This is a genomic window from Silicimonas lutimaris (genome assembly GCF_047314965.1).
Taxonomy (GTDB): domain Bacteria; phylum Pseudomonadota; class Alphaproteobacteria; order Rhodobacterales; family Rhodobacteraceae; genus JAVJUV01.
Genome location: NZ_JBLBVK010000036.1, coordinates 1 through 54,491 on the forward strand (window position 1 = coordinate 1; position 54,491 = coordinate 54,491).

Annotated in this window: 58 protein-coding genes (1 of these 58 running past the window's edge); 24 read left to right on the forward strand and 34 right to left on the reverse strand. The window is 62.8% G+C overall.

All coding sequences use genetic code 11. From position 1 onward, the window contains the following. Positions 1-75: 75 nt before the first annotated feature. Genes fmt through def (ACKLNI_RS03555) form a run of 4 tightly spaced genes read right to left on the reverse strand, consistent with a single transcriptional unit; the run spans position 76 to position 2,475 of the window. Positions 76-975, reverse strand: a complete 900-nt coding sequence (fmt, locus tag ACKLNI_RS03540; protein ID WP_413717635.1) for a methionyl-tRNA formyltransferase — start codon at positions 973-975, stop codon at positions 76-78. Next, positions 972-1,469 (reverse strand): peptide deformylase, encoded by a 498-nt coding sequence (def, locus tag ACKLNI_RS03545; RefSeq protein WP_413717636.1) that lies wholly within the window; start codon positions 1,467-1,469, stop codon positions 972-974. The genes fmt and def (ACKLNI_RS03545) overlap by 4 nt, the downstream gene beginning before the upstream one ends. Further along, positions 1,466-1,957 carry a peptide deformylase gene (gene def, locus ACKLNI_RS03550; RefSeq protein WP_413717637.1) on the reverse strand — a complete coding sequence of 164 codons (492 nt, stop codon included), beginning with the start codon at positions 1,955-1,957 and terminating at the stop codon, positions 1,466-1,468. The genes def (ACKLNI_RS03545) and def (ACKLNI_RS03550) overlap by 4 nt, the downstream gene beginning before the upstream one ends. After that, entirely contained in the window at positions 1,954-2,475 is a 522-nt protein-coding gene (gene def / locus ACKLNI_RS03555) for a peptide deformylase (RefSeq protein WP_413717638.1), read from the reverse strand. The genes def (ACKLNI_RS03550) and def (ACKLNI_RS03555) overlap by 4 nt, the downstream gene beginning before the upstream one ends. Positions 2,476-2,574: 99 nt before the next feature. Here def (ACKLNI_RS03555) and ACKLNI_RS03560 point away from each other — a divergent pair, with 99 nt between their 5' ends. Beyond that, entirely contained in the window at positions 2,575-3,750 is a 1,176-nt protein-coding gene (locus ACKLNI_RS03560; RefSeq protein WP_413717640.1) for a MalY/PatB family protein, read from the forward strand. A gap of 2 nt (positions 3,751-3,752) precedes the next feature. Here ACKLNI_RS03560 and ACKLNI_RS03565 read toward each other — a convergent pair whose 3' ends face one another. From ACKLNI_RS03565 to ACKLNI_RS03580, 4 genes are all read right to left on the reverse strand, one after another. Further along, complete coding sequence (locus tag ACKLNI_RS03565; protein WP_413717641.1) at positions 3,753-4,424, reverse strand: YceB family lipoprotein; 672 nt, start codon at positions 4,422-4,424, stop codon at positions 3,753-3,755. Between the two features lie 100 nt (positions 4,425-4,524). After that, a complete protein-coding gene (locus ACKLNI_RS03570; RefSeq protein WP_413717642.1) occupies positions 4,525-4,800 on the reverse strand; it encodes an NfeD family protein in 276 nt (91 codons plus the stop codon). Continuing rightward, the gene (locus tag ACKLNI_RS03575) at positions 4,800-5,687 is read right to left on the reverse strand and encodes an SPFH domain-containing protein (protein WP_413717643.1); all 888 of its coding nucleotides are present in this window, start codon (positions 5,685-5,687) and stop codon (positions 4,800-4,802) included. The genes ACKLNI_RS03570 and ACKLNI_RS03575 overlap by 1 nt, the downstream gene beginning before the upstream one ends. Before the next feature lie 128 nt (positions 5,688-5,815). Then, a complete protein-coding gene (locus ACKLNI_RS03580) occupies positions 5,816-6,238 on the reverse strand; it encodes an NUDIX domain-containing protein (RefSeq protein ID WP_413717644.1) in 423 nt (140 codons plus the stop codon). A 61-nt stretch (positions 6,239-6,299) separates the two neighbouring features. Between ACKLNI_RS03580 and ACKLNI_RS03585 the strand changes: the two genes are divergently transcribed. After that, positions 6,300-7,553, forward strand: a complete 1,254-nt coding sequence (locus ACKLNI_RS03585) for a DNA polymerase IV (protein WP_413717645.1) — start codon at positions 6,300-6,302, stop codon at positions 7,551-7,553. Between the two features lie 27 nt (positions 7,554-7,580). On the opposite strand, the gene ACKLNI_RS03590 is transcribed toward ACKLNI_RS03585, so the two are convergent. Beyond that, the gene (locus ACKLNI_RS03590; RefSeq protein ID WP_413717646.1) at positions 7,581-9,608 is read right to left on the reverse strand and encodes a lytic transglycosylase domain-containing protein; all 2,028 of its coding nucleotides are present in this window, start codon (positions 9,606-9,608) and stop codon (positions 7,581-7,583) included. A gap of 115 nt (positions 9,609-9,723) precedes the next feature. Between ACKLNI_RS03590 and dapA the strand changes: the two genes are divergently transcribed. Together dapA and ACKLNI_RS03600 are read left to right on the forward strand one after the other, a co-directional pair. Next, positions 9,724-10,599: a 4-hydroxy-tetrahydrodipicolinate synthase gene (dapA, locus tag ACKLNI_RS03595; RefSeq protein ID WP_413717647.1), complete on the forward strand. Its 876-nt coding sequence runs from the start codon at positions 9,724-9,726 to the stop codon at positions 10,597-10,599. 45 nt (positions 10,600-10,644) lie between these two features. Beyond that, the gene (locus ACKLNI_RS03600) at positions 10,645-11,535 is read left to right on the forward strand and encodes a DMT family transporter (RefSeq protein WP_413717648.1); all 891 of its coding nucleotides are present in this window, start codon (positions 10,645-10,647) and stop codon (positions 11,533-11,535) included. On the opposite strand, the gene ACKLNI_RS03605 is transcribed toward ACKLNI_RS03600, so the two are convergent. After that, positions 11,532-11,966, reverse strand: coding sequence for an ion channel (locus ACKLNI_RS03605; RefSeq protein WP_413717649.1), 435 nt, complete (start codon positions 11,964-11,966; stop codon positions 11,532-11,534). The two genes, ACKLNI_RS03600 and ACKLNI_RS03605, sit on opposite strands and share 4 nt — an antisense overlap. A gap of 78 nt (positions 11,967-12,044) precedes the next feature. Here ACKLNI_RS03605 and smpB point away from each other — a divergent pair, with 78 nt between their 5' ends. Beyond that, the gene (smpB, locus tag ACKLNI_RS03610; protein WP_413717650.1) at positions 12,045-12,518 is read left to right on the forward strand and encodes an SsrA-binding protein SmpB; all 474 of its coding nucleotides are present in this window, start codon (positions 12,045-12,047) and stop codon (positions 12,516-12,518) included. Between the two features lie 127 nt (positions 12,519-12,645). Further along, positions 12,646-13,563: a matrixin family metalloprotease gene (locus tag ACKLNI_RS03615; RefSeq protein WP_413717651.1), complete on the forward strand. Its 918-nt coding sequence runs from the start codon at positions 12,646-12,648 to the stop codon at positions 13,561-13,563. Between the two features lie 16 nt (positions 13,564-13,579). On the opposite strand, the gene ACKLNI_RS03620 is transcribed toward ACKLNI_RS03615, so the two are convergent. Further along, the gene (locus ACKLNI_RS03620; RefSeq protein WP_413717652.1) at positions 13,580-14,611 is read right to left on the reverse strand and encodes a hypothetical protein; all 1,032 of its coding nucleotides are present in this window, start codon (positions 14,609-14,611) and stop codon (positions 13,580-13,582) included. A gap of 19 nt (positions 14,612-14,630) precedes the next feature. Then, positions 14,631-15,101, reverse strand: a complete 471-nt coding sequence (gene greA / locus ACKLNI_RS03625; protein ID WP_413717653.1) for a transcription elongation factor GreA — start codon at positions 15,099-15,101, stop codon at positions 14,631-14,633. A gap of 180 nt (positions 15,102-15,281) precedes the next feature. Between greA and ACKLNI_RS03630 the strand changes: the two genes are divergently transcribed. The 3 genes from ACKLNI_RS03630 to ACKLNI_RS03640 all read left to right on the forward strand — a co-directional run bounded on the left by ACKLNI_RS03630 (position 15,282) and on the right by ACKLNI_RS03640 (position 19,675). Continuing rightward, positions 15,282-16,916: an electron transfer flavoprotein-ubiquinone oxidoreductase gene (locus tag ACKLNI_RS03630; protein WP_413717654.1), complete on the forward strand. Its 1,635-nt coding sequence runs from the start codon at positions 15,282-15,284 to the stop codon at positions 16,914-16,916. A 151-nt stretch (positions 16,917-17,067) separates the two neighbouring features. Beyond that, the gene (locus ACKLNI_RS03635; RefSeq protein WP_413717655.1) at positions 17,068-18,774 is read left to right on the forward strand and encodes a tetratricopeptide repeat protein; all 1,707 of its coding nucleotides are present in this window, start codon (positions 17,068-17,070) and stop codon (positions 18,772-18,774) included. Then, on the forward strand, positions 18,761-19,675 hold the full coding sequence (locus ACKLNI_RS03640; protein WP_413717656.1) for a 4-(cytidine 5'-diphospho)-2-C-methyl-D-erythritol kinase: 915 nt from the start codon (positions 18,761-18,763) through the stop codon (positions 19,673-19,675). Before ACKLNI_RS03635 ends, ACKLNI_RS03640 begins: the two co-directional genes overlap by 14 nt. Positions 19,676-19,682: 7 nt before the next feature. Here the strand turns inward: ACKLNI_RS03640 and ACKLNI_RS03645 are convergent, their stop codons facing one another. Beyond that, positions 19,683-20,687 (reverse strand): polyprenyl synthetase family protein, encoded by a 1,005-nt coding sequence (locus ACKLNI_RS03645; RefSeq protein WP_413717658.1) that lies wholly within the window; start codon positions 20,685-20,687, stop codon positions 19,683-19,685. Positions 20,688-20,742: 55 nt separating this feature from the next. Here ACKLNI_RS03645 and ACKLNI_RS03650 point away from each other — a divergent pair, with 55 nt between their 5' ends. From ACKLNI_RS03650 to ACKLNI_RS03660, 3 genes are all read left to right on the forward strand, one after another. Further along, positions 20,743-20,958: a putative signal transducing protein gene (locus tag ACKLNI_RS03650; RefSeq protein WP_413717659.1), complete on the forward strand. Its 216-nt coding sequence runs from the start codon at positions 20,743-20,745 to the stop codon at positions 20,956-20,958. Beyond that, positions 20,955-21,719 (forward strand): tRNA1(Val) (adenine(37)-N6)-methyltransferase, encoded by a 765-nt coding sequence (locus ACKLNI_RS03655; RefSeq protein WP_413717660.1) that lies wholly within the window; start codon positions 20,955-20,957, stop codon positions 21,717-21,719. Before ACKLNI_RS03650 ends, ACKLNI_RS03655 begins: the two co-directional genes overlap by 4 nt. Before the next feature lie 98 nt (positions 21,720-21,817). Continuing rightward, positions 21,818-21,991: a YdcH family protein gene (locus ACKLNI_RS03660; RefSeq protein WP_413717661.1), complete on the forward strand. Its 174-nt coding sequence runs from the start codon at positions 21,818-21,820 to the stop codon at positions 21,989-21,991. Positions 21,992-22,151: 160 nt separating this feature from the next. Here ACKLNI_RS03660 and phbB read toward each other — a convergent pair whose 3' ends face one another. The 12 genes from phbB to ubiA form a co-directional block, all read right to left on the reverse strand. Next, the gene (gene phbB / locus ACKLNI_RS03665; RefSeq protein ID WP_413717662.1) at positions 22,152-22,877 is read right to left on the reverse strand and encodes an acetoacetyl-CoA reductase; all 726 of its coding nucleotides are present in this window, start codon (positions 22,875-22,877) and stop codon (positions 22,152-22,154) included. A 119-nt stretch (positions 22,878-22,996) separates the two neighbouring features. Beyond that, positions 22,997-24,172: an acetyl-CoA C-acetyltransferase gene (locus ACKLNI_RS03670; RefSeq protein ID WP_413717663.1), complete on the reverse strand. Its 1,176-nt coding sequence runs from the start codon at positions 24,170-24,172 to the stop codon at positions 22,997-22,999. Positions 24,173-24,299: 127 nt separating this feature from the next. Next, positions 24,300-25,169 carry a dimethyl sulfoxide reductase anchor subunit family protein gene (locus ACKLNI_RS03675; RefSeq protein WP_413717665.1) on the reverse strand — a complete coding sequence of 290 codons (870 nt, stop codon included), beginning with the start codon at positions 25,167-25,169 and terminating at the stop codon, positions 24,300-24,302. Continuing rightward, positions 25,169-25,921 (reverse strand): 4Fe-4S dicluster domain-containing protein, encoded by a 753-nt coding sequence (locus ACKLNI_RS03680; RefSeq protein ID WP_413717666.1) that lies wholly within the window; start codon positions 25,919-25,921, stop codon positions 25,169-25,171. The genes ACKLNI_RS03675 and ACKLNI_RS03680 overlap by 1 nt, the downstream gene beginning before the upstream one ends. Before the next feature lie 160 nt (positions 25,922-26,081). After that, positions 26,082-28,889: a molybdopterin oxidoreductase family protein gene (locus ACKLNI_RS03685; RefSeq protein WP_413717668.1), complete on the reverse strand. Its 2,808-nt coding sequence runs from the start codon at positions 28,887-28,889 to the stop codon at positions 26,082-26,084. A 379-nt stretch (positions 28,890-29,268) separates the two neighbouring features. Continuing rightward, complete coding sequence (locus ACKLNI_RS03690) at positions 29,269-29,685, reverse strand: hypothetical protein (protein ID WP_413717669.1); 417 nt, start codon at positions 29,683-29,685, stop codon at positions 29,269-29,271. After that, positions 29,685-30,122 carry a hypothetical protein gene (locus tag ACKLNI_RS03695; protein ID WP_413717670.1) on the reverse strand — a complete coding sequence of 146 codons (438 nt, stop codon included), beginning with the start codon at positions 30,120-30,122 and terminating at the stop codon, positions 29,685-29,687. The genes ACKLNI_RS03690 and ACKLNI_RS03695 overlap by 1 nt, the downstream gene beginning before the upstream one ends. A 57-nt stretch (positions 30,123-30,179) precedes the next feature. Next, on the reverse strand, positions 30,180-30,347 hold the full coding sequence (locus ACKLNI_RS03700) for a hypothetical protein (RefSeq protein ID WP_413717671.1): 168 nt from the start codon (positions 30,345-30,347) through the stop codon (positions 30,180-30,182). A gap of 17 nt (positions 30,348-30,364) precedes the next feature. Further along, positions 30,365-30,823, reverse strand: coding sequence for a tellurite resistance TerB family protein (locus ACKLNI_RS03705; protein ID WP_413717672.1), 459 nt, complete (start codon positions 30,821-30,823; stop codon positions 30,365-30,367). Positions 30,824-31,232: 409 nt separating this feature from the next. After that, entirely contained in the window at positions 31,233-31,562 is a 330-nt protein-coding gene (locus ACKLNI_RS03710; RefSeq protein ID WP_413717673.1) for a hypothetical protein, read from the reverse strand. Further along, positions 31,559-33,496: an OmpA family protein gene (locus ACKLNI_RS03715; protein ID WP_413717674.1), complete on the reverse strand. Its 1,938-nt coding sequence runs from the start codon at positions 33,494-33,496 to the stop codon at positions 31,559-31,561. Before ACKLNI_RS03715 ends, ACKLNI_RS03710 begins: the two co-directional genes overlap by 4 nt. Positions 33,497-33,531: 35 nt before the next feature. After that, on the reverse strand, positions 33,532-34,494 hold the full coding sequence (gene ubiA, locus ACKLNI_RS03720; protein WP_413717675.1) for a 4-hydroxybenzoate octaprenyltransferase: 963 nt from the start codon (positions 34,492-34,494) through the stop codon (positions 33,532-33,534). A gap of 13 nt (positions 34,495-34,507) precedes the next feature. Between ubiA and ACKLNI_RS03725 the strand changes: the two genes are divergently transcribed. From ACKLNI_RS03725 to ACKLNI_RS03740, 4 genes are read left to right on the forward strand one after another with little or no spacing between them, the layout of a single operon-like run. Continuing rightward, a complete protein-coding gene (locus ACKLNI_RS03725; RefSeq protein WP_413717676.1) occupies positions 34,508-35,254 on the forward strand; it encodes a 16S rRNA (uracil(1498)-N(3))-methyltransferase in 747 nt (248 codons plus the stop codon). After that, positions 35,251-35,991, forward strand: coding sequence for a hypothetical protein (locus ACKLNI_RS03730; RefSeq protein WP_413717677.1), 741 nt, complete (start codon positions 35,251-35,253; stop codon positions 35,989-35,991). Before ACKLNI_RS03725 ends, ACKLNI_RS03730 begins: the two co-directional genes overlap by 4 nt. Then, on the forward strand, positions 35,988-36,491 hold the full coding sequence (locus tag ACKLNI_RS03735) for a hypothetical protein (protein ID WP_413717678.1): 504 nt from the start codon (positions 35,988-35,990) through the stop codon (positions 36,489-36,491). Before ACKLNI_RS03730 ends, ACKLNI_RS03735 begins: the two co-directional genes overlap by 4 nt. Positions 36,492-36,551: 60 nt before the next feature. Then, positions 36,552-37,922 (forward strand): glutamate--cysteine ligase, encoded by a 1,371-nt coding sequence (locus ACKLNI_RS03740; RefSeq protein ID WP_413717679.1) that lies wholly within the window; start codon positions 36,552-36,554, stop codon positions 37,920-37,922. A 10-nt stretch (positions 37,923-37,932) separates the two neighbouring features. Here ACKLNI_RS03740 and ACKLNI_RS03745 read toward each other — a convergent pair whose 3' ends face one another. Next, positions 37,933-38,607, reverse strand: a complete 675-nt coding sequence (locus ACKLNI_RS03745; protein ID WP_413717680.1) for a GNAT family N-acetyltransferase — start codon at positions 38,605-38,607, stop codon at positions 37,933-37,935. A gap of 66 nt (positions 38,608-38,673) precedes the next feature. On the opposite strand from ACKLNI_RS03745, the gene ACKLNI_RS03750 reads away from it, so the two are divergent. Further along, on the forward strand, positions 38,674-39,552 hold the full coding sequence (locus tag ACKLNI_RS03750) for a LysR family transcriptional regulator (RefSeq protein ID WP_413717681.1): 879 nt from the start codon (positions 38,674-38,676) through the stop codon (positions 39,550-39,552). 99 nt (positions 39,553-39,651) lie between these two features. Here ACKLNI_RS03750 and ACKLNI_RS03755 read toward each other — a convergent pair whose 3' ends face one another. The 6 genes from ACKLNI_RS03755 to ACKLNI_RS03780 form a co-directional block, all read right to left on the reverse strand. Further along, positions 39,652-39,930, reverse strand: coding sequence for a hypothetical protein (locus ACKLNI_RS03755; protein WP_488199636.1), 279 nt, complete (start codon positions 39,928-39,930; stop codon positions 39,652-39,654). Further along, positions 39,915-40,526: a glycerol-3-phosphate 1-O-acyltransferase PlsY gene (gene plsY / locus ACKLNI_RS03760; protein WP_413717682.1), complete on the reverse strand. Its 612-nt coding sequence runs from the start codon at positions 40,524-40,526 to the stop codon at positions 39,915-39,917. Before plsY ends, ACKLNI_RS03755 begins: the two co-directional genes overlap by 16 nt. Before the next feature lie 128 nt (positions 40,527-40,654). Continuing rightward, positions 40,655-41,929, reverse strand: coding sequence for a dihydroorotase (gene pyrC, locus ACKLNI_RS03765; RefSeq protein ID WP_413717683.1), 1,275 nt, complete (start codon positions 41,927-41,929; stop codon positions 40,655-40,657). A gap of 13 nt (positions 41,930-41,942) precedes the next feature. Next, on the reverse strand, positions 41,943-42,515 hold the full coding sequence (locus ACKLNI_RS03770; protein ID WP_413717684.1) for a hypothetical protein: 573 nt from the start codon (positions 42,513-42,515) through the stop codon (positions 41,943-41,945). Beyond that, positions 42,499-43,065, reverse strand: a complete 567-nt coding sequence (locus tag ACKLNI_RS03775; RefSeq protein ID WP_413717685.1) for a hypothetical protein — start codon at positions 43,063-43,065, stop codon at positions 42,499-42,501. Before ACKLNI_RS03775 ends, ACKLNI_RS03770 begins: the two co-directional genes overlap by 17 nt. A gap of 1 nt (position 43,066) precedes the next feature. Continuing rightward, positions 43,067-44,023: an aspartate carbamoyltransferase catalytic subunit gene (locus tag ACKLNI_RS03780; protein ID WP_413717686.1), complete on the reverse strand. Its 957-nt coding sequence runs from the start codon at positions 44,021-44,023 to the stop codon at positions 43,067-43,069. A gap of 127 nt (positions 44,024-44,150) precedes the next feature. Here ACKLNI_RS03780 and ACKLNI_RS03785 point away from each other — a divergent pair, with 127 nt between their 5' ends. The 4 genes from ACKLNI_RS03785 to ACKLNI_RS03800 all read left to right on the forward strand — a co-directional run bounded on the left by ACKLNI_RS03785 (position 44,151) and on the right by ACKLNI_RS03800 (position 50,396). Then, a complete protein-coding gene (locus tag ACKLNI_RS03785) occupies positions 44,151-44,906 on the forward strand; it encodes a uracil-DNA glycosylase (RefSeq protein WP_413717687.1) in 756 nt (251 codons plus the stop codon). Further along, a complete protein-coding gene (gene moaB, locus ACKLNI_RS03790) occupies positions 44,903-45,445 on the forward strand; it encodes a molybdenum cofactor biosynthesis protein B (RefSeq protein WP_413717688.1) in 543 nt (180 codons plus the stop codon). Before ACKLNI_RS03785 ends, moaB begins: the two co-directional genes overlap by 4 nt. 88 nt (positions 45,446-45,533) lie before the next feature. Further along, positions 45,534-47,000 (forward strand): efflux RND transporter periplasmic adaptor subunit, encoded by a 1,467-nt coding sequence (locus tag ACKLNI_RS03795; protein WP_413717690.1) that lies wholly within the window; start codon positions 45,534-45,536, stop codon positions 46,998-47,000. A 3-nt stretch (positions 47,001-47,003) separates the two neighbouring features. Then, positions 47,004-50,396 carry an efflux RND transporter permease subunit gene (locus tag ACKLNI_RS03800; RefSeq protein WP_413717691.1) on the forward strand — a complete coding sequence of 1,131 codons (3,393 nt, stop codon included), beginning with the start codon at positions 47,004-47,006 and terminating at the stop codon, positions 50,394-50,396. A 5-nt stretch (positions 50,397-50,401) separates the two neighbouring features. Here ACKLNI_RS03800 and ACKLNI_RS03805 read toward each other — a convergent pair whose 3' ends face one another. Next, entirely contained in the window at positions 50,402-51,184 is a 783-nt protein-coding gene (locus ACKLNI_RS03805; RefSeq protein ID WP_413717692.1) for a protein-disulfide reductase DsbD domain-containing protein, read from the reverse strand. A gap of 116 nt (positions 51,185-51,300) precedes the next feature. Between ACKLNI_RS03805 and ACKLNI_RS03810 the strand changes: the two genes are divergently transcribed. Continuing rightward, a complete protein-coding gene (locus ACKLNI_RS03810; RefSeq protein ID WP_413717693.1) occupies positions 51,301-51,867 on the forward strand; it encodes a YqgE/AlgH family protein in 567 nt (188 codons plus the stop codon). A gap of 175 nt (positions 51,868-52,042) precedes the next feature. Here ACKLNI_RS03810 and ACKLNI_RS03815 read toward each other — a convergent pair whose 3' ends face one another. Next, a complete protein-coding gene (locus tag ACKLNI_RS03815; RefSeq protein ID WP_413717694.1) occupies positions 52,043-53,629 on the reverse strand; it encodes a bifunctional metallophosphatase/5'-nucleotidase in 1,587 nt (528 codons plus the stop codon). 130 nt (positions 53,630-53,759) lie between these two features. Between ACKLNI_RS03815 and ACKLNI_RS03820 the strand changes: the two genes are divergently transcribed. Both ACKLNI_RS03820 and ACKLNI_RS03825 read left to right on the forward strand, forming a co-directional pair. Continuing rightward, on the forward strand, positions 53,760-54,101 hold the full coding sequence (locus ACKLNI_RS03820) for a DUF952 domain-containing protein (protein ID WP_413717695.1): 342 nt from the start codon (positions 53,760-53,762) through the stop codon (positions 54,099-54,101). Next, on the forward strand, positions 54,098-54,491 hold the beginning of the coding sequence (locus ACKLNI_RS03825; protein ID WP_413717696.1) for a quinone-dependent dihydroorotate dehydrogenase. 647 nt of this gene lie beyond the right edge of the window; only the first 394 of its 1,041 coding nucleotides appear in the window; it begins with the start codon at positions 54,098-54,100; its stop codon lies off the right edge, out of view. The genes ACKLNI_RS03820 and ACKLNI_RS03825 overlap by 4 nt, the downstream gene beginning before the upstream one ends.

Sequence of the window (54,491 nt, forward strand, 5' to 3'; positions counted from 1 at the left end):
GCCGCCTTCGGCGCCGACCGACCGGGGGGCTCTGCCCCCCCGGGCCCCCCGGAGTATTTCAGAAAAGAAGAAGACCTAGGACAGCCTGTCGGGCAGCGTCAGGCCGCGGAGGATCTCGTCGGCCGGCATGGCGCGCTTGCCCTGGCGCTGGGCCTCTACGATCTGGACGGCGCCAGTGCCGCAGGCGATGTGGAAATCTCCGAGATGGGTGCCCGGGGCGGCGTTTCCCTCTGCCAGGCGCGACCGCAGCAGCTTGATGCGCTCGCCGCCGATTTCGCACCAGGCGCCGGGGAAAGGCGAGAGGCCCCGGATCAGCCGGTCGACCTCGGCCGCGGGGCGGGTCCAGTCGATGCGGGCCTCGGCCTTGTCGATCTTCTGGGCGTAGGTCACGCCTTCCTCGGATTGGGATTGCGGTTGCAGTTCCGGCAGGCGGGCGAGGGCTTCGACGATCAGGCGCGCGCCCATGGCCGACAGGCGGTCGTGAAGGTCGCCGGTCGTCTCTTCAGGGTCGATCGGCGTTGCTTCGCGGAGGAGAACCGGCCCGGTGTCGAGACCGGCCTCCATCTGCATGATGCAGACACCGGTTTCGCTGTCGCCCGCCATGATCGCGCGGTGAATGGGTGCCGCCCCGCGCCAGCGCGGCAGGAGCGAGGCGTGGATGTTGAGGCAGCCATGCGTTGGCGCATCAAGCACGGGCTGGGGCAGGATCAGGCCATAGGCGACGACCACAGCAAGGTCGGCTTCGAGCGCTGCGAACTCCGCCTGGGCCTCTTCGCTCCGCAGCGATTTTGGGTGACGCACGTCGAGACCCAGCGCGCTGGCCCGGTCGTGCACCGGCGAGGGGCGGTCTTTCTTGCCACGCCCGGCGGGGCGGGGCGGTTGAGTATAGACAGCCGCGATCTCGTGCCCGGCCCTGACCAGCGCGTCCAGTGCCGCGACCGAAAACTCGGGCGTGCCCATGAAGACCAATCTCATCGCGCCAGCTTCTTCCACTTTTTCAGCAGCATCTCGCGCCGGGTTCGGCTGAGCCTGTCGAAATACATCCTGCCGTTCAGGTGATCGATCTGATGCTGGACGCTGGTGGCCCAGAGATCCTCGAAATCCTGTCGGATGCGGTTGCCCTGCGGGTCGGTGAAGGCCACGGTCACGCGGGCGGGGCGGATCACCCTGGCGGAGAGGCCGGGCAGGTTGGGCGAGGCCTCGTCCCATTCGAAGGTCTCTTCCGAGGCGGCGAGGATCTCGGGGTCGGCCATGCGGATCGCGCGTCCGCGCTCCTCGGAGCAGTCGACGACGGCAAGGCGCAGCATCACGCCGATCTGCGGTGCCGCAAGGCCGTAGCCGGGCATGGCGTCCATCGTCTCCACCATGTCGTCCCAGATGGCGCGATGCACGTCGGTGATCTGGCCCACCGCGTCGGCGGGGGTGCGCAACCGCTTGTCCGGCCATGGCAGGAAGGATCGCAGGCTCATGCGGCGTAGACCTTCTCCAGCTCTTCCCGCGTTTCGAGGGCGATGCGGTCGAAAGTGACGATGCCGTTCAGGTGGTCGAACTCGTGCTGGGCGCAGACCGCCTCGAAGCCGCTCAGATCTTCCTCGTGCATTGCGCCATCCAGAGATGTCCAGCGCATCGTGAGGCTTTCGGCCCGCTCGACCTCGGCCGTGACGCCGGGGATGGACAGGCAGCCTTCGGGTCCTGAGACGCGGACCTGCGATTCAGTCACTATTTCGGGGTTTATGAGGATCCTGGGCGAGCTCTCGCCGTTCTTCCAGCCCGCATCCATGACGAAAAGGCGCAGTGCCACACCGACCTGCGGCGCTGCCAGACCGCGCCCGGGTGCGGCGTACATCGTCTCAAGCATGTCGGCGGCCAGTTGGCGAACCTCGTCGTCGATCCGTTCGACCGGCGCACAGAGGGTTGCCAGCACCGGGTCAGGCCAGAGGACGATCGACCGGATCACGCGCGCGTCCGTTCCCGCTTCAGCTTCTGCATCTTGCGGGTGATCATCTGGCGGCGGAGCGGTTTCAGGTAGTCGATGAACAGTCTTCCGTTCAGGTGGTCGATCTCGTGTTGCACGCAGGTGGCCCAGAGGCCGCCGAAATGCTCCTCTTCTTCGGTCCCGTCCAGCGATATCCAGCGCACTTTCACCTCGGCGGGGCGTTCGACATCCGCATACTGCTCCGGGATGGACAGACAGCCTTCCTCATAGATGTTGGTTTCCTCCGAGGACCATATGATCTCGGGGTTGATCAGCACCATTGGCCGGGGCGGCGCGCTGTCTTCCTTGACGCAGTCCATGACCAGCATGCGCTGCAGCACGCCCACCTGCGGCGCGGCCAGACCGATGCCGGGCGCCTCGTACATTGTCTGCAGCATGTCGTCGGCCAGACGGCGGACGGAATCGTCGATCTCGCGCACGGTATCGGCGACGGTTTTCAGCCGCGGGTCGGGGTGGATCAGGATTGGTCTGGTCGTCATATGTTCCATCTATGATATGGCGATTGGCCTCGCAAGCAGGGGACTTGCGGTGGACGGCGTACGAGATAGTGTGCGGGCGATCCACAAACAGGCTGTTTCATGAGTTTCGACTTCGATAATCCGCGCACTCTGCGTGGCCGGCACACCAGCAAATACGACGCCATCCAGAACACCTTCGGCTATGACGCGCCCGACATGATCGCAATGTGGGTGGCGGACATGGATTTCGCAGCGGCCCCGGCGATCCTGAAGGCCATGAAGGACGAGGTCGACTATGGCTACATGGGGTATTTCAACCAGCCGCAGAAAGTGAATGCGGCCGTGGCGAACTGGTACCGCGACCGTCATGGCTGGGACATGGAGCCGGGCTGGGTGCGTTATACCCATGGCGTGATCTCGGGCTATGCCGATGTGATCGCAACCTATTCGGAGCCCGGCGATGGCGTGATCCTGTTCTCGCCGGTCTATCACGCGTTCTTCCGCCAGATCGAGGCGATGGGCCGCGTCGCGGTGGAAAGCCCGATGGTGCTGCGCGACGGGCAGTATCATATGGATCTCGACGCACTTGCCGCGTCTCTGACAGGGCGCGAGAAAATTGTCACCTTCTGTTCGCCACACAATCCGGGAGGCCGCATCTGGTCGGTCGAGGAGATCAGGGCCCTGGCCGATTTCTGTGCGGAGCATGACCTGATCCTGATCTCGGACGAGATTCACCTGGACCTGACCTTTCCCGGCGTCGAGCAGGTTCCGACAGTCGTGGCCGCGCCCGAGCACGCGGACCGCATCGCGGTTCTGACCGCCGCGTCGAAAGCGTTCAACATCGCCGGGCTGGAGACCGGGTTGTTGATAGCGCCCGGCGCGGAGATGCGGGCAAGACTGGCGCCGACGATCCTTGACCGCGAATCCTCGCCCAACCGGATGGGCATGGTGGCCATTCGCGCGGCTTTTGAGGAAAGCGGCGACTGGCTGGACGCGGTGCAGGCATACATCGCCGGGAATTTCGAGCTGTTCGCGCAACGTATGAACGCGCTGCCGGGAGTTTCCGTAATGCCGATGCAGGCGACCTATCTTGCCTGGGCCGATTTCACGGGAACCGGCATGGATGACAAGGAGCTGATGGACCGGCTGTTGAAGCAGGCGCATGTGGCGCCCAGCCCCGGCACCCAGTTCCGGACCGGCGGGTCAGGGCATATGCGCTTCAACCTCGCGCTGTCGCGGCCGATGCTGACAGAGGCGCTGGACCGGATCGAGGCGGCGTTCGCGGACCTTCAATAGGATCAGGTTTCGTCCGGTTCGCGCCCGGCCTCGCGCTGGGCGCGCAGCCACTCCCAGCCCAGAAGAAGCAGGACAAGGCCGCCCAGGATCGCGGAGGCGATCTTGATCATGGCCTGTGCTGGGGACAGGACCGCGACGGCCTCGCTGTTTGTGAAAGAGATGTCCTTGAGGATCAGCCTTGCGGCGCCCTGCGCGGCGTCGCCTTGCAGCCGATAGACAGGTGTCGTCGCCAGGGCCTCGTCCATCGCCTGGCGGACCAGCGGGATCAGGCTTCGCTGGAACTCGGCCTTCATCTCTTCGAAGCTCATCTCGCTGTTGGAGGTCTCCAATTCCGCCTTGAAGCGATCTATGAAGGGCTGCCACGCCTTCTTCAGCGCGGCGATTTTCGCGCGGGTAGCGAGTGTGGGGGTCAGTGTCAGATCATCCAGCCGAAGATCGGTGAGGTAGAACGCGCCGTCCTCGTAGCGGATGGCAGTGACCGTATCGACTTCGGTGGTGGCGGCAAGGCTGAATCCTGAGAGCTTGACTTCACCGTATAGCGCCACCTGGCCTTTGTCGCCGGTACCGCGGAAGTCGATCCTGGCATCCGTCAACGTCAGCTCGATCTCATCCGATCCGGATCTGACCGGAAGCGCATCCTCCAGATGGTCGCGTGCGTCAGATTCGGGGATCACCACCTCGAAGTCGGGAACCAAGAGGACGATGGCCAGTGTGACGGCGACAAGCAGACCGACACCCCAGGCGAGGATTCTGGCGACACGCGGCGTCAGGGCATCAGTCCTCGTTGATGTCGCGGTCCCAGACCTTCACCTGGCCTTTCCGAATGCCGACCGCCCGGCGGATCACGATCCATGCAATCAGCGACAGGATTGCGAAGAGCAAGAGCGTAGCCGGTAGCGATCCGGACAGGCCGGGCACGCCGATCAGCAGGGCCACTCCCGTGACAGCTGCGCCGGCGGCGAAGCCAAGGAACACCTGTGCGGGCGCGAGAACCTCAAGGAACGCAAGCGCAAGCGCGCCTACCATCCAGACCCACCAGACCGCCCACATCAGCCGCGTCCCCGCAGCATCTTGAAGGCATCGCCGAAGGCTTCCAGGGCGTTCGCGGGCACCACTATTGTGCTGCTCGATGGGCTCTTGCCAAGGGCGTTAAGAGCTTCGACCTGTTTCAGCGCAACCTGGTACTGTGCCGCCTCGAGCCCGTTCTCGGCGATCGCCTGAGCAACTACGCTGGTCGCGTAGGCTTCGGCATCGGCCTGTACGCGGCGGGCCTTTGCGGCCTGTTCGGCAGCGTAAAGCTCGGCGTCGGCGTTCAGTTCGACCGCGCGCTTCTGGCCTTCGGCCTTGGTGACCTGTGCGCGCCGCTCGCGCTCTGCGTTCAGCTGCTGGAGCATCGCGTCGCGCGTCGCCTGATCCAGGTTCACGTCCAGAATCTCGGCGCGGGTCACCTCGATCCCCCAGTCATCGACGGCATCCTCCACGCTGGCCTTGATCGTCGCGATCAGGGCCGCACGGTTTGCCTGCACCTCGTCCAGCTCCATCTTGCCGATCTCGGCACGGACGATACCCGCCACGGTCGTGGCAATTGCAGCGTCGACGTCACGGATACGGTACACCGTCTTTTCAGGCTCGAGGATGCGGTAGAATACGCTTGTGTCGACCTGCACCAGCACGTTGTCAGCGGTAATCGCGTCCTGGCTGGCGGTCGGAAGCTGGCGTTCCAGAATCGAGATCTTGTGCGCCACGCGATCGAGAAACGGAACGATGAAGTTTATGCCGGGTCCCAATACGGTGCGCAGGCGGCCGAACCGCTCGACCACGTGCTTTTCCGACTGTGAGACTATCTTTACGCCCTTGTAGACGCAGAGAATGATGAATGCGGCCAGCAGAAGCGTCGCAATACCGCCTCCGCCAATCAGGTCGACAATCTCGTCCATACCTGTCCCTTTAATGCGCTCCCCGCAGAACACATCGGGAGCGCGGAGCGCATTTTCAACGATTCACATGCATCCCCCGATGTGTGCCGGGTCCGGTGTCACCTGTTCGACACGCCGTCATATGTGGGTCAAGATAGGGTTTTTCTTATTTTTTCCAGATAGATGGAGACTCTTTCCTGGTGCCTGGGGATGACAAGCGGTTCGCTGAGGAACCATGACAGACGGGCCAGCCGCCATTCTTGTCCCTCGTCGCCGAAACGTACTGCCTCGGGGTCGAAATCCGGCATTTCCGACACGAAGAACCAGATCCGCTGGCCCTGCGGCGTAAAGCTTTCCATGCGCCAGTGCAGGTCAGTGACCGAAAGCTTCAGCCCCAGTTCCTCATCCAGTTCGCGCAGGACGCAGTCCTCGGGGGTTTCGCGGCCCTCGCGCCCGCCGCCCGGCAGATCCCAGCGGCCCGGCCATGCGATATGCGGGGATGTGTCCCGCAGGATGGTGACGATCCGCTCGTCGGACAGGATGGCAAGCTTGGCGCCGTGAAAATCGGTCATGGCAGCCATCTGCAGCGAATGAGGCATCGCAGTCAAACCCGGCAAGGCGTATATTCGCACCATGCCCGCCCTGTGCCGAGACTGCCTGACGACCTTCGAGACCGGCAAGCGTTGTCCGGCCTGCGGGCGTCCGCGCGTGATCGCGCATCCCGAGCTGTTCGAACTGTCCATTGCACATATGGATTGCGACGCTTTCTACGCCAGCGTGGAAAAGCGCGATGATCCGTCTCTGCGCGACAAGCCGGTGATCATCGGCGGCGGGCGGCGCGGCGTGGTCTCGACCGCCTGCTATATCGCGCGGATTCGGGGCGTGCGTTCGGCCATGCCGATGTTCCAGGCGCTCAAACTCTGCCCCGATGCGGTGGTCGTGAAAGGCCGGATGAGCGCTTATGTCCAGGTCTCGAAACAGATCCGTGCCATGATGAATGACCTGACGCCCATCGTGGAGCCGCTGTCTCTGGACGAGGCGTTCATGGACCTGACGGGTACAGCGCGCCTGCACCATGCGCCGCCCGCCGTCATGCTGGCCCGGCTGGTCAAGCGGATGGAAGACGAACTTGGCCTGACCGGTTCGATCGGCCTCAGCCACAACAAGTTTCTGGCCAAGGTCGCGTCCGATCTGGACAAGCCGCGCGGCTTCTCCGTCATCGGACGCGCCGAGACGATGGCTTTCCTGAAGGACAAGCCAGTGAGGATGATCTGGGGAGTCGGCGGCCAGACTCAGGCGGCGCTGGACAAGGCCGGCATTCGCACCTTTTCGGACCTGCTGCGTTGGGACAAGGACGAGCTGATCGCGCGGTTCGGCGGAATGGGCGAGCGGCTCTGGCACCTTGCCCGTGGCGAGGACCGGCGGCGCGTCTCGGCCAATGCCCCGGTCAAGTCGATCTCGAACGAAACCACCTTCGGCGAAGACACGTCCGATCCTGAAATCCTCGACGGGCATATCTGGCGACTGGCCGAGAACGTGGCCGACCGGGCCAAGGCGAAGGACAAGGCGGGGCGGGTGGTGACGCTGAAACTGAAGCGCGCCAATCACTCGTCGCTGACCCGGCGTACCTCGCTGACCGACCCAACACAGATCGCCGATCGCATCTACCGCACAGCGCGGGCGCTGTTCGATCAGGTGGGAGACGAAGGGCCCTATCGCCTTATCGGCGTCGGCATCTCGCATTTGTCCGATGCAGGCGGCGCGGATACCTCCGGCGACCTGCTCGATCCGCAGGCCAAGGCGCGGGCCGGCGCGGAGCGTGCGACCGATGCCATCCGCAAAAGGTTCGGGCCGGATGCGATCGTCAAGGGACGCGCGTTGCGCTGATCGGTTGAAACCGGCGATATTCCGCGATCAGTCGGTCAGGGGCGCGGGACGGGCCCTTGGACGTGCGACATCGCTCTTCAGCGCCTGCCGCCGGTGGCCGGACATGCCGGTCAGCTCGGCCATCATGTTCAACGGTTCCACCTTGCCAGATATCCGGGCGCGATAGACCGGCAGGCTTTCGGTCACACGCATGACGTAGTTCCGCGTCTCGTCGAAGGGCATGTGCTCGATCCAGTCGATGATATCGATGTCGCCCTGACGGGGATCGCCGCGTTCATCCATCCAGCGCATCGGGCGTCCCGGGCCCGCGTTGTAGCCCGCCGAAACCATCACCGGATTGCCGTCGAAAGTTGCCATCAACTCGTCCAGATAGGCCGTGCCAAGCCTTGCATTATAGACCGGGTCGCTGATCAGGCGGTCGCGGCTGTAGGGCAGGTCCAGGGACCGGGCCACCTCCTGGGCGGTTCCGGGCATCAGCTGCATCAGGCCCCGGGCGCCCACGCCGCTCATCACCACCGGGTCGAATTCGCTTTCGCGCCGCGCGATGGCCAGCGCCAATTCGCGCGGGACAGGCAGATTGGGGACGCCGAGATCGACCACCGGGTAATAGGCCGAGCTTACCACGATGCCGCGCTGAGCGGCTTCCTTCCCGACCATGACGGACAGGTGCGGTTCCTCCACCGAAGCCAGGAAGTCACCCAGACTTCCGATCTCCTCGCGGGTCAGGCTTTCGGTCAGGTGACGCAGGAACTGTTCAGCAAGATTGCGCTCGCCCGTCGCGATGAAAAGCCGTGCCGCGGCGAATACCGTGCTCTGCGCGAAGCGTGTCTCGCGCCAGGCAGGGAAGCTTTCGGTGCCGGCCAGCTCCGGATCCATCGGAAGACCGGCCTGTTCGGCGGCCAGAAGCCCGTAGAAGCTCGTCTGGTATTCCGCGCCGAACGCATAGGCCAGCCGGGCGCTCTCGACGTCGCCGCGTAAATCGTGGGCGCGCCCTTCCCAATAGCCCGCTCGGCCAAGAGAGATGGGGGTTTCGACGGAACCGCGGAACCGAAGGAAATGACGCAATGCAAGATCACCGTCCTTTTTGTAGGTCAGCGCAAGGTAGCCGGCCAGCCATTCGAGATCGGCGAAATGCGACCCTTCCGACAGCCCGTGATTCGCGGCAAGGCGATAGGCGATGTCGGTGCGTCCCGCCCGCATCTCGGCGCGGGCCAGGCCCCGCCGCCAGCCAGCCCAGCGTTCCGGTTCGCCCAGGCTGTCCGCCGGTGTCGCCAGCATCAGCGCGATCGCGTCATCGTTGCGGCCTTTTCGGGCGCGCCACTGCATGCGCTCGAACGCCAGTCCCGGATGTTCGGCCAGTGCTGCGGGAACGGCCTCGATCAGGGTGTCCACGCCCTTCTTGTCATCGCGAAGCGCCATGCGAGCCCGCGCCAGCGCCTGCCAGCCCTTGCTGACGCGCGGCAGCATCCGCTCGGCATCGCTATCGACACCGCGCCACAAGAGCATGTCCAGCCGGTCTTCGTGATGGGGTTTCAGCGCATCGCCGAAATTGGTCAGAAGGACGTCCTCGTCGGCCTTGGACAGGGTCTTGGTCCGCCAGGTCTGCACCGCTTCCGCCTCTGCCTTCCCGGTTTCGCCATTCAGGATATGGGCGGCGATCAGGCTGAGGGCGCCGCCACCGGTCTGCGGCGGGGTGTCCTGAAAATAGGCGATCACGGCGTCGGCCCGACCGCCATAGGGCAGGTGCGCTTCGCCCCTTCGGCGCAAGAGACTCAGACCGGGCCAGTCGCCGTGACGGTCGAGGAACCGCAGGACGGCGTCAAAATCCCCGCCGCCATTCCGAAGCCGGTGCCACTCGATGATGTCGTGCGCGACGGGGCCGGCGCTTTCCGCGGCCAGAAGCGCGGCTTGCCAGTCGCCGCCGCGCATGGCGGTCACGGCACGCTGGTACGCGGCTATTTCTCCGCCGCTTTGCGCAGGCGCAGTCAGGGGTGTCCAGATAATCAGGCTAGCGGCGATCAGGGCCTTGATCATGGCAGCAGGTCCGTCCGTCATCCGCCCCTCAGCCTCCGAACCATTGCATTTCAGCGGCATCTTGGCAATTCCCGTCTTGCAATATAGGGTCCGCGCGCCGCAATGGGCGGCGAAATGCACACAGGGGAGATGCGTCATGTTCCAGGGCTCGATGCCGGCACTTGTCACTCCGTTTTCGGACGGAAAGCTGGATCTCGACGCGCTCAAATCGCTCGTCGAATGGCAGATCGAATCCGGGTCGTCCGCTCTGGTGCCGGTGGGCACGACGGGTGAAAGCCCGACGCTGACTCATGAAGAACATGAAACTGTGATCGAAGAGGTGGTCAAGGCCGCCGGCGGCCGCGTTCCGGTCATTGCCGGAGCGGGATCGAACAACACCGCCGAGGGCATCCGCTTCGTTCAGCATGCCGCCAAGGTAGGGGCCGACGCCGCGCTCGTGGTTACGCCCTATTACAACAAGCCCACCCAGGAGGGCATGTACCAGCACTTCAAGGCGATGCATGACGCGGCCGATATCCCGATCATCATCTACAATATTCCTGGCCGTTCGGTCGTCGACATGACGCCCGAGACGATGGGCCGTCTGGCCGCGCTTCCCCGGATCATCGGGGTCAAGGATGCGACCGGGGATATCTCCCGCGTCGCCAAGCAACGAATCGCCTGCGGCAAGGACTTCGTTCAGCTGTCGGGCGAGGACGCGACGGCGATCAGCTTCAATGCGCAGGGCGGGCAGGGCTGCATCAGCGTGACGGCGAATGTCGCGCCTCAGCTTTGCGCCGAAATGCAGGCGGCCACGCTGCGGGGCGACTATGCCACCGCGCTGGAGATTACCGATCGCCTGATGCCTCTGCATATCGCCATCTTCCTCGAACCCGGTCTGGCCGGCGCCAAATACGGGTTGTCCCTGCTTGGCCGCTGCAGCGACGAGGTGCGCCTCCCGCTGGTCGGCCTGACGGATGGAACCAAGGCGGCCATCAAGGACGCCATGATCCATGCCGGTCTGATCAACTAGGCCGCGATTGATCGCTGTCCAACGGTCCTCCGGATCGGTTCGCACATGACGAATACGGCGCTTTCCCCGGCTCAGGCCCGGGCCAATCTGCTGGGCAGCTTTTGGATGGTCGCAGCCATGGCTGGCTTCGCGGTCGAGGACATGTTCCTGAAATCCGCGTCGCAAAGCCTGCCGGTGGGGCAGGTCATGGTGATGTTCGGTCTGGGCGGCGCCATCGTGTTCTGGATCACTGCCCGTACCCGGCGCGAGATCATCCTTGCGCCGCAGGCCTTCGGACGCACCATGATGATCCGCAGCGGGTTCGAAGTGGTCGGGCGGCTGTTCTATACGCTGGCCATCGCCCTGACGCCGCTTTCGGCCACAACCGCCATCCTTCAGGCAACCCCGATCGTCGTGGTCGCGGGCGCGGCGATTTTCTTCGGCGAAACGGTGGGATGGCGGCGCTGGACGGCTATCCTTGCCGGCCTGACAGGCGTCATGGTGATCCTGAGGCCGGGCGCGGAAAGCTTCGACGCACTGTCAATTCTCGCGGTGCTGGGCATGCTGGGCTTTGCCGGGCGCGACCTTGCCACGCGCGCGGCTCCTCCGGCACTCGGCACGGCCGCGCTGGGGGTCTTCGGTTTCTCGGCCATTGTCCTTGCCGGCCTTGCGTTCTCGCTCTGGGACGGCAAGGCGTGGGTCCAGCCCACGGGCCCGGTCTGGGGCACGGTTCTCATGGCGGTCGCCTTCGGCGTGGCGGGATACTCTTCCCTGACACGGGCGATGCGAACCGGTGAGATCTCGGCGGTCACGCCGTTCCGCTATTCGCGTCTGATCTTCGGGATCGGTTTCGGCGTCCTGATCTTCGGCGAAAGACCGGATGCAGCGACATACGCGGGCAGTGCGATCGTGGTGCTGTCAGGTCTCTACATCCTGTCGCGCGGACGGGCGCGCTAGGAAAGCCCATCGCGCTGGCGCCGCCGGGTGTCGCGCAGGGTCTCGACAAGGATCGCGGTCAGCAAGCCGAACATCAACAGTCCGTTGGCCGCTGCCATTCCTCCAAGCAGCCGCCATTCCTGCGGCAGCAGCAGGTCTCCGAAGCCAAGGGTCGTGAACGCGACCAGCGAGAAATAGACCGACGCCTCGAAGGTGATGAAGATTTCCAGCGCCCGAAGGGCGATCGCCCAGACCCAGACGGCGATGGTCATCATGCCCAGCGTCCAGATAAGGGACAGCGATAGGATGACCATCAGCTTCAGCCCGTGGGGCGGCCGGATCGCCCAGCCATGAAGCCGCATCAGCAACCGTTCCAGCCCCCACCACGAGATGGCCGCCACGAAGATCGTGGCAAGCGTCAAAAGGCTTCCTATGAAAAGCTGGGTCAGCATGAGCACATCTTCACGCTTGCATGGCGGGCGTCAACTGCACTGGACAGCCGTGGTGTCGCAGCCTATCTCGGCGGGACCATGGCAAAAGCGAAGGACAACCCGAACTACAAGGTCGTCGCCGAGAACCGGCGCGCGCGGTACGACTATGCCATCGAGGACGACATCGAGTGCGGCATTCAGCTGATGGGATCAGAGGTCAAGTCTCTGCGCACAGGCCAGTCCAACATCTCGGAAAGTTATGCCGCGGTCGAGGACGGCGAACTGTGGCTGGTGAACAGCTATATCGCGCCCTACGAACAGGCGATGTTCGGGCATGAAGACCGGCGCAAGCGCAAGCTTCTGGTCTCGAAAAAGCAGCTGTCGGATCTCTGGAACGCCACCCGCCGCAAGGGCATGACGCTTGTGCCGCTGGTGCTCTATTTCAATCATCGGGGCATGGCCAAGGTGAAGATCGGTATCGCCAAGGGCAAGAAGGTCCATGACAAGCGCGAAACAGAAGCCCAGCGTGACTGGAACCGCCAGAAGCAACGCCTGATGAAGGACCACGGCTAAGCCGTCATTGCAGCAATTCAACACATTCAGGGATTTGAAAAACCCCGCCGTTGCCTCGCAAGGGCAGCGACTCTAACGTGCGCCGAAAGGCATCAGACAGAATGCCGCCAGAAGAGGCAGAGCACGGATGAGTTACGATCTTATCGGGTTCAAGTGGGGGGCATCCGGCGCGGGAACGACCGGCGGCGTGGTGACGTGGTCGGGCGATTTCTTTACCAGCCTGGACCACGCGTCTTCCTATGATGACGAGGATTTCGAGGCTGCCCTACAGGACGCCTTCGACCGTTGGGAAAGCGTGGCGTCCATCGATTTCCAACGGGTCGCTTCGGGCGGCAATATCACGATCGACGTGGCCGACTACTCGGGCGGGATCGCCGGGATAGCAAGCTATTCGGTGATTGATCGCCCCGGCGATTTCGACAGCGTTTCGAATACAACGCTTGCGTTCGACGTCTCGGATCGGCTGTGGTCGCCCGGTGTCGGGGGGGCGGGCGAAAGCAACTTCTATGCCGTCGCCCTGCATGAAATCGGTCACCTGATGGGTCTCGCGCACCCGATGCCGACGGACACCGACCAGATCATGAACCAGACGATCTTCGTGAGCGACCTCGGAAACGGAGACATCCAGGGCGCACAGTTTCTCTACGGGGAAGATCCCGGAGACGAGGTGGTGCCTGACACGCCCTCCGGCGACGGAGGCGGCTCTGGAATTGCCAGCGAGGGCGGCGGAGGTGGCGGAGCGGCGGGACTCCTGCTCGGTCTGATCGCAGCACTGCTGGGAATGTTTCTGGGTGGCGGCGCGGCGGCGGTTGCCGTTGTCGCGGGTCGCCTGCCGGGGCAGGGGAACGACGATGAGGTCCCTGAAGAGGTGTCGGACGTCGATCACGAGGGCCACGATCACGGCGACTACGCCTATGGCGAGTTGATACAGCACGAGGTCTATCTGCCAGTCGTCCCGATCGAGGCTCAAGCTAGTCCCTGCGGCTGCTACTCGGCCTGCGACTGCCTGATGGAACAGGCCTACGAGGACGCTGCGCTGATCTAGGCAAGTTCGGTCCGCCCTAGTCGAACATCCCGGCCACGCGCCCCAGCAGCATGAAGGCGCGTGCCGTGCGCGTCTCTGCCATCGCGGCGATTTCGCTGTCCGACAGGTTCTCCGCGACGGAAGAAAAGGTCTTGTCGAAAGTGCGGAGGAAGTGATGCGAGGTGTCTCGGAAGATCGAATCCTGCCGCATGCGTGCCGATGTCAGCGCCAGCGAGGAGCGGTCGCGAATGCCACCAAGCCCGGCGATGGTGCGCCCCCGTTCACCTCCGGCAAAGCGCCGCCAGACCTCTGGCCGCGCCCGGTCGGGAGACAGGTCGTCCATGTATATCCCGTCCTGGCTCAGCAGCGTCAGCACATCCTGGCTGGCCTGGATAAGGCGTGACACCCGCGGATCGCGCAGCGCCCGGCGCAGGGCGGCGAACCCGGCGATGTCATCGGTGGTCTCCGGGAAGTTCATCGCAGAAATCAGGTCTTCCACCGTGATCGGCGCGCCGGCAGCCTCGGGCGGGGTGGTCAGCGCCAGCGTCGGCTGCAATTCACCCGCGGGTTCGGCGGCCTTTTCCCGCTGTTCGGACAGGGGGCGTGCCGTTGACGGTTCGGGCTGGCTGCGGGACGAGGCAAAACTTGCCAGCGCGTCTTCTGCCCGCTTCTGACCTTTCACGATTTCATCGATCTTGCGCTCGACATTCGGCCCCATCGTCGTTGCGGCCATCTGCGCCTGCGCGATGTAAATCTGGCGCATTGCGTCCATCGAAGCCTGCAGCCTTTCGCTTTCCTCCTGAACGATGCGCGCGCTTTTCAGCGCGATCGCGGCGATCCAGATCAGCGCGACCGGCAGGATCACGGCGAGGATCAGGATCAGGAAGCGCAGCGGGCCCAGGCTGTCGCCCCCGCCAAGGCCGGCAAACGCAAGGAACAGCAGGCAGAAGACCACCCACAGACCGCTGACGGCGATTGCGATCTTGTCGGCGGGGTCCACGCCATCGCGCAGGTTCACCCGGCTATAGATGCCCAGATCGACCGGCGGTTCCGGACGCTTGTCAGACATGAGGAAAACGCCCCCGGGCTCAGGAATATTCGATCTTCAGAATTTCGTATGACTTTTCGCCGCCAGGCGTACGCACCTCGACGCTGTCGCCTTCGTCTTTTCCGATCAGCGCGCGTGCCAGCGGCGATTTCACGTTCAGCTTGCCGGATTCGATATCCGCCTCGGGTTCCCCGACGATCTGATAGGTCTTTTCCTCGTCTGTGTCTTCGTCGACGATCGTGACGACGGCACCGAATTTCACAGCGCCCGACAGTCTCGAGGTGTCGATCACGTCGGCCAGCGACAGGATACCTTCCAGCTCCTTCACCCGGCCCTCGATGAAGCTCTGCTTTTCGCGCGCAGCGTGATACTCGGCGTTCTCGCTCAGGTCCCCGTGCTCACGCGCCTCTGCAATAGCGCGGATCACCGCCGGACGCTCGACCGACTTGAGCTTTTTCAATTCTTCATTGAGCGCGGTGTGCCCCGCGCGGGTCAGCGGTATCTTTTCCATGAAAACCAACTTTGCTCGCAAGTCTGACCGCCTTCTAACGCTTTCGGGCAGGGGTGAGTCAAGAGAAGGCTTCCGTCTCGGCGGAAAGCTGTAACGTTCCGTCGCAATTGACCCGGACCGCTCTTCGCGGATAGGCCATTGTTCGGAAAAGCGATCTGAAAAACAGGGGAGCCGTTGAAGATGGCCGAGATCGAACGCGAAAGCATGGAATTCGACGTTGTCATCGTTGGCGCGGGACCTGCCGGTCTGTCCGCCGCGATCCGCCTGAAACAGCTTGATGCCGATCTCGAGGTCGTGGTGCTGGAGAAGGGCTCCGAGGTCGGGGCGCACATTCTCTCGGGCGCGGTTCTCGACCCCTGCGGCCTCGATGCGCTGATCCCCGACTGGAAGAAAAAGGGCGCGCCGCTGAACGTGCCCGTGCGCGAAGACAAGTTCTACATGCTGGGCGAAGCAGGCGCGCTACGCATTCCGAACTTCCCAATGCCGCCCTTGATGAACAACCACGGCAACTACATTGTCTCGATGGGCAATGTCTGCCGCTGGATGGCCGAGCAGGCCGAGGAGATGGGCGTTCAGGTCTTCCCCGGCTTTGCCGCCTCGGAACTGATCTACGGCGAGAATGGCGAGGTCAAAGGCGTCGTCGCGGGCGAGATGGGCAAGAACGCCGACGGCACGCCGGGCCCGCATTACGAGCCGGGCATGGAGCTTTTGGGCAAGTATGTCTTCCTGGGCGAGGGCGTGCGCGGTTCGCTCTCAAAAGAGGTCATCGCGAAATACGGGCTCGACAAGAACTCGGAGCCGCAGAAATACGGCATCGGCATGAAGGAGATCTGGGAGATCGACCCCGCCAAGCACCGCGAGGGCAGCGTCACCCACACGATGGGCTGGCCGCTGGGTGGCAATGCCGGCGGCGGGTCGTTCATCTATCATCTCGAGAACAACCAGGTCTACGTGGGTTTCGTGGTGCATCTGAACTACAAGAACCCACACCTGTTCCCCTACATGGAGTTCCAGCGCTTCAAGCACCATCCGATGGTCGCGAAGCTTCTGGAAGGCGGCAAGCGCATCGCATATGGCGCACGCGCGATCACCGAGGGCGGCTACCAGTCGATGCCCGAGGCCGCGTTCCCCGGCGGCGCGCTTCTTGGTTGTTCGGTAGGCCTGGTGAACGTGCCCCGCATCAAGGGCAACCACAACGCGATGCTTTCGGGCAAGACCGCGGCCGAGCATGCCTATCGCGCGATCCAGGCGGGCCGCTCGGGCGACGTGCTGGAGGGTTACTTCAAGGACCTGAAAGAAGGTCCGGTCGGCAAGGACCTGAAAAAGGTTCGTAATGTCAAACCCTTGTGGTCGAATCGCGGCCTTGTCGCCTCGCTTACACTTGGCGGCTTCGACATGTGGACCAACACTCTGGGCTTCTCGCTTCTGGGCACGCAGTCGCACGGCAAGACGGACGCCGAGGCGACCGAACCGGCGGCGAACCATCAGCCCATCGACTATCCCAAGCCGGACGGAAAGTTGTCGTTCGACCGTCTGACCAACGTCAGTTTCTCGTTCACCAACCACGAGGAAAGCCAGCCCGCGCACCTGCACCTGAAAGACCCGAACGTCCCGATCAAGGTGAACCTGCCGAAATACGCGGAACCTGCGCAGCGTTATTGTCCGGCCGGTGTCTATGAGGTCGTCGACGAGAAGTTCGTCATCAACTTCCAGAACTGCGTCCATTGCAAGACCTGCGACATCAAGGACCCGTCCCAGAACATCAACTGGACAGTCCCGCAGGGCGGAGACGGGCCCAACTATCCGAACATGTAAGGTCCGGTGTCCGGCGTTCCGACCCTTTTGCACGGACTTCAAGCAGTCCGTCGGTAACACTTGCCTGATATGCGCGTCATTTCGGCGGCTCTGCATTGCACAGCCGGTATGCGGGGACTAGGTTTTCCCCAAACCCGAGAAGGATCGCGATATGCCCCTGCGCAAACTCTTTCTGACAACCGCCCTTGCCGCGGCGCTTGCGCTTCCGGCAAGGGCCGAGGATGCCGGAGGATACCTGGCCGCCCGCTCGGCGATCATCGCCAGCGATTTCGCCGAGGCCGCGCAGTACTATGCCCGGGCACTGGTCCGCGATCCGGGGAATATTTCGCTGCTTGAAAACGCCGCGACGGCGTACCTGGGACTTGGCGACCTTGATCGTGCGGCCCCCATTGCCCGGCGGCTGATCCAGTCCGGCGCCGAAAGCCAGTTATCCGGCCTGATCCTTCTTGGTGACGCCGCGCGCAACGGAAACTGGTCCACGATCGGCCAGGATCTCGACGCTGGCCTTACCGTTGGCCCGCTGTTCGACGGGCTGGCGCGCGCATGGGCGCTGGTGGGCGACGGGCAGATGACCGCCGCGATCGAGGCGTTCGACGTGATCGGCACCAACCAGGGCGTCGAAGCCTTCGGCCTCTATCACAAGGCGCTTGCCTTGGCCTCTGTCGGCGACTTCGAGGGCGCTGCCGAGATTTTCTCCGGCGAGACGGGCAACACTATCCGTCTGACGCGACGGGGGCTGATCGCCTATGTCGAGGTTCTCAGCCAGCTGGAGCGCGACGCTGACGCGCTGGAACTTATCACCGCGACCTTCGGCAGCAACCTGGACCCGTACCTCGAGGACGTGAAGCGCCGTCTCGAAGCAGGAGAAGTGCTGCCGTTCTCGACGGTGCGCCGCGCCGAGGACGGCATGGCCGAGGTCTATTACTCGATCGCGAGCGCGCTGCAGGGCGAGGCGCAGCAGGCCTATACGCTTCTCTACAGCCGGATGGCACTGGCTCTTCGGCCCGACCATATCGACGCTCTTCTGATGACGGCCGAGCTTCTGGAGGATCTGGAGCGCTATGACCTCGCAACCGAGGTCTATGACACCGTGCCGCGCGACGACCCGTCGTTCCACGCGGCGGAACTTGGGCGCGCCGAGGCGCTGCGCCGCTCGGGCCGCGAAGACGCGGCGATCGAGGTGCTGCGCCAGCTGACCAAAAGCCACGGCGAGTTACCTCTCGTGCATGTAACGCTGGGCGACACGCTGCGCGGGATGGAGCGGTTCGAGGAGTCGATCCAGCCCTATGACGACGCGCTAGCACTGATCGAAACCCCCGAGGAACAGCACTGGATCGTCTACTTCGCCCGCGGCATCAGCCACGAAAGAACCGGAGAATGGGACAAGGCCGAGGCCGACTTCCGGAAAGCACTGGAATTGCGTCCCGAACAGCCGCAGGTGATGAACTACCTCGGCTATTCCTTCCTGGAAATGCAGAGCAACTACGACGAAGCGCTGGATCTGATCGAGCGTGCCGTCGCACTGCGTCCGGACTCGGGTTACATCATCGACTCGCTTGGCTGGGGTCTTTACCGCCTTGGCCGCTACGAAGAAGCAGTCGGCCACATGGAAAAGGCAGTCGAGCTGATGCCGATCGATCCGGTGGTGAACGATCACTTGGGTGACGTGTACTGGGCCGTAGGACGCAAGCGCGAGGCCGAGTTCCAGTGGCACCGCGCCCTGTCCTTCATCGACCACGAAGAGGCAAGCGGCGACATCGACCCCGATCGCGTCCGCCGCAAGCTTGAGGTCGGTCTCGACCAGGTGCTGGAGGAAGAAGGCGCACCGCCACTCAAGATGGCCAATGACAGCAATTGAGGTCTTCGCGCCGGCCAAGATCAACCTGACGCTTCATGTCACCGGACAGCGGGCGGACGGGTATCACCTGCTGGACAGTCTCGTGGCCTTCGCGCCGGTGGGCGACAGACTGATTTTGCAGCCGGGCAATGTCACATCCTTGACTGTCGAAGGCCCTGAAGCCAGGGGCGTTCCTGCGGATATGGAAAACATCGCGATGCGCGCCGCAATGATGGCGCCGGATGGCCAATCCGTGACGATGGTCCTGACCAAGTTCCTGCCGGTCGCCTCGGGTATCGGTGGCGGCTCGGCAGATGCAGCGGCTGCCTTTCGCGGCATGCTGATGTTTGGCGACGAGGCCGAAGTCCCGGCGGATTCCGTCTGGGCGATGCCCCAGATCATCCACCAGACCTATGCCAAGGCGCTGCTCGATCTCGGTGCCGATGTGCCGATGTGCCTGCGTCCCAGACCGCTCCGGGCGCAAGGTATCGGTGAAAAGATCGAATTTCTTGATCTGCCGGCCCTTCCGGCGGTATTCGTTAATCCCCGTGTGCCGGTCTCGACACCCGAGGTGTTTCGCGCGCTCAAGTCAAAGACGAACCCGCCGATGCCGGACAGGCTGCCCGATTTTGCATCAACGGTGGACCTGATCGACTTTCTTGCAGGCTGTCGTAACGATCTGGAGCCCGTGGCCCGGACGCTTGTTCCGGAAATCGGGCTGACACTTGACGCCTTGTCTGCCTGTGACGGCTGCGAGCTTTCCCGCATGTCCGGCTCTGGCGCGACCTGTTTCGGCATTTTCTCGTCCGTCGATTCCGGGAAAGCCGCGGTCGACCGGCTCAGACACCTCTATCCGGACTACTGGATCGCCGGTGGGCTTGTCGGCGATCAGCTGCAACGCTCGATGCCCGTCCGCAAGTAGACCGGGCCTAGCTGATCCGCGCCACCACGTAATCCGCCAGGTCGATAAGCGTTTCGCGCAAGGCGTGCTCGGGCAACAGCCGCATGGCGTCCTTCGCCGTTTCCGACCACCGCAGCGCATCGGCCCGCGTGGCCTCCATCGTGCCGTGCTTCGCGATCAGCCGCAGCGCCTCGTCCAGATCACCGTCCCGCTGGTCGCCCTTCTGAATCGTCCGCTCCCAGAACGCGCGCTCGTCGGCATCGGCCTTCGCGACCGCCTTGATCACCGGCAGCGTCAGCTTCCGCTCGCGGAAATCGTCGCCCACGTTCTTGCCCGTGGCGTTGGCGTCGCCGCCATAGTCCAGAAGGTCGTCGGCAATCTGGAACGCGATACCCAGCGCATCCCCATAGGTGCGCAGCGCTTCGACCTGTTCCTGCGGAACGCCCGCAATCTCGCCGCCCACCTCGCAGGCGGCGGCGAAGAGCGCGGCCGTCTTGCCGCGCACGACCTGGATATAGATGTCTTCGGTCGTCGACAGGTTGGCGGCTGCGGTCAGTTGCAGCACCTCGCCCTCGGCGATCGTCGCGGCAGCGTCCGACAGGATGCGCAGCACCGTCAGCGACCCGGTATCGGTCATCAGCTGGAACGAACGCGCGAACAGGTAATCGCCCACCAGAACCGACGACTTGTTGTCCCACAAGAGGTTCGCCGTTGGCCGTCCGCGCCGCTGTTTGCTCTCGTCCACAACATCGTCGTGCAGAAGCGTGGCGGTATGGATGAACTCCACCGTCGCGGCCAGACGCACATGGTTCTCGCCTTCGTAGCCACACAGACGCGCTGCGGCCAGCGTCAGCATCGGGCGCAGGCGCTTGCCGCCCGCCTCGACCAGATGCGCCGTGACTTCGGGGATGCGCGGCGCATGCTTGGATGCCATCCGCTCACGGATCAGCGCATTCACGCGCTCAAGGTCGCCTGCCAATGTGGCGGCGAGGCTTTCATGCGGTTTCACCGATGCATCCGCGTCCAGGCTCATCACACACTCGTCAGATTGCTCGACAAACCTGCGGGTCTGCCATTAAGTCCATCCCATGAAAGAGCTCATCCGCACCAACGATCCGACCGTCATCGCCTTTGCGAGCGCTCTGCTTGAGGGCGAGGATATAGACTGCTTTCAGATGGACGTCCACATGAGCGTCCTGGAAGGCAGCATCGGCATATTGCCGCGCCGCCTGATGGTGCGCGATCAGGATTGGTTCCGCGCGGCCAGCGTGCTGCGCGACAACGATCTGACCGTCGAGGAATGACCGCCACAACGGAAGACGATTTTCTCGGGGGCCGTATCCGCCTTCGCCAGCCGCGCGCGGGGTACCGCGCGGGCGTCGATCCGGTGCTTCTTGCCGCCAGCGTTCCCGCCCGCCCGGGCCAGAGCGTGCTTGAACTGGGAACCGGGACCGGCGCCGCGCTTCTCTGCCTGATGGCACGCGTTGCCGGGCTTGACGGTGTCGGGGTGGAACGCGACCCGCAACTGGCTGCGCTTGCCGCCGAGAACGCCGAGTCGAATGGCATCGGCGCGCATATCGTGGAAGCCGATCTGCAGGAGATGCCCGCGGAACTCCGCGCGATGTCTTTCGACCATGTGCTGGCCAACCCGCCCTTCTTTGACCGCACTGGCGGCAGCCCGGCGCAGGACGCCTCCCGCGAGGGCGGCCGGGGAGAGGAGACACCGTTGCCCACGTGGACGGAAGCCGGAATTCGCCGCCTGAAGCCGGGCGGAGTCCTCAGCATCATCCAGCGCATCGAGCGGTTGCCGCAGCTCCTTGCCAGCCTCGATCAAAGGGTCGGCGATCTCGTTGTCCTGCCCTTGGCGGCGCGCTCGGGGCGTGAGGCCAAACTCTTTGTTCTTCAAGCGAAAAAAGGTGCGAAGGGTCGGTTTCGCCTTCTGCCACCCTTCGTTCTGCACTCCGGCCCGGCGCACCTTGCCGACGGGGACGATTACACCCCCGAGACCTCGTCGATCCTGCGCGATGCCGCGCCCCTTGATCTGGTCGCATTAATGAACAGGTAACATCTATGGCCTTACGTTTGGGGCCTGTCTTCGCGGCGCGTGACACGAATCAAGTTTCGTGCTGGAGTAAAGACATTCAACAAGAGAGGAGTACGACCATGAGTCTGAGTTCGCACCTGCAGGAACTCCGGAAGAAACACGAACATCTCTCGCACGAAGTGGAAGAAGCCCAGCGCAGCCATTCGGTCGACGATCTCAAGATCACCGCGCTCAAGAAGCAAAAACTCAAGATCAAAGAGGAAATTGAGCGGCTTTCAGCCTCAACGCATTGATCCCCTCGCGCCGCGTCCGATGCCGATGGCATCCCTGCGGTGCATCCATAAACCCTGAATTCGGGCCTGCGCATCACCATCGCGGTGCCCAGACGCCAGATATGGAAATGAAAAGGGCCGGCTAACCGTCGGCCCTTCCTGCGTGTAACGCCTGAGTGCCTCAGACGAAGAACTGTGCGCCGTTGGCGGAAATCGTCGAACCGTTGATGAAACCGGCCTCCTCTGCGGCCAGAAAAACGACACAACGCGCGATTTCCTCGGGTTCGCCCAAACGGCCAGCCGGAATCTGCGGGATGATCTTCGAGTTCAGAACGTCCTCGGGGATCGCGCGCACCATCTCGGTGCCGATATAGCCGGGGCAAACGGCGTTGGCGGTGATGCCAGCGCGCGCGCCTTCCTGGGCCAGCGACTTGACGATGCCAAGGTCGCCCGCCTTGGTCGCGGCATAGTTAACCTGACCCGCCTGGCCCTTCTGGCCGTTGATCGATGAGATCACGATGATGCGGCCGAACTTGCGCTCGCGCATGCCGGGCCAGATCGGGTGGATCGTGTTGAACACACCGGTCAGGTTGGTGTCGATCACCTCTTTCCACTGCTCCGGAGTCATCCGGTGGAACATGGCGTCGCGCGTTATGCCGGCATTCGCAACGACCGTGTCGATCGGACCAAGATCGGCCTCGACCTGCGCGATACCGGCCTTCGAGGCCTCGTAATCGGCCACGTTCCACTTGTACGTCCGGATGCCGGTTTCGGCAGTGAAGGCCGCGGCCTTCTCGTCATTGCCGGCATAGGTGGCGGCGACTTCATAGCCTTCGGCCTTCAGTGCCTTCGAAATCGCTTCACCAATTCCCCGGCTTCCGCCGGTCACAAGGGCAACACGTCCCATTTCATGTCCTCCATAAAAAATTCGCTGTCCCGCTCTTTCTTCCTGGGAAAAATACGGCGGGGTGGTTCGGAGGGGCAGCGCCCCTCCGGCATGGCGCCGCCGTCAGGCGGCGCAACGGATCATCCGCGCTCGACGCACATCGCCACGCCCATGCCGCCACCGATGCATAGCGTCGCCAGACCCTTCTTGGCATCGCGGCGCTTCATCTCGAACAGGAGCGTGTTCAGAACGCGGCAGCCGGAAGCACCGATCGGGTGGCCGATGGCGATGGCGCCGCCGTTCACGTTCACGATCGCGGGATCCCAGCCCATGTCCTTGTTCACGGCGCAGGCCTGCGCGGCGAAGGCTTCGTTCGCCTCGACCAGATCCAGATCGCTCACGGACCAGCCCGCCTTGTCCAGCGCCTTGCGGCTGGCGTGGATCGGGCCGACGCCCATGATCGAGGGGTCGAGACCTGCGGTCGCATAGGACGCGATGCGGGCCAGGGGCTCGATGCCGCGCTTCTCGGCCTCGTCCGCGCTCATCAGCAGTACGGCGGCGGCGCCGTCATTGATGCCCGAGGCGTTGCCTGCAGTGACCGAACCGTCCCTGGTGAAGGCCGGGCGCAGCTTCTGCATGTTCTCGATCGTCGCGCCTAGGCGGATGTACTCGTCCTTGTCCACGACGATGTCGCCCTTACGGGTCTTGATCGTGAAGGCGATCACCTCGTCGTCGAACTTGCCGGCCTTCTGCGCGGCCTCGGCCTTGTTCTGGCTGGCGAGCGCGAATTCGTCCTGCTGGTCGCGGCTGATCTGCCACTGCTGCGCGACGTTCTCGGCGGTCTGACCCATGTGATAGCCATTGAAGGCATCCCAGAGACCATCCTTGATCATCGAATCGATGAAGGTCAGGTCGCCCATCTTGTGCCCGGCCCGAAGGTTCTGGACATGGGGGCTCATCGACATATTTTCCTGGCCGCCCGCGGCCACGATCGCCGCATCGCCCAGCATGATGTGCTGCGCGCCCAGCGCCACGGCCCGCAGGCCCGAGCCACAGACCTGGTTGATGCCCCAGGCCGCGCTTTCGATCGGCAAGCCGGCGTTGACGTGAGCCTGCCGCGCAGGGTTCTGACCCTGTCCCGCGGTCAGAACCTGGCCGAGGATCGTTTCGCTGACATCGGCCTTCTCGATGCCTGCACGCTCTACCAGAGCCTCCAGGACCGCAGCGCCCAGATCATGAGCAGGAGTGTTGGCGAACGAGCCATTGAAACTTCCGACGGCTGTCCGTGCGGCCGAGGCGATTACGACGTTGGTCAAGGGATGCTCCTCCATCTTGCATGACCGCACGGCAGACTCACCTGCCGCGGGTTGCGCGGACATTATGCAATTGCAGCATTCATAACAACCGACACAACGTCGCCCCCGGCGCATGGCCGGTTTGCGTCTAGCGCCCGTAGTAAAGACCCACCACGTGCCGGGCTTCAGCGAAGAACAGCCAGCGCTGCACCAGTACGCCGGCGACATGCGACAGGACGGCGAGAACGGCCATTATATGGTGGAACGGAAGAAGCAGCAGCAGGACCGGAAAGGCAAAGGCGAGAAACAGCGAGATCACCTTCAACGTCGCGGCATGCTTGCGCCCGATCCGGAACACCATTTCCTTGGTCAGGTAGTTCGATCCGGTATGCGGCGGCTCGAAGGCGCGGACCGTGCCGATGCCGCCCAGCCCCGTGGCCGTGGCCAGGGTGGTGTCCGACATCCTTTCGCGCCTGTCCTGATCGGCCCAGGCCACGATCTGCACAATTCCCGCGAGCGGGAAAAGCCAGAGCGCCAGCGACACATGGCCGGTCATCAGACCGCCGCCCGCAACGGCGTAAAGCAGAAAAAGCACCGGTGGCGACCAGTGGTTCCAGCGGGGCACTGTCCGCATCTGGGTATAGATCATCGACGTGGCGAACACGGTCGCCAGCGACAACAGCCCGCCGAGGATCCCGAAGAAGCTCCATCGCGCGTCGAAAAAGACAAGTCCGATCGCGTAAAGCCCCATGAGCCCAAGCGCCAGAACCGCCAGCCAGGCCTCGCGTGACAACCAGCTCGACCGCCACTGGGTAAAGGCCTTCAGTGCGCGCTCCGGATGGCCAAGATGGAAGGTCGAGGAGATCAGCCCCCCGGCTGCCAGGACATAGGCGATGGCGAAGAACCAGAAAGCCACCCAGCCACGCGGAGCCGGGGCGTCGAGCCCAAGAAAGGTCAGCATGCCGAAGCCAAGGCCCGACAGGGTGGTGAACAGGATGATGGATGGTGCCGGATGCATCAGCCGATCCTTTCCAGCGTGCGGTCCAGCCAGCCAAGAAAGCCCTTCGGCTCCTCCGCGACGGGTTCCAGGTAAGGGGCGAGGATATCGTACTCGGGTTCGGCGTCGCGCGGACGCGGCGGCAGATAGCGATTGACGGGGGCCGTGCCTTGCTCGGGCATCAGTTCGATCCCGCCGCGCTCGGCCACCAGCTGGCTGACCGCGCTCTCCGGGTCCGACAGGTCTCCGAAATGCCGCGCGCCCGCTGGGCAGGTCCGCACGCAGGCGGGCTGACGGTCTTCCTCGGGCAGGTTCTCGTTATAGATCCGGTCGACGCACAGCGTGCATTTCTTCATCACCTGCTCGGCTGGGTCCATCTCCCGCGCGCCGTAGGGGCAGGCCCAGGCGCAGAGACCGCAGCCGATGCAGTCGGTCTCGTTCACCAGGACGATCCCGTCCTCGACCCGTTTGTAGCTGGCGCCTGTCGGACAGACTGTCACGCATGGCGCATCGGCGCAGTGCAGGCAGGACTTGGGAAAATGATACAGCTGCGCTGGCCCACCGGTCGTCGGCTGGACCTCATAGGAATGCACCCGGTTCAGGAAGCTGCCCACGGGATCCGCGCCATAGGCATCCTTGTCTGCCAGGGGTGCGCCGTAGTTCTCTGTGTTCCAGCCCTTGCAGGCGGTCACGCAGGCATGGCAGCCGACACAGGTATCCAGGTCGATGACAAGGCCAAGCGTCTTCTCGGTATGGGTCGGAAGCGACGTCATGACAGTCCTCCCGATTTCCCGTTGACCGAGGCCGGGAGGGACAAGCTCTTCTCGGGATGAAGCATGATTCCAGTAAGGTCACCATTTCTTCTTGGTGAAAATATGCCGGCGGAAGACGCCTCCGGCGTCTGGGGGCAGAGCCCCCCTGCAGCAGTCATCGTCATGCGCCCACCTTCCGTTTCACGATCTCCGGACCCCGGCCCACCGGACTCTTCTGTTCGGGGTGAGAGGGCTGCGTCTCGGTCGGCGCCGGCACCTTTTCTACCCGCACCCTCAGGTCGAACCATGCCGCCTGACCGGTGATCGGGTCCGAATTCGCCCATCGCAGTCCGTCGCCCTTGGGCGGGAGAAGCTCGTGAATGATATGGTTCAGAAGGAACCCCTTCTTCGCCTCCGGCGCCTCAGGTGAAAGTGCCCAGGCGCCCTTCCTCTTGCCGATCGCGTTCCAGGTCCAGACGGTGTTTTCGTTCAGCGCGGCCATATGCGCCACCGGCACCACGATTTCGCCATGCGGCGACGTCACGCGCGCCCAGTCGCCGTCTGCGAACCCGTTTGCCTCCCATATCTTCGTCGGCACGTAGAGCGGGTTCCGCCCGTGGATCTGCCGCAGCCACGCGTTCTGCGATCCCCAGGAATGATACATCGCCATCGGACGCTGGGTGAGCGCATGCACGGTGAACCGGTCGTCGGCGTCCGAGAACGGGGGATACCAGACCGGCAGCGGATCCATCGTCGTGGAATAGCGCGCCTTCAGATGGTCCGGCGGCGAGAGCCGATGTCTGCCCTCGGCGGCCAGCTGGAAGCGGCGCAGGGGCTCGCACCAGAGCGTGAACAGGTAGGGCGTGGGCTTGTCATAAAGCCCGATCTTCACCGCCCAGTCCTGGTAGGCCGTGTTCCAGGGCTTGTAGAACTGCGCCTCGTCGGGGATGTGCGCAATCCAGAACGAGCCGTTCTTCTTGTATTCCTCGATCTGGTTCGGGTTCGCCGCGCCGCGCCCGTGTTCGTCGCCATTGCCGCGCCATCCCGACAGCGGCCCGACACCGGGTCGCCGCTCGTGGTTCTGGATGTAGTCGGCATAGTCGGCGTATTTCTGGCCACCATCCTCGGTCACGAATCCCGGCAGACCCAGCCGCGCGCCCAGATCGCAGAGCACCGACTGAAAGCCCCGCACGTCGCGATCAGGTTCCACCACCGGCCAGCGGATCGCGTCGGCGGCGGCTTCCGCCTCGCAGATCGGACGGTCCAGAAGGCTGATGCAGTCGTGCCGCTCCAGATAGGTCGTGTCGGGCAGGATCAGGTCGGCAAAGGCGACCATCTCGGAGGAATAGGCATCCGAATAGATGATCCGCGGAATGACGTATTCGCCATCCTCGTCCGTGTCCGTCAATATCTTCATGACGGCGGACGTGTTCATCGACGAGTTCCACGCCATGTTCGCCATGTAGAGCATCATGGTGTCGATCCTGTAGGGATCGCCCGCATGCGCGTTCGAGATCAGCATGTGCATCAGCCCATGCGCGCTCATCGGGTTTTCCCAGGAAAACGCCTTGTCGATGCGCTTCGGCCGATTGTTCTCGTCCACCAGCAGATCGTCGGGTCCATGCACGAAGCCCAGGTGCGGCCCGTCCAGCGGCTTGCCCGGCGTCACGCCTGCATGGGGCTTAGGATGCGCCGTCGCGGGCTTGGGGTAGGGCGGTTTGAACCGGAACCCGCCGGGTACCTCGACCGAGCCCAGGATGATCTGCAAAAGATGCAGCGCGCGGCAGGTCTGGAACCCATTCGAATGGGCGCTGATCCCGCGCATCGCGTGGAAGCTGACGGGACGGCCCGTCATGGTCTTGTGCGTCTCTCCGCGGAAATCGGTCCACTCGTGTTCGATCTCGAAGGCCTCGTCAAAGGCGACGCGGGCGAGTTCGGCGGCGATGGCTCGGATGCGCTTGGCCGAAAGACCGATCTTCGGCGCGACGGTTTCGGGCGCGTAGTCCTCCGACAGGTATTTCTCCGCCATGTGATGCAGCACCGGGCGATGGGTCACACCGGCATGCCGCCAGAAAGCAGACAGGTCGGGCTTCACGCCCGGAGCATCGAACGCGGTCGGCTTTCCGGTGACCCGGTCCATGACCAGCTTCTTGCCGGCCTCGTTGGTCAGGATCAGCCCGTACTCGTCGGAGGCCTTGTCGCCGTTCACCAGGCAGGGCGCATCGGTGAAGCGTGCCAGGTAATCCAGGTCGATCTTCCCGGCCTTCATCAGGCAATGCACGAGGCTCAGGATGAACAGCCCGTCCGTGCCAGGCGTGATCCCAACCCATTCGTCGGCGACCGCGTTGTAGCCCGTGCGCACCGGGTTCACGCCGATTACCTTCGCGTCCCGCGCCTTCAGTTTGCCCAACCCCATCTTGATCGGGTTCGAGTCATGGTCCTCGGCCACGCCGAAGATCATGAACAGCTTCGTGCGGTCCCAGTCGGGCTGGCCGAATTCCCAGAAGGCGCCGCCCATCGTATAGATGCCGGCTGCGGCCATGTTGACCGAGCAGAACCCGCCATGGGCGGCATAGTTCGGCGTTCCGAAGGCCTGCGCCCAGAACGAGGTGAAGGATTGCGACTGGTCGCGCCCGGTAAAGAAGGCAAGCCGCGACTGGTCGGTGTCGCGGAGCGGCTTCAGCCAGGAAACCGCAGTTTCAAGCGCCTCTTCCCAGCTGATCTCCTCGAACTCGCCCGAACCGCGCGGTCCCACCCGCCGCATCGGCGCGCGCAAACGCGCCGGCGACAGGTGCTGCATGATGCCCGAAGAGCCCTTGGCGCACAGAACGCCCTTGTTCACCGGATGGTCGCGGTTGCCCTCGATATAGGCGACCTGTCCGTCCTTCATATGAACATTGATCCCGCAGCGGCAGGCGCACATGTAGCATGTGGTCTTGCGGACTTCGTCCGAAACCTTCGGCGACAACTCGACTTGCGGTTGGCTCATGCGCCCCTCTTCCTGGCTGAGAATCATATTCTCCGCTTTGCCAAGCGGATGCGACCAATTAATGGTCACCGCACCCTATTCCGAGGCGCCCCCCGCTATTAGGTCCAGTGCCTTGTTGCAGCTATATCCAGAAATCGAGATCGACCGGCTTTTGACAGGATGCCGCCAACCGCATCTTGCCGACCCACATCATCTCGGATCCGGAAGGTGCCTTGTGCCCGCCCTGACGCGACAAAGTTCGCCGTGGGCGGCGTCCCATGGGCTTGCCCGACTGAAGGTTGCCTTTTTCGAGGAATGACGGGCCTGCAAGGATTCCGTGACTGCGGATTGGCCCGTGCAGACCCGGCTTTCCCATCGACTCGCATCGCTGTGGGACGTGTCAACTGAACCCGGTGGATCGAATTCCCGGGCCATGTACGAAATCACCCGTTCCACCGCGCATCTCTTCAAGCGTTTCAAAGACCAAGAAGGCGTCGTCTTCGTAAAAGCCTCGGATCTCGACGATACCTTTCTGGTAAAGCTCGACCACCACGACCCAGCAGCGCAGTATCTCGCGCCGCGCCCCAAGCCCCAGAAGCCCGATCAGGGTCATCAGCCCAAGCGCGCCACTGCTCGAGGTCGAGTTTAGGAGAAGTACCAGTGCCACCGCGATGGCCAGGCCGAAGCCGAGAAGCTCGGCCGAGACGCGGCGTTCGACATTGGTGAAGACGATGGCGCTAGGTTGAACGACCCGCCCGCCGAGGATCAGGCGATGGTCGGTGATGTAAAGATCCTCGGCGCGAATGATGATACGCATCAGTCTGGATAGGTGATGAAGATCATGGGACGGAAATTGAAGAACCTCAGATCCGCGATGTTGAACAGCGCAGGAAACTGTCGGTTCAGGAAGTAGACGATCGGATCGCCGGCCGCCATGAGAAGCGACCCCATGACCAAGAGACATGCCGCCATCAGGCCGAATATTGTCTCGACGATCCCGTCTGCCATGTCTCCGATGAAGTAAAAGATGCGGCCCGCGAAATGCATCCCGGTCGAGAAGACTGGCCCGATGACGGCCCACACGAATGGTATGGCCAGGAGCTCTCCGACAGGTGGCTTTGCCGGCCCGCTTGCGGAGGTGACCAACATGAAGACCGCAAGAACGACGCCCGCGAAGAACGCTCGCCCCACGGCGAGTTTCAGTGTCGAGCCCCAATGAACCCGGCCCAGATCGGAAAACGCGAAATCAGTCATGATCTTTCCCCTTGTTTCTTTGATGCATGCGGGTCCGCGCTTGCGCGGACCAATCGCTTACCCCTTGGATTTGGCCGCCGCGACGGCAGCCTCGACGCTGCCGTAAGAGCCGGCGTGCTTGCCGTCCTTGAGCAAGTAGACGGAGGTCGAGAACATCCCGGAGTCCCGGACGATCTCGTATTTCGAATATTTGCCGTAAACGGTTTCAACGACGGTGCGTGACATGTGGATTTCCCTTTCTGTCAGTTGGTCCAGGCGCGGCGCATCGCGCGCACGGTGGCGACGATTGCGTCCAGTTCGTCTTCGGTGATGCCGGCGCGGTCGCAGAGCATCTTCAGCAGGCGCACTTCATCCTGATCGATGTCACCGTCGGACAGCATGATGTCGGAGAGGATCGCGGCGGCGGTGTACTTCCAGCCATCTTGCGCAAGGACCTGCGCGTAGTGCCCCGTCAGCCCATCGGCGTCCTGCTGCATCTTCCGCTCCATCCGGGTCAGAAGTGCGAAGTCTTCCTGATTGGTGTTGTCCGAAAAAAGTCGGCAGCGCGCGAGCGTTCCCATCGCCACGTTCACTTCGTCATCGCCAACGTTGCCGTCGGCGTGGATCATGAGAACGACGAAGTAGGCAATCGCCTCTTTCATTTCTTGGCGAGGGGAGACCTCGCGAGCGCCACCGAAGGCGCGGGACAGCAGTCCACCCATTCTGAATTCTCCTTTTCTGTGTCGCTGTTTCAGATTTCATCCGTTGCCCCCTGGTCGTAGCACCGGGTTGCTGCGTGGTGGGGTGACAAGATTTGTGATCCGGTTCGCCCGGCCTGTTCACGCGATGGCGAAATCGAGAATGTCGGTGCGGATGCCTGGCGGCAGTTTTTCCCGCGCGTTGTCGTTCAGGAAAAGACGCTCATGTCGTCCGCAATCGGCCCGCTGAGCAAACCGACCATCGACCCAAGGTCTGTGAACCCAGGAAACGGTGCCGGGTTCCTTCTTCCGAACAATGCCGCCGCCACTGCACCTGCAAGCTCGCCGGTGCAGCGGACGTTTTCGACACGGATGGATTTACCTGCCTTCCGTTCCGTCCGGGGGCGGTATTTCGGGTTCGGTTTTGGGTGGATCAGCTCGCCTGGTTTACCCGCTCGATATAGGCGCGGAGTTCTTCTGTCTCGCGGCGAGCGTCGCGAAGCCCATCCATCGCCGCCTCAAGCTCGGCCTCCGTCTGGGCCATCTTGTTGGTCAGTTCGGCTTCACGCTGTTGCATGTAGATGACCGCCTGATCACGCTCTTCTTCGGCGTGGTGCAACTCCTGCGCCATCTTGTCGAGATCGTCCATGTCCGACCGCGTCACGCGCGTGATGCGGCTGATCAGCCAATGGGTGAACCAGCCCGCAAGAAAGGCCATGAACAGGATCGCCGCTGTCGCCGCGATGAACTCGGTTCCGTTCACTGGCTTTCCTCCGTATCTTCGGTCTCGCCTTCGGCAGCCGCGTCTCCGGCTTCGACGTTTTCGGTCGGTGATCCGTCCGCGTCGGCCGTATCTTCGTCTGCGGCCTCGGGCGTCACAAGGCGAAATTCGATCCGCCGGTTGGCCTCGCGGCCCTCTTCGGTGCCGTTGTCCGCGATGGGCTGGCTTTCGCCATAGCCTTTCGCGGTCAGGTTCGAGGTCAGAACCCGCCGCGCCATGATCGCGTTCAGAACGGCATCCGCCCGCGCCTGGCTGAGCTGTTCGTTCATGACTTCGCGGCCCTGGCTGTCCGTGTGGCCGCTGATCTCGATCTGCACCGCCTGGCAATCGCGCAGGATGTCCGCGATCGCGTCGATGGTCGGAATCGCATCCTGTTCGATATCCGATGACGAGGGCGCGAAGGTGATCTTGCGCTTGTTCCCGGCGACGTTGATCAGTTCGACGCATTCCTCGGGCGTCGGCAGCGCGGCCAGCGGATCAAGAGCCTCGGAATAGGTGATGTCCAGATCGAAGGTCGCGCCGGTCTCAAGCTTGGCCGAGAGAATCCGTGCGATATCCGAGCGTGCGCTCTTGATCCCCGTCTGACCGCTGACACTTATGTCCGTTTCCGTCACGACAGCCGAGCCGCTGGACAGATAGGACAGCGCCTCGAGCGCCGCCAGCACGCGAGCCGTCCAGCCCTTCGGCACATTCTCGTCAATTCGCGTGGCGGGATAGACATTGGCAACGCCAAAAGCCGCCGCCGCATAGCTCTCGACGGCCGCGCGGGTCGTCTCGTCGCCCAGCCGTCCACGTAGTTGCACCTGCCCTTCCGGCGAGCGCGTGGCGGTGAACTCAGCAGGTTGCGCGCCGTCGGCGCTTTCGGTCACTTCCGGCTTCGGCAAAAGCGCGGCCAGCGAAAAGACCGGCGGAAGCGCGCCTTCAAGCTCTCCAACGGCCCGGTCGAAGGTTCTCTGCGGCGTCCCCTCGATCCCTACCAGCGTCACGTCGGCGTTCGAGATGGTCAGCGTACCTCCTCCCGCTGCCTGAACCGCCCGGATCCCCGCCACCGCCGCCTCGCCCCAGCGGGTCGACGGCGTGCCCAGCCCCAGTTCGCAACCGACATCGCCGGTCAGGCCCGCATCGATTGCGGCGGCAAGGATAGCGTCGCGCGCAGCCTCTGTATCCGCCGAACAGGCGTCGAAGCGCACGTTCTCGCCGTCCATCAGAAAGCGCAGCGTGAAGGGCGCGATCACCGGGCGCGGCGCGGTGATGTTCAGCGCCAGCGCCAGGCCCGGCGGCGCGTCGCGGTTCAGCCTGCGCTCGATCTGCCTCTTGTCGTCGGGATTCTTCGCCACAGCGGTGATCGATACCCGCTGCGCGGTGATCGAGACCTTCGAGCGTGGCAGCGACTCCAGCGCGCTCAGTCCGAAGGACAAAGCGCGATCCCAGCCGGTGGGTGGAGCGAAATCGGCGCTTTCCAGAAGATCGGTCACTCTCGCATCGCCCGAAATGCCACGCACGCGTTGAAGAATGGTTTCCGGGTCGCTTTCCAGGGGCACCAGACCGATCAGGGAGATTCCGTCGTCGTTCTTTAGAACCTCGATCGTAAAATCGGGGGCCTGGATCGCCTCGGCTGCCTTCACGGTCATGTCGTCGATCAGTCGGCTGGCGTCTACCACGGTTCCGGCGGCGCTCAACGCGGCGAAACGGATCGCCTCGGTATCGGCGGTGCCGGTCAGCCTCACGGTCAGGCCATCGGCGGCGACGTCCACCCAGTCATGGCCGGCCTGGCCCAGCGTCAGCCGGATATCCCGCACCGCGATGCTCTCGACAAACGTGCGGGCCCACATCGCCACGCCGATACAGCCCGCCCCCGCGATCAGGATCGCGACGAAGTGCGGCAGGATCTGTGATAACTTACGGGTCACTGACATGGCGACTAGTTAAGACTCCGAGGCGCGGGACGCAATCAGAGGAAATGCGCGACGGCAAGAAACAGCACGGGGATCAGTCCCGCGTTCCTGTTGGACCTGAACAGAGCCAGGCATCGCTCTGGGTTTTCGATGTCCAGAAGGCGCAGCTGCCAGGCCAGGTGCCAGCCGAAGGCCCAGGCGCCGCCCAATGCCACGACCAGCACCAGCACGTTTACCGAAGCGCCCAGCGCCAGGATCAGGCCCGCGCCCATCAGCGAAACACTGAATACCAGGAACCATTTCAGCCAGCGCGCGGTGTCTGCGCCGAAGAGGCGCGCGGTGGATTTCACCCCGATCAGTGCGTCGTCCTCGGTGTCCTGGTGCGCATAGATCGTGTCGTAGAACAGCGTCCACGCAATGCCGGACAGGTAGAGCAGAACTGCAGGCGAGGTCAGCGTGCCGGTCACTGCCGTCCAGGCCAGAAGGGCCCCCCAGTTGAAGGCCAGACCCAGGAAGATCTGCGGCCACCAGGTGAACCGCTTTGCAAAGGGGTAGATGCACACCAGCGCCAGCGACGCGATGCCAAGCCAGATCGCGTTCCAGTGGAAGGTCAGAAGGATGCCGAAAGCGAGAAGCGACTGGATCACCATCCAGATCACGGCCTGCTTTACGGTCACCTGGCCCGAGGGAATGGGTCGCGACCGGGTGCGGGCGACCCTGGCGTCGAAATCCCTGTCGGTGATGTCGTTCCATGTACAGCCCGCGCCGCGCATCAGCCAGGCGCCGATGGCGCAGCCCAGCGCGATCCAGGCTTCGGTCCATCCGAACCGGCCCTGCATCAGAGATGCAACGCCCAGGCCCCACCAGCAGGGCAGCAGCAACAGCCATGTACCGATCGGCCGGTCCGCCCGGCTCAGCCGCAGATAGGGGCGCGACCATGCGGGCGCCCATGTGTCGACCCAGTTGTCTTTCACCGCGTCGGCAACTTGTCCGTCTGGCGCTGCGTCGCTGCCGGTCATATGGTCCTGTCCCATGGGTAGCACGAATGTCAGGCTCTATGTAGAACAGCCCCTCGGTCAGGGGCAATCGGTCGCTCTGACGCGGGAGCAGGCCCATTACCTATTCGGCGTGATGCGGCTCATTCAGGGCGATGCGCTGTCGCTCTTCAACGGCCGCGACGGAGAGTGGCGCGCCGAAGTGGCCGAGGCCGGCAAGCGCGGGGGCACGCTGGTCTGCGCCGGGCAGACCGCGCCACAAGGTGCGCCGCCCGATCTCTGGCTCGTCTTCGCGCCCATCAAGAAGGCGCGCACCGATTTCATCGTGGAAAAGGCCGTCGAGATGGGCGCGGCCCGGATCATTCCGGTTCAGACGGATTTCACGAATTCCGAGCGAATCCGGCGTGACCGGCTTCAGGCCCATGCGCTGGAGGCCGCCGAGCAATGCGGCATTAGCTATGTGCCCGAGGTCGCCGAACTCGTGAAACTCGATCGTCTTCTTGCAGGCTGGCCCGCGGACCGTGCCCTGTATTTCTGTGACGAGGCTCTTGCAGGCGAAGGCGCTTCTTCTTGGGAAAAATATGCCGGGGGTCCGGGGGCAGAGCCCCCGGCCTCGGCCATCCTCATCGGTCCCGAAGGCGGGTTTTCCGAGGCCGAGCGCACCCGGCTGGCGGCTCTTCCCTTCACCCGGCCGATCGCGCTTGGCCCCCGGATCCTGCGTGCCGACACCGCAGCCGTCGCCGCACTGGCGCTCTGGCAGGCGCATGTCGGGGACTGGCGATGAACACCGATCCCCTGATCCGCCTGCATCTCTTCTTCGCAACCGAGACCGATCGCGCTCTGATCCTGCGCCAGGGTCCGTCCCGACAGTTACGCATGATCCTCTGGCATCGGGCCACCGACAGGTTCGAGGACGGCCAGTGGATCAGAAGCAAGATCTACGTCGAGCGTTGCAGCCTGTCTCCGGACGGACGCCATTTCATCTATTTCGCGCTGGACGGTCGCTGGTCGGCCGAGACCCGCGGCAGCTTCACCGCCCTGTCGCGCCCGCCCTTCTGGACCGCTCTCTCGCTTTTTCCCGAAGGCGACACATGGGGTGGCGGTGGCGTGTTCCTGGACAACATTCACTACTGGGCGTCCGGCGACGCCGACATCATCGGGCGTGACGAAGGACTGTCCCGCATCCGGCTCGCAGAGCCTGACAAGGGTTGCACCACCGGCATCCGGCTGATGAGCGGCGCGCGCGCACCTCTCGACCGCACGGCGACCAGGCGGCTTCTGGCCGACCCGCCGCCCCAGGACGCAAGAGCGCTTTTCGAGCGCATGCCCGCGCCTCCCGGCGATACGCTCGACCGCTATGACACCAAGGGCGGGTGCCTCTACCGCCGACGGGGCATGGAACTGGAGCTGATTCGCGATTTCACCGACATGGCGTTCGAACCGATCCGGGCGCCCTATGACTGGCGCGAAGGGGACGACGACCCGGTTTTATGGCATCCTCTTGACGGAGACCGGGCATGAGCTTCGTCCGTCCCGAGGTTCGCGACGGGCTTATGCGCTGGCGCGAGGTGCTGGTCGGTGCGGTGACCCTTGGTCTTGGCCTGCGTCTTGCGGCGACGAGCTTCGGCGCGATCTTCATCATTGGCTGCGGGCTGGCCATCACCGGTGCCGCGCTGATCGTCGCCGGCGTCCAGCGCGCGCGCTTCCGGTCGGGCGGTGGCGGTGCCGGTGTAGTCGACCTCGACGAACGGCGGATCACCTATTTCGGCCCCTACGGCGGCGGTGCGGTCTCGGTCGAGGACCTCGTCGAAATCGGTGTCGATCCGTCCCGCTCCTGGCTGATCCGAGACGTGAACGGGACCCACCTGATGATTCCCATGAACGCGGAAGGCGCAGATGCGCTCTTCGACGCGTTCGCCGCCGTCCCCGGACTGACACCGGCGCGGCTGGTCGAAGCGGTGCGCTCCACGCCGCGCCAATACACAACCATATGGGCAAAACCGCAGGGTCGCCTGCATTGACTTCGCGCCACTTTCGCGCAAGTCACGGGAACTAGACAGACCAGCAAGGCGCGAACCCCCATGTCCATCCCCCAGTCCGGCGGCGGCCCGATCGAGCGCCATGAACAACTTGCCGAATACCTCGCGGCGGGCTGCAAGCCCAAGGATGCCTGGCGCATCGGCACCGAGCACGAGAAGTTCGGCTATTGCAAGGACACGCTGAAGCCGCTGCCTTATGACGGCCCTCGCTCGATCAGGGCGATGCTCGAAGGCCTGCGCGACCGCTACGGCTGGGACCCGGTTCTGGAGGGCGGCAATATCATCGGGCTGGTCAAGGACGGGGCGAACGTCTCGCTTGAACCCGGAGGCCAGCTCGAACTCTCGGGCGCGCCGCTCGAAACCATCCACCAGACCTGCGACGAAGTGAACGAGCACCTGCGCGAGGTCCAAACGGTCGCCGATGGGATCGGCGCCGGGTTCATCGGTCTTGGGGCCGCGCCGCACTGGACGCATGACGACATGCCGCTCATGCCCAAGGGCCGATACAAGCTGATGGACGGCTACATGCAGAAAGTCGGCACGCTTGGCACGTCGATGATGCGGCGGACCTGCACGGTGCAGGTCAATCTCGACTTCGCCTCCGAAGCCGACATGGTGCAGAAGCTGCGCGTCTCACTGGCGCTGCAGCCGGTGGCCACCGCGCTCTTCGCCAACTCGCCCTTCACCGAAGGCAAGCTGAACGGTCACAAGTCCTGGCGCTCGCGCATCTGGCGCGATCTGGATCCCGACCGCACCGGCATGCTGCCCTTCGTTTTCGACGAAGGCTTCGGCTTCGAGGCTTACGTGCAATACGCGCTCGATGTGCCGATGTATTTCGTCTATCGCGACGGCCAGTACATCAATGCTCTTGGCATGTCCTTCCGCGACTTTCTCAAGGGCGAGTTGCCGGCACTCCCGGGCGAGAAGCCCACGCTCTCCGATTGGGCCGATCACTTGACCACGATCTTCCCCGAGGCGCGGCTCAAGAAATTCATCGAGATGCGCGGCGCCGATGGCGGCCCCTGGCGGCGGCTCTGCGCGCTGCCTGCGCTCTGGGTCGGCCTGACATACGATCAGGAGGCGCTCGACGCCGCCTGGGATCTGGTCAAGGACTGGGATGCCGAAACCCGCGACGCGATGCGCGTCGCCGCCTCGATCGAGGCGCTGGACGCTAGGGTCAACGGCATCTCGATGCATGACCTGGCCAGCGAGGTCGTGGCCATCGCCGAGACCGGCCTGAAAAACCGCGCCCGCCCCGGCGCCGGCGGCCTTCTGCCCGACGAGACCCATTTCCTGAATGCGCTCAAGGAATCGATCGAAACCGGCGAAGTGCCGGCCGACGAACTGATCCGCCACAACAACACCGACTGGGATGGCGACGTGACCCGGGTGTTCGGAGAATACAGCTACTAGCGCCGCGAGATCACGCTGTCAGATCATACCGGTAGAACCACATCCAATCCCTGATCTCCGGCGAGATCGACGTGCTCTTGCTGTCCGAACTCGGCGGGATTTCTTCGAAGCCAAGCTTGGCGTAGAGCGAGGGCAGTTCGGGATTGACCTTGAAGGTATCGGCAATCAGCCACCGCATCCCCAAGGCGCGGGCATCCTCGATCCTGGCATGGACCAGCGCTTCGCCCAGGCCGGACCGTCGTGCCGATGGGCGGATATAAAGATGCTTCATTTCCCCCGTGTCCTCGGAGACGCGTCGCAATGCCGCCGTTCCGACGATGTTGCCGTGCGCGTCGCGCACAAAAAGATAGCTGCCTTGCGGGGGCAAGACGGCATCCAGCCCCGACCAGAAGCCCGCGACATGGCTCCGCCAATCGAAATCCGGTCCGCCGCCGTTTGTTACCCGCCCGTGCATCATTTGTGCGTATTCCACCAGCAGGGCTTCCGCTTCGGCACGGGGGATATCGGCGCGGCTGGCTTGCCGTTCTATGAAAAACCCAGGCTTGGCTCCATATTTCACTGCATCGGTTCGCAACGATAGCTGTTCTGCGCCATGGTCCATGCCGTGTGTCCCGGTCAAACGCGTAGTTTCGATTTTCTGCACGCCCATCACCCAGACCTCCATGTCAGCGACACTCGTTGACATGACTTCTAACAGGGTCGCCTTGATCGCGCGAATCAGCAATAATGACAGAACGAAAGATCAGCTATCATGTCGCCGCACTGGAAGACCCTGCCTTCGCTGACATCGCTTCGCGCGTTCGAGGCTACCGCAGGTCATGGCGGCTTCGCCGGTGCGGCCCGCGCATTGAACGTCACCCATGCCGCCGTTGCCCAGCAGGTCCGTGCGCTGGAAGCGGAACTCGGGGTCAGTCTTGCGGTCCGCACGGGCCGAACAGTCAGTCTGACCGATGCGGGCACGCGTCTCGCCGCGGCACTTGCTGACGGTTTCGGGGCCATCGCCGCAGCGGTTGATGACATCCGTGTCCAAAGCGCAAGCAGGCCGCTGCGTATCGTCGCCAGGCCTTTTCTGGTGGATCGCCTGATCATGCCGAATCTCGCGCGATTCTGGCAGATGCATCCGGGCGTCGAGATCTCGATCCTGCCGCGTCGCGATTTTACGGGACTTACCGCGGCCAGTTTTGATCTCGCGATACCCTCCCTGCGCGATGGTTGCACGCCAGACATTCCAGGCACCGATTCTCACCTGATCGCTCGCGTGCCCATTGTCGCCATAGCTGCGCCCTCCCTTGTGGCAGAGCGAGGCAGCGATCCGGTCAACTTGCCGTGGCTCTGGCACGAAGAGGACATGGACCTCAAGTTGTCGGTCATGGCCGAGAGTGGGTTGCCCGTAGATCGGCTGTGCCAAGTGCGCATCGGAAGTCCGAATCTTCAGGCCGAAGCCGTGCGCCAGGGTCTGGGTGCCGCGCTCTTCAATGCTTCGATCGCGCGGTCCGACATCGATTCGGGCGATGTCGTCGAGTTGTCCCTTCCCAAGGCCGTCTATGTCACCTACTTCGCCGTCTATCCAAAAGGTCCGCGACATGCCCTGATCGCCCCCTTTGTCAACTGGCTTGAAAGCCTGATCTGAAGGATCCAAATCCTCCTTGTCGAAGGACGCTCCGGCACCCGGGAAACAAACGCCGATAGCCTTTGCCGCCAACGGCTGCGCCACCGTTCTGTGCGTTTCTCAGTCGACGATGACGCCCATCACGAAGTCCACCACCTTCTCCGCTGGCATTTCGCACGGTTTCAGCAGCGCTTCGCCGCTGGCCAGCCTGTAGAGGTTGAAGCTGATGTAGTCCGTGCCGCCAAGTTCTTCGGCTTCCAGTTTCTGTGATCGGCCGTTGGCCATCTGGGATTTCACGACGCGGTACCTGCGGCCCATGTAGGTTCCACCGTATCCGCCTAGCGGCAAGTTGTCGAAAAGATACAGGAATTCCGGATCAGGCGTCACTTCTTCGACCAAGAAGCCATGGGCTCGGTCCCGTCGATCAGACGCCGGATATTGTCGCGATGTTTCCAGATCAGCAGCACGGCCATGATGATCATGACGGCGGTGATCTCCCGGAACCCGACAAGATACGCGACGCAGGTCGTCAGCGCCGCTGACACGATCGCCGAAAGCGAGGAGATGCGATAGACAAAGAAGGTAAACAGCCAGGCAACCAGCGCGATCAGCCCTACCAACGGCGTCAATGCCAGGAGGGCTCCCAGAAAAGTCGCGACCCCCTTGCCGCCCCGGAAATTCAGCCAGACCGGGAAGAGGTGTCCCAGAAACGCGAACAGCGCCGCCACCTGCGCGGCATCTTCCCCCACAAGCGCCCGCGCCAGCAGCACTGCGACAAATCCTTTGCCGGCGTCGAGCAACAGCGTCGCAAGCGCCGCCGATTTGGAGCCGGTCCGCAGGACGTTCGTCGCACCGATATTCCCCGAGCCGATTGCCCTGACATCACCCAATCCCATGATCCGGGTGACAAGCACACCGAACGGAACGGAGCCGAACAGGTACGCCGCGATCGCTGTGATCGCGAGCAGGAACATCGGGCTGTCGAATGGCGGCATGGTTTTCGTGCGCTCTATTCGGGAAACACGGGTTCGTCCGGTTTCTCTTTCATTTGTTTAACTGCGTTAATCAAAAATGAACACGGGATGGGTCTTTTCACCAGCGGATTGATCCGTGCGTTCATGCGTCATGAGGAAGTGTAGTCAAAAACCCGCACTCCACCGACCCAGGTCCCCAGAACACGCCCCTCCATCCGCGCCTCGTCATAAGGGGTATTCTTTGATTTTGACCGCAGGTTGAACCTGTTCAGCACAAACGGAACATCGGGATCGAACAGAACCAGATCGGCCGGTGCGCCGGGTGAGAGTCTTCCGGAATCCAGTCCGAGCCGCTTTGAAGGGGCAAGCGACAAAGCTCGCCAAAGAGTGGGCAGGTTCATGTGGCCACTGTGGATGAGGCGCATCATCGCGGGAAGCAACGTCTCGAGTCCGATTGCGCCCGAAGCCGCCTCTTCGAACGGCAGGCGCTTCGATTCCTCGTCCTGAGGCGTATGCATGCTTGAAATCACGTCGATCAGGCCCGAGGCGACGGCCTCGACGGCAGCGAGCCTGTCCTCTTCGGACCGAAGTGGTGGTTTTACCTTGAAGAACGTCCGAAAGTCACCAACGTCCAGTTCGTTCAGTGTCAGGTGGTGGATCGACACGCCCGCAGTCACATCCAGTCCGGCGTCTTTGGCCCGTTCCAGACGTTTCAGCGCGCGCGCTGTCGTGATCTGATCCGCATGATACCGGGCGCCTGTCATCTCGACGACTGCCATGTCCCGATCGAGTCCCATCCTTTCGGCCATGGGCGATACCGATGGGAGGCCCTTCAGGGCGGCGAACTTGCCGCTGGTTGCCGCCGCCCCGGCGGACAGACCTGGTTCTTGCGGATGGCTTACGACAAGCGCACCCAGAGACGCGGCGTAGGTCATGCAGCGGCTGAAAACCTTTGTGTTCTCGACGACTGCATCGCAATCAGTGAACGCGACGGCACCTGCATCCATCAGGAATCCGATCTCGGCCATCTCGCGGCCCTCGCGCGCTCGTGTCAGAGCAGCCATGGGCAATACGCGTACCGGCGCAGCCTCGTTTGCACGCCTGCGGACAAATTCCAGCACTTCGGGAGTATCGATGGCAGGCAGCGTGTCGGGCCGGGTGACCATGGTGGTGATGCCGCCCGCCGCGGCGGCGGCTCCCGCGCTGCCGAAGCTTTCCTTGTGACGTTCTCCCGGTTCGCTGACCTTGACGCCGATATCGACGATGCCGGGCGCCAGGCACTTGCCAGCACAGTCAATCACTTCGGCCCCGTCCATGCCTCTGGGACCGGCAATAAATCCGTTGTCGATGGCCAGCGTGCCGATCGAGTCCGTGCCTTTTTCGGGATCGATCAGTCGGGCGTTCGTGAAAAGCAGTGCGGTCATGGTTCCTCAGGTGTCAGATGACGAAAAAAAGCACAAGTGCGCCGGACAGGGCCAGCGCCCCCAAAGCGACCATCCACCATTTGAAATGCCGTTCGGCTTCGCGATAGGCCCGCGACGCCCCCCGAGGGGCGACTACCCCTTCGGCAGCCTCGCTGTGCGCCATGCGGACCGGTGGGGGCGACTTCACTTCTTCGAAAGCCGCAATGAAGCGAAGCGCCGGATTCGGGTTCAAATACACTTCCTGGCCCTCGAAGGCTGACGACGGCACAAGAATGACAAGGCCCTTGAGGGCATCCAGAACTGCAGCCTTTCCCGCCATTGATTCTTCGGGAATGCCATAGCCTTCCCGAAGATAGGTTTGCAGACCCAGGATCTCGATCACCTTGGCGGGAAACACCTCTACCTTGCGGGCATCAAGAGAGATGTTCTTGCCAAGCAGCTTTGCGACGTTCCCTGCGGTTATTGCGGCGTCTCCTTCGGGTTCCAACGCCGTGGTGAAGATACGCACGACACCGCGTTCACCCGCACGGACATTCAGCGGGTCGTTCATCGGGTTGTCCATCTCGGGATCATTGCGGCGCCCCATGCTGTGCGGATTGGAGGTCTCTGATCATGCGATAGACGTCATGCCCGTTCGCTAGTCCTTCGAAGCCTTTCTTGTCGGTGCGCTGGTCGCCATCGCTGTCTTTTGCGGTCTCGAAATGGAAGTAGACCGACAGCGTGCCGTCGCTGTTTTCCTGTGTTTCTACGCGTGTATCGGAGTGGATTGGCAGCACCTCCATTTTGCGTCCGAAGGTGCGCGATGCGATATAGCCGTGGCGGTTCGTCAGCGCGTAGCGGATGTGCCTCGGCGCGAGGATCTCTTCGAGCCATGTGCCGAAGACCATGGCGCCTCCGACCAGCACGAAGATCGAGCCGAATGCACCGACGAATATCCCGGCCACCAAACCACCCAGGTTGCCGCTGAAGATTTGGGTCAATCCGAAGTAGCACGTGAAAAGACCCGCGCCCAGAAATGGCAGTCCGAAAAGACCAAGCAGGATATTTCGCGGGATTTGGCGAAAGCCGGGTGAGGGCGCGCCTTCCCACAAGAGCATCTCGCCAGGCTGGAACCAATCCTCCCAGCGGTCTCGCATCTCAGACAGCCAAGCTCTTGGCAGCACGCGCTGCACGCAGGTTGTCGGCCAGCAATTTCATCGCAGCCATGCGCACGGCCACGCCCATCTCGACCTGCTCCTGGATGACAGACCTGTTGATGTCATCGGCGATTGTTCCGTCGATCTCGACACCCCTGTTCATGGGGCCGGGATGCATGACGATGGCGTCTTCCTTGGCGAAGGACAGCTTCTCTGCGTCCAGACCAAAGCGGTGGAAATACTCGCGCTCCGAAGGAATGAAGGCACCGTCCATCCGCTCCTTCTGAAGTCGGAGCATCATGACGACGTCCACGTCTTTCAGGCCCTCTCGCATATCATGGAACACTTCGACGCCCCAATCGGCGGCTCCTGACGGCATCAGGGTGCGGGGGCCCACCAGCCGCACTCGGTTTTCCATTTTCCCGAGGAGCCAGATGTTCGAACGTGCCACACGCGAATGCGCGATGTCGCCACAGATGGCGATCGACAGTCGATGGAGCCTTCCCTTGGCGCGCCGGATCGTCAGGGCATCCAGCAGCGCCTGGGTGGGATGCTCGTGCCGGCCGTCGCCCGCATTGAGGACGGCGCAATTCACCTTTTGCGCCAGAAGGTTGACCGCACCTGAATTTGGATGACGCACGACCAGAAGGTCCGGATGCATCGCGTTCAGGGTCAATGCCGTGTCAATGAGGGTTTCCCCTTTTTTTACGCTGGATGCGCCGATGGCCATATTCATCACATCCGCACCCAGACGTTTGCCGGCCAGCTCGAAACTGGCCTGGGTGCGGGTCGAATTTTCGAAAAACATGTTGATCTGCGTGAGCCCAGACAAAGCAGTATCGTGCTTCACGTCGCTTCTGTTCAGATCGACATAGGTATCGGCCAGATCCAGAAGAGTGGTGATTTCGTCCGGGGCGAGATGTTCGATGCCAAGCAGGTGGCGCGCGCGGAAACTCATGGGCTCGTCCTTCGAATGCGCTTCTCTATAGGACGGCTGGTGCGCCCTGCCAAGAAGGGGCAGGTTTTGGCGCGGCAAATCGGCAGGGGCGATTGCGCATTTCCCGGCTGCGCCCTAGCTTCTGGTCATGGGATTCTGGGAAATGAAAGCGGCGCTGGAATGGCAGATCGCCATGGGTGCGGACGAGGCGATCCTCGATGCGCCGGTCGATCGCTATTCCCTTCCTGAGACACCGTCAAAAAAAGCGGACGCTTCGCTGCCGCCACCGGTCGAGGATAAGATTGACGCGGTCGCTGTGTCCCGTGCCACAGCCGAGTCTGTTACTGATCTCGACGGTTTGCGCGCTGCGATGGACGCTTACGAGCACTGCGAACTGAAGCGCGGCGCGCGGCAACTGGTATTCTCGGACGGTCAGCCGAATGCGAAGGTCATGATCATCGGCGAGGCACCGGGCCGGGATGAAGACATGCAGGGCAAGCCTTTTGTCGGGCGTGCCGGACAGCTTCTGGACCTGATGTTCAGCCATATCGGACTTTCGCGTCAAAGCCCCGCCGCTGAAACCGCGCTTTACATCACCAACGTCCTGCCCTGGCGCCCTCCTCAGAACCGCGATCCGCAACCTGACGAGGTCGCGATGATGCTGCCGTTCCTGAAGCGGCATGTGGAGCTGATCGATCCCGATATCCTTATTGCCATGGGAAATCATTCCTGCCAGGCGCTGTTGGGGCAACGCGGAATAACGCGGTTGAGGGGCAAATGGGCCGAGGCGCTGGGCAAACCGGTACTCCCCATGTTTCACCCCGCCTACCTGCTGCGCACGCCCGAGGCAAAGCGCGAGGCCTGGGCTGATCTTCTCTCTCTCAAGGCAAGGCTGTCCAAATGAGCCGCATAGACGAGTCCAAGGAATTCATCCCGGTCCGGATTGCGGTTCTGACCGTCAGCGATACCCGTTCACTGGATGACGATCGTTCGGGTGATACTTTGGTGCAGCGGATCACGGATGCCGGTCACAAACTGGCCGCTCGCGACATCGTCACAGATGACCGCGACAAGATCGCTACGCGCCTCCGCAACTGGTGCGCCGACCCCGAGATCGACGTGATCCTGTCCACGGGCGGTACCGGACTGACGGGGCGTGATGTGACGGTCGAGGCGCACAGGGACGTGTACGAGAAGGAGATCGAGGCCTTCGGAACCGTATTCACCCATGTATCGATGGCCAAGATCGGGACGTCGGCAGTGCAAAGCCGCGCCTGTGGCGGCGTAGCGCAAGGAACCTATTTGTTTGCACTGCCCGGCAGTCCCGGAGCGTGCAAGGACGCTTGGGATGAAATCCTTGTCTGGCAGCTGGATTATCGCCACAGGCCCTGCAATTTCGTGGAAATCATGCCACGTCTCGATGAGCACCTCCGACGGAAATAGCACTCTCATACGTTTGAACCACATGGGCTTTGCTAAATGACGGGCAGAGCTACATAATGCAGCGTTGCAACTTCACGGACGAACCGTCGTGCGATTTCTCAGACGATCCCTTGTCGGTCTTTTTCTGCTGGCTGTGACCTTCGGCCTGATGGCCTATGCCGGTTCATTGGTCTGGGATGCCCTGCAGGCACGCTGGTCGGATGAACCGGGTGAGCGGCCCGCGCGGGAGCGCGTATTTGCCGCGGACGTCGTGACGATATCCCCTGAAACCATCCGCCCGGTTCTTTCGACCTTTGGTGAGGTGCGTTCCCGACGCACATTGGAGCTCCGGGCTTCCGCAGGCGGTCAGGTGATCTGGTTGTCTCCGGAATTCGAGGAGGGTGGCGAAGTCGAGGCTGGCGCGCTTCTGGCCCGGATCGATCCCGCCGACGCGCAATCTGCTCTGGACACGGCCCGCGCTGATCTGTCCGAGGCTGAAGCGGATCTGCGCGATGCGGAACGCGCGCTTGGGCTGGCGGCGGATGACATTCTGGCGGCCGAGGATCAGGTTCGTTTGCGAGACAGCGCCTTGACGCGGCAGCAGGACTTGTTGGACCGCGGAGTAGGCTCGACAGCCGCTGTAGAAACAGCCGAACTTGCCTTGTCTTCTGCGCGGCAGGCGCTGGTCTCACGGCGCCAGGCACAGGCCAGTGCCGAGGCTCGGGTAGACCAGGCAAACACGGCTCTGGAACGGCGCAGGATCGCGCTGGCAGAGGCAGAGCGGCGTCTTGCGGATACCGAGATTGAAGCAGAGTTCACCGGCGTTCTGAGCGAAGTGTCTGTGGTCGAAGGCGGCTTGGTCAATGCGGGTGAAAGCCTTGCCCAGCTGATCGATCCGAAGGCGCTGGAGGTCGCGTTTCGTGTTTCAACGCCGCAGTATACGCGGTTGCTGACCGAGAGTGGTCGTCTTGTCGGTGCCGATGTCTCTGCTTCCATCGACATTCTTGGCGTCAATCTTGAAGCCAAAGGCGTCATCAGCCGTGAAAGCGCGGCAGTCGGCGAGGGTCAGACCGGACGGCTTCTGTTCGCGCGTCTGGATAGCGCACCCGGGTTCAGGCCGGGAGATTTCGTCTCTGTGCGCATTCAAGAGCCGCCGCTGGATCGCGTGGTACGCTTGCCTTCGGCTGCCGTCGATGCCGCTGGGACCGTGCTTCTCCTTGGTGAAGAGGATCGGTTGGAAGTCGCGAGTGTCCAGGTTTTACGTCGCGAAGGCGACGACGTCATAGTCCGAGCCCGAGGTCTCGCCGGTCGTGAGATCGTGGCCGAGCGCACACCTCTTCTTGGTGCAGGAATTCGTATTCGCCCGATCCGCCGGGGTGCCGACGGCGCGGCAGCCCCAGAACCCGAGCCAGAAATGCTGTCGCTTGATCCCGACCGACGCGCGCGGCTTGTCGCTTTTGTCGAAGGAAACCAGTTCATGCCGGCCGAGGCCAAGGCTCGCGTTCTGGCTCAGTTGCAGGAAGACCTGGTGCCAGCCCGCGTGGTCGAACGCATCGAATCCCGGATGGGAGGCTAGGTCATGGCCCGTGATCTGGCCCGCGCCACGGGTGGCATACTCTCGTATTTCACGCGCCACCGAACGGCGGCGAACCTTCTGCTTCTGATCCTTCTTTTCGCCGGTGCTTACACAATACCCCAGATGAGGGCTCAGTTCTTCCCGGACGTCATTGTCGACGATGTCGATATATCGGTCACCTGGGATGGGGCCGGGGCCGAGGACGTGGACGCCGCTATTGTCCAGGTACTGGAGCCCGCGCTGCAGGGTGTGGACGGGGTGTCTGAAACCTCGGCGACGTCCCGCGAAGGCAGCGCATCGATCAGCCTGGAATTCGAGCCGGGCTATGACATGGATCGGGCAGAAGAGGACGTGCAGACCGCGCTCGACGGTGTGAACAATCTCCCAGAAGATGCCGACGACCCGGAGATCCGTCGCGGGCGCTGGTCGGACCGGGTGACGGACGTCATCATAAAGGGGCCGGTCGGGGTCGATCAGCTCGCGAACTTTGCCGATGAATTCGTCCAGCGGCTATTCGCGCAGGGGGTGACCCGTACCACCATCAGGGGGCTTGCGGCCCCCGAAACGATTGTCGAAGTCACCTCGCTTGATCTGATCCGTCACGACATCACGATGCGACAGATCGCTGACGCGATTGCAGAAGAGGCCGAAGCTGACCCCGCGGGTGATGTTTCTGGCGCTGCCCGCGTGCGCACCGGTGTCGCCAAACGCTCGGCAGACCAGATCGCAGATATCGTTCTGCGATCGTCCGACGACGGCACACAACTGCGGATCGGCGACGTTGCCCGTATTCGGGTAGAGGGCATCGATCGCGAGCGCGCGTATTTCGTGGGGCCTGATCCAGCCATATCGATCCGAGTCGACCGCTCGGCTCAGGGCGATGCGATCCGCATGCAGCGGACTGTCGAAGAGGTCGCTGCCGAGATGGAGCGGACCCTTCCCACCGGCGTCGAAATCGATCTGATCCGTACTCTTGCCGAGTCGATAACCGCGCGTCTGAACATCCTTCTGGACAACGGCGCCATGGGGCTTGGCCTCGTGGTGCTGTTGCTGTTCCTGTTCCTCAATGCGCGCACCGCGCTTTGGGTGGCAGCCGGGATTCCGGTCGCGATGACCGCGGCGATCGCGATCATGTGGATGGCCGGATTGACGCTGAACATGATCTCGCTTTTCGCGCTGATCATCACCCTCGGTATAGTTGTGGACGATGCCATCGTCGTGGGCGAGCACGCCGATTTCCGTGCTCGACGCCTTGGCGAGGACCCAGCCACGGCGGCTGAGAATGCCGCGCGGCGCATGTTCACGCCGGTCTTCTCGGCGACGATCACGACCATTATTGCCTTCTTTGGTCTAGTCGCCATCGGGGGACGCTTTGGCGACCTGATTGCCGATATTCCGTTTACGGTCATCGTGGTTCTGACTGCGTCGCTGGTCGAATGCTTCCTGATCCTGCCTAATCATATGAAGCATGCGTTGACCCACACAGCCAAGGAACACTGGTACGACTGGCCTTCTCGTTTCGTGAACAGGGGCTTCCGCTGGATCAGAGAAACCCTGTTCCGGCCGCTGATGGCGGGTGTGATCGTGGCCCGCTATCCGGTTATCGCGTTCGTGATTGTCATTCTGGCCAGCCAGGTTGCGCTTTTCATTCGCGGTGACTTGCAATGGCGCTTCTTCAACGCGCCTGAACAGTCTTCGGTCACCGGCAATTTTGCCATGGTGCCGGGTGCGACGCGTGACGACACGGTCGAGGTCATGCGCACGCTTCAGAAGACCGTCGAGGAACTTGGCGTCAAGTATGAGGCCGAGCATGGTCGAAACCCGATCCGCTATGCGCTGGCCGAGATTGGTGGAACGACAGGGCGTGGCCTTGCGGGTGAGGAGACAAAGGAAACGGACCAGCTGGGGTCGATCGCGATCGAACTGATTGATGCCGATCTGCGTCCGTATTCTTCGTTCGCCTTCGTTGCGGAACTGCAGGACGCCGTTCCGCGTCATCCGATGCTGGAGACCATCAGTTTCCGCGGCTGGCGCGGGGGGCCAGGTGGCGACGCGATCGACATCGAGCTGTCCGGCGCATCCTCGGAAACGCTGAAAGCCGCCGCTGAGAACCTGAAAGCTCAACTCGTGCGCTATGGAGAAGTGTCGGCGCTGGAGGACAATCTTGCCTATGACAAGGAAGAGCTGGTTCTGGAGTTGACGCCGCAGGGGCAGGCGTTAGGGCTGACCATTGACGATCTGGGCGGAACGCTGCGCGCGCGCCTGAACGGGATCGAGGCGGCCACCTATCCCGACGGGCCTCGCTCGGCGGCGATTCGCGTAGAGCTGCCGTCCGGCGAACTGACCGCCGATTTCCTTGAGCGCATGTTGATCCGGACCGGACCGACACAGTCGGGACAGGGGGTTTATGTGCCATTGGCCGATATCGTCACGGTCGAACGCCGCACAGGATTCTCGACGATCCGGCGCGAGAACGGGATACGCGTCGTGTCAGTGACGGGTGATCTGTCCGAGGACGACCCCGACCGCGCCACCGAGATTTCAACCGAGATTCGTGAGGTCATCCTGCCGAAACTGGAAGAGGATTTCGGGATTTCGACCTATATGTCCGGTCTTGCAGAGCAAGAGCGCGATTTCCTTGCCGACGCCCTGACTGGCCTGGTCCTGTGCCTCGCGGGAATCTACCTGACGCTGGCGTGGGTGTTCTCGTCCTGGCCGCGGCCATTCGTGGTGATGGCAATCATTCCTTTTGGACTTGTAGGCGCGATTTGGGGTCACCACCTTTGGGAAGTGCCACTCTCCATGTTTTCGGTTGTCGGCCTCATAGGAATGGTTGGCATCATCATCAACGACTCGATCGTTCTTGTGACGACCGTTGACGATTACTCCAAGGACAGGGGTCTGTTCCCGGCAATCATTGATGCGGCCGCTGACCGACTGAGGCCCGTGTTCCTGACCACGGCGACGACCGTTCTGGGGCTTGCGCCGCTGCTCTACGAGACATCGAAAGACGCGCAGTTCCTGAAACCGACGGTTATCACGCTGACCTATGGTCTTGGTTTCGGGCTCGTGCTCGTACTGCTGGTCGTGCCCGCTCTACTTGCGATCGGGCATGATCTTGGCAGGAATATCCGGGCAGCACGTCGGGCCTTCGCAAGCGGCGCGCGCGCGCCCGGCATGGGCCTTGCGCTGGGCGTTGCGGCGCTTGGAATGACGGTTGCATTCGTCTTTACCCTCGGTTCGGTAATCGTCAGGGGAGCCATGCCCGCCGCGCTTGGCGGCGGCACATCTGCTCCGATCGCGCTGGGCGTGTTTGTTGCAGTGTCGGCGGCTATCACAATTGTTGTCTGGTTGCTTGCCAGCGTTCGAATGGCGGCGCGGCGGGCAAGTACCTGAGGGCGTCAGTCGCACCCCAACGCCTCGACGGCCTTGCCGCCGGCAAGAATTGTCAGCCGGACGTCCGAGCGTGCGAGCGCAAAGGGCGTGGCGCTTGGAGGGACCATTTCGACCTCGGCGCGTAGTGTCACTCCGGTGCGGCTGACCGTGGCCTCCGATATCCAGAGACCCGACTCGCCAGCTTCGATCACGGCGACTTCTTCCCCGTCCATCTTCGCCACATCGGTCTCGACGCCCACGCGAAGCCCGTCCGAGATCGGAGAAATCTCACAGCGCAGTTCGCCGCCGATAGAGGGACGATCATCCAGAGCGGCCTTCAACGCGCTTGAATCGTGCCGGGCGGGAGTGAGTTCAGCGGCGATGCGGAACGTCACGGGAATGCAGATATCTTCGCAAACACCGATTTCGATCTCGCCCATCAGACGGATCGTGCCGGCGCGGTCGTGCGTGTCGATCAGCAGCGGAAAAAGCACGCTGTCTTTATAGCCGATTGAGCGCAGGCCGTTCTGGTTGAAGACTTCCGGTACCGGATAGTGCACGTCGACGTCAGCGATGTTCGAGGACCCGGACCAGTTGAAGGATGGGGGAATACCGCCTTCGCCAGGCGCACGCCAATACGTTTTCCACCCCGGTGCCAGTCGGATGGACAGGCCAGCTATGTGCCGCCCATCTGCGTCGCGCCAGCCGGGAACGATTCCGATCTGTGCGACGTCATCCGGAACCTGCGCCGAGGCGGGCAGGGCCAGAATGACGGCAAGAGCCGTGGTCATGATCGAACGTGCCAACATCACAAATCCAATACGCCGAACAAAGGTTGAAATTGAAATCACATTCAGGTCACGGAGCGTGAGTGTTGTGGCCGATCCTCTTGATCGAACTCACTTGCTTCCCCATTCTGTTATATATGAGCGCACCCGATAGTCTTGAAGGCAAACTCTTGATTGCCATGCCCGGAATGGGGGATCCGCGTTTTGAGCACAGCGTGGTTTTCATGTGCGCCCATTCCGAGGAAGGCGCGCTTGGCCTGATTGTTAACAAGCCCGCTCCTGAGTTGCGGTTTGCGGCGCTGATCGAACAGCTTGGATTTGATGTCGGTGATCCCAAGCGGGAGATCCGTATCCATTTCGGCGGTCCTGTGGAGCACGGCCGCGGCTTCGTTTTGCACTCATCCGATTACCGGTCAGAAGGCTCGACGCTCGAGGTGGATGACTCCTACAGCATGACCGCGACAATGGATGTTCTCGAGCAGATCGCCAGAGGCGACGGCCCCAGTTCGGCGTTGCTGGCGCTGGGATATTCAGGATGGGGCCCCGGTCAGCTTGAAGCCGAAATATTGCAGAATGGCTGGCTGACCTGCGATGCCGCGCCCGAGATCGTCTTCGGTGAGAACGACGAAACGAAGTGGAGCGCAGCGCTCAGAACGTTGGGGATCGATCCGCTGATGCTGTCGGGCACTGCCGGACGCGCTTGAGCGATTTCACGTTCATGGCTGAGCGTCTGGAGGGCTTTTCGAAAGTCCTAGATCTGAGTGATGCCCACAGCATGCAGGTGCAATACACTTAGCCGACGCTTTGCATATCTTTGGAATACGCAGAAAAACGGGCCGCCCCACAGAGGGCGGCCCGTTTGTCATCAGGCAGAAAAGATCACTCCTTCACGGTAATCCGGCCGTCTGTGTAGGGCGTGTAGGGTCCCTGTTTTACCAGATACTCAATCGTTACGTCGGCAAGGTCGGGGCCGTAGTCATAGACATTCTCGGCATTCGCGAACATGCCGTAGCCGTCGCCGCCACGACGCACGAAGTCGTTGGAGACGACCCCGTACATCTTGGCCGGATCGAGCGGCACCCATGTTCCGCCCTCGTCGACCATTATGTCCACGATGCGCTGGCCCGTGCCTGCCGCCGGATCGATCGTGTATTTCATCCCTGAAACCTGCGCAAAGCGGCCGTCCTTGTCAGGATCGTCGTACTGGGCAACGGCGTTCTCGAGCGCCTCTTTAACCGTTGCGCCCGGGATGAAGAAGGTCGAGAGCGTGTTCTGGAACGGCAGAACCGTCAGCACCTCGCCTTTGGTAATGTCGCCCTCGTCGATCGAGGCACGAAGCCCACCCCCGTTGGCGATGGCGATTTGGATGCCCTGGCTCTTGACTCGGTCGAGCATCGCGTCGGCCACGAGGTTGCCCATCTGGCATTCCCTGTAGCGGCAGTTCGAACGCTCGCCGTCGATGGCCTGTGCGGCTTGGGCCACGACCTCATTGCGGATCTCGTCGAGGGGCACGGCGGCTTCGGCGACGCGGGCCTTGGTGGCCTCGTCCTCAGTTACGGCCGCATCCATAATGACAAGATCGCCGGTCGCCTCGGTGACGTTGCCGTCGTCGTCGAAGGTGACGCTGAGCTCCCCCAGGTACTTGCCATATGCGAAGGCCTGGACAATCTGCACGCCGTTCACCACGGTCGGATAGGGTCCGGCAGCGCCTTCGACCGAGTTCGACAGAAGCGTGTTCGAGTGCCCGCCGACGATCACGTCGACCCCGGTGGTCTCCGCCGCGACGCGTTGGTCCGTCGCATAGCCCGAATGGGACAGGACGACGATCTTGTTGATGCCCTCGGCGGTCAGCCGGTCGACCTCAGTCTGCACCGCGGGGACCGGATCAGAGAACGCGATGTTCGGGCCAGGCGAGGCCAGTTCGTCGGTGTTCTCGGGCGTCAACCCTATCAGACCGATCTTCTCGCCACCCTTTTCGATCACGACCGATTTCTGGATCGCGCCCGCCAGGATCGGTTCGCCACTGATATCGGCATTCGACATCAGGATCGGAAAATCGACTGCGGCGGTGAATTCCTTGAGGACCTCGGGACCATCGTCGAACTCGTGGTTGCCGACGGTCATTGCGTCGTAGCCCATCTTGTTCATCATCTCGGCGGCGAGCTTGCCCTTGTAGAAGGTATAGAACAGCGTGCCCTGAAACTGGTCGCCGCCGTCGACCAGCAGAACGGGCGTGTTGCCCGCGCGCTGGCGGGCGGCCTCGATGCCGGTGACGAGACGCGCGGAGCCGCCGAAACACTTGCCCTCGGTATTGTCCTCAGCCGAACAGCCCGAGTTGAAGCGGCTGATCGGCTCGAAACGCGCGTGGAAGTCGTTCGTGTGCAGGATGGTCAGCGCGAAGTCTGCCATCGCAGCGCTCGCGCTAAGCGCCAGAATGGCGCTGCCCGAAAGCAGTTTGATAATCATTTTGGGAATCCCCCTGTCGGTTGTTCTTCGGAAGAGAGTGACGCCAACCGGACGGCGAGTCAAAAGGCAGTTGCGCTGTCGCAGCGTCAAGTAGCTTGACCCCGGCAGTCTGCCTTGTCACTGAGCACTCATGGTCACGATCTACAAGATATTCCGTTCGGTTGAGAACGACGACTTCGTCCGGCGAGGCGAAACAGAGGGAGCGCCTGTGGATGTTGCGGATGGTTTCATCCATTTTTCCACAGTTGAGCAAGTCGCCGAAACGGCCGCCAAGCATTTTTCCGGCGAAACGGATCTCAAGCTGTTGGCGCTTGATTCAGACTTGCTGGGAGACGATCTTCGATGGGAACCGTCGCGCGGCGGTCAACTCTTTCCGCACTTATACCGGCGCCTGCGCATCGATGACATTCTTTGGACCAGGGACCTGCCGCTTGGTGCGAAGGGTCACGAATTTGGGGATCTGCTATCGTGATCGAACGGCTGGGTCTTGCAGTCCTGAACCGGATCGATCCCGAGATGGCACACAGCTTTGCGCTGAAGGCTCTGCACACACCATTCGCACCCCAACCTGGGCCTGTCCGGTCTCCGCGGCTTGAAACCCGGCTTGGTGATCTGTTGCTGCCGAATCCAGTTGGTCTCGCGGCAGGTTTCGACAAGAACGCGATGGCGATTGCCCCGCTGATGCAGGCCGGTTTCGGTTTCATCGAAGTGGGGGCTGCAACACCGCGGCCGCAGCCCGGGAATCCGCGCCCGCGACTATTCCGGCTGCGCGAGGATCGTGCTGCGATCAATCGCTTCGGCTTCAATAACGATGGCATCGAGGCCATTGCCGACCGGCTGGCCGAGAGGCCTGAGGGTATTC

Excerpts from the sequence above, each read along its gene's own strand:
- fmt (WP_413717635.1), bottom strand. The coding sequence starts at position 975 with ATGAGATTGGTCTTCATGGGCACGCCCGAGTTTTCGGTCGCGGCACTG.
- def (WP_413717636.1), bottom strand. The coding sequence starts at position 1,469 with ATGAGCCTGCGATCCTTCCTGCCATGGCCGGACAAGCGGTTGCGCACC.
- def (WP_413717638.1), bottom strand. The coding sequence starts at position 2,475 with ATGACGACCAGACCAATCCTGATCCACCCCGACCCGCGGCTGAAAACC.
- ACKLNI_RS03560 (WP_413717640.1), top strand. The coding sequence starts at position 2,575 with ATGAGTTTCGACTTCGATAATCCGCGCACTCTGCGTGGCCGGCACACC.
- ACKLNI_RS03570 (WP_413717642.1), bottom strand. The coding sequence starts at position 4,800 with ATGTGGGCGGTCTGGTGGGTCTGGATGGTAGGCGCGCTTGCGCTTGCG.
- ACKLNI_RS03575 (WP_413717643.1), bottom strand. The coding sequence starts at position 5,687 with ATGGACGAGATTGTCGACCTGATTGGCGGAGGCGGTATTGCGACGCTT.
- ACKLNI_RS03580 (WP_413717644.1), bottom strand. The coding sequence starts at position 6,238 with ATGACCGATTTTCACGGCGCCAAGCTTGCCATCCTGTCCGACGAGCGG.
- ACKLNI_RS03585 (WP_413717645.1), top strand. The coding sequence starts at position 6,300 with ATGCCCGCCCTGTGCCGAGACTGCCTGACGACCTTCGAGACCGGCAAG.
- ACKLNI_RS03590 (WP_413717646.1), bottom strand. The coding sequence starts at position 9,608 with ATGACGGACGGACCTGCTGCCATGATCAAGGCCCTGATCGCCGCTAGC.
- dapA (WP_413717647.1), top strand. The coding sequence starts at position 9,724 with ATGTTCCAGGGCTCGATGCCGGCACTTGTCACTCCGTTTTCGGACGGA.
- ACKLNI_RS03600 (WP_413717648.1), top strand. The coding sequence starts at position 10,645 with ATGACGAATACGGCGCTTTCCCCGGCTCAGGCCCGGGCCAATCTGCTG.
- ACKLNI_RS03605 (WP_413717649.1), bottom strand. The coding sequence starts at position 11,966 with ATGCTGACCCAGCTTTTCATAGGAAGCCTTTTGACGCTTGCCACGATC.
- smpB (WP_413717650.1), top strand. The coding sequence starts at position 12,045 with ATGGCAAAAGCGAAGGACAACCCGAACTACAAGGTCGTCGCCGAGAAC.
- ACKLNI_RS03615 (WP_413717651.1), top strand. The coding sequence starts at position 12,646 with ATGAGTTACGATCTTATCGGGTTCAAGTGGGGGGCATCCGGCGCGGGA.
- ACKLNI_RS03620 (WP_413717652.1), bottom strand. The coding sequence starts at position 14,611 with ATGTCTGACAAGCGTCCGGAACCGCCGGTCGATCTGGGCATCTATAGC.
- greA (WP_413717653.1), bottom strand. The coding sequence starts at position 15,101 with ATGGAAAAGATACCGCTGACCCGCGCGGGGCACACCGCGCTCAATGAA.
- ACKLNI_RS03630 (WP_413717654.1), top strand. The coding sequence starts at position 15,282 with ATGGCCGAGATCGAACGCGAAAGCATGGAATTCGACGTTGTCATCGTT.
- ACKLNI_RS03635 (WP_413717655.1), top strand. The coding sequence starts at position 17,068 with ATGCCCCTGCGCAAACTCTTTCTGACAACCGCCCTTGCCGCGGCGCTT.
- ACKLNI_RS03640 (WP_413717656.1), top strand. The coding sequence starts at position 18,761 with ATGACAGCAATTGAGGTCTTCGCGCCGGCCAAGATCAACCTGACGCTT.
- ACKLNI_RS03645 (WP_413717658.1), bottom strand. The coding sequence starts at position 20,687 with ATGAGCCTGGACGCGGATGCATCGGTGAAACCGCATGAAAGCCTCGCC.
- ACKLNI_RS03650 (WP_413717659.1), top strand. The coding sequence starts at position 20,743 with ATGAAAGAGCTCATCCGCACCAACGATCCGACCGTCATCGCCTTTGCG.
- ACKLNI_RS03655 (WP_413717660.1), top strand. The coding sequence starts at position 20,955 with ATGACCGCCACAACGGAAGACGATTTTCTCGGGGGCCGTATCCGCCTT.
- ACKLNI_RS03660 (WP_413717661.1), top strand. The coding sequence starts at position 21,818 with ATGAGTCTGAGTTCGCACCTGCAGGAACTCCGGAAGAAACACGAACAT.
- phbB (WP_413717662.1), bottom strand. The coding sequence starts at position 22,877 with ATGGGACGTGTTGCCCTTGTGACCGGCGGAAGCCGGGGAATTGGTGAA.
- ACKLNI_RS03675 (WP_413717665.1), bottom strand. The coding sequence starts at position 25,169 with ATGCATCCGGCACCATCCATCATCCTGTTCACCACCCTGTCGGGCCTT.
- ACKLNI_RS03680 (WP_413717666.1), bottom strand. The coding sequence starts at position 25,921 with ATGACGTCGCTTCCGACCCATACCGAGAAGACGCTTGGCCTTGTCATC.
- ACKLNI_RS03685 (WP_413717668.1), bottom strand. The coding sequence starts at position 28,889 with ATGAGCCAACCGCAAGTCGAGTTGTCGCCGAAGGTTTCGGACGAAGTC.
- ACKLNI_RS03690 (WP_413717669.1), bottom strand. The coding sequence starts at position 29,685 with ATGCGTATCATCATTCGCGCCGAGGATCTTTACATCACCGACCATCGC.
- ACKLNI_RS03695 (WP_413717670.1), bottom strand. The coding sequence starts at position 30,122 with ATGACTGATTTCGCGTTTTCCGATCTGGGCCGGGTTCATTGGGGCTCG.
- ACKLNI_RS03700 (WP_413717671.1), bottom strand. The coding sequence starts at position 30,347 with ATGTCACGCACCGTCGTTGAAACCGTTTACGGCAAATATTCGAAATAC.
- ACKLNI_RS03705 (WP_413717672.1), bottom strand. The coding sequence starts at position 30,823 with ATGGGTGGACTGCTGTCCCGCGCCTTCGGTGGCGCTCGCGAGGTCTCC.
- ACKLNI_RS03715 (WP_413717674.1), bottom strand. The coding sequence starts at position 33,496 with ATGTCAGTGACCCGTAAGTTATCACAGATCCTGCCGCACTTCGTCGCG.
- ubiA (WP_413717675.1), bottom strand. The coding sequence starts at position 34,494 with ATGACCGGCAGCGACGCAGCGCCAGACGGACAAGTTGCCGACGCGGTG.
- ACKLNI_RS03725 (WP_413717676.1), top strand. The coding sequence starts at position 34,508 with ATGGGTAGCACGAATGTCAGGCTCTATGTAGAACAGCCCCTCGGTCAG.
- ACKLNI_RS03730 (WP_413717677.1), top strand. The coding sequence starts at position 35,251 with ATGAACACCGATCCCCTGATCCGCCTGCATCTCTTCTTCGCAACCGAG.
- ACKLNI_RS03735 (WP_413717678.1), top strand. The coding sequence starts at position 35,988 with ATGAGCTTCGTCCGTCCCGAGGTTCGCGACGGGCTTATGCGCTGGCGC.
- ACKLNI_RS03740 (WP_413717679.1), top strand. The coding sequence starts at position 36,552 with ATGTCCATCCCCCAGTCCGGCGGCGGCCCGATCGAGCGCCATGAACAA.
- ACKLNI_RS03745 (WP_413717680.1), bottom strand. The coding sequence starts at position 38,607 with ATGTCAACGAGTGTCGCTGACATGGAGGTCTGGGTGATGGGCGTGCAG.
- ACKLNI_RS03750 (WP_413717681.1), top strand. The coding sequence starts at position 38,674 with ATGTCGCCGCACTGGAAGACCCTGCCTTCGCTGACATCGCTTCGCGCG.
- plsY (WP_413717682.1), bottom strand. The coding sequence starts at position 40,526 with ATGCCGCCATTCGACAGCCCGATGTTCCTGCTCGCGATCACAGCGATC.
- pyrC (WP_413717683.1), bottom strand. The coding sequence starts at position 41,929 with ATGACCGCACTGCTTTTCACGAACGCCCGACTGATCGATCCCGAAAAA.
- ACKLNI_RS03770 (WP_413717684.1), bottom strand. The coding sequence starts at position 42,515 with ATGGGGCGCCGCAATGATCCCGAGATGGACAACCCGATGAACGACCCG.
- ACKLNI_RS03775 (WP_413717685.1), bottom strand. The coding sequence starts at position 43,065 with ATGCGAGACCGCTGGGAGGATTGGTTCCAGCCTGGCGAGATGCTCTTG.
- ACKLNI_RS03780 (WP_413717686.1), bottom strand. The coding sequence starts at position 44,023 with ATGAGTTTCCGCGCGCGCCACCTGCTTGGCATCGAACATCTCGCCCCG.
- ACKLNI_RS03785 (WP_413717687.1), top strand. The coding sequence starts at position 44,151 with ATGGGATTCTGGGAAATGAAAGCGGCGCTGGAATGGCAGATCGCCATG.
- moaB (WP_413717688.1), top strand. The coding sequence starts at position 44,903 with ATGAGCCGCATAGACGAGTCCAAGGAATTCATCCCGGTCCGGATTGCG.
- ACKLNI_RS03800 (WP_413717691.1), top strand. The coding sequence starts at position 47,004 with ATGGCCCGTGATCTGGCCCGCGCCACGGGTGGCATACTCTCGTATTTC.
- ACKLNI_RS03805 (WP_413717692.1), bottom strand. The coding sequence starts at position 51,184 with ATGTTGGCACGTTCGATCATGACCACGGCTCTTGCCGTCATTCTGGCC.
- ACKLNI_RS03810 (WP_413717693.1), top strand. The coding sequence starts at position 51,301 with ATGAGCGCACCCGATAGTCTTGAAGGCAAACTCTTGATTGCCATGCCC.
- ACKLNI_RS03815 (WP_413717694.1), bottom strand. The coding sequence starts at position 53,629 with ATGATTATCAAACTGCTTTCGGGCAGCGCCATTCTGGCGCTTAGCGCG.
- ACKLNI_RS03820 (WP_413717695.1), top strand. The coding sequence starts at position 53,760 with ATGGTCACGATCTACAAGATATTCCGTTCGGTTGAGAACGACGACTTC.